Genomic DNA, 57259 nt, shown 5'->3' with positions numbered 1-57259 from the left:
TGTCCCCAGACCCAAGATGTCGTGGTGGGGAACCTCCAAATACACGTGAACACAACCTTGTGGCGATTGCGAAGCGACCGCGAACATGGGACGTTGGTACATCATGCAATTTTCAAGACAGGATCTTCTGATGTCCCAGGCCTCTGCCCCTCATGCAACAGACATGCTGCAGCAGCAGGCCCGCGAACTTGTGGCGATCCCTGCCCTTTCCGACAACCCGGTCATGACGCTGGCACGCAGCATCGGACAGCAGATCGACCGGGGCAGCCTGTCGACCGACGCGCTGGAGGCCTGGGTCCGCCGCCTGCGCGACGCCGCGTTCGCCCGCCGCGCCTGCCATATCGCCGCGTATGTCGGGGGGGTGGATGATGCCGTCATCGACCAGCGCATGCGTGACGTGGCGCGCCGCATCATGCAGCCCGACCCAAATGACAGCCCGGTGCCCATCGCCCGGTTCCGCGCCGCGACCGAACGCAGCCGCTTTGCCGCCGTGTTCACCGCGCATCCCACGTTTGCGCTGGCCAGCCCCGTCTATGACTGCCTTGCCGACATGGCGACGCAAAACCCGCAGCAGCCCCCGACCGATGTCCCGGCATTCATAACGCATCGCCGCGCCGCGCCGCCGACGCTGGATGAGGAATTCACGCTGGCGACGCAGGCGATCCTGCGCGGACGCAATGCACTCGATCGCCTGACGCGGGTTCTCCTGACCGAGGCACGGGCACACTGGCCGCAACTGTGGGCCACGCTGGCGCCGCGTCCCATTATCATGACAAGCTGGGTCGGATACGACACGGACGGACGCACCGATATCGGGTGGTGGGACACGCTGCGGCTGCGGCTGCGCATGAAGCACATGCAGTTAACCCGCCTGAATGCACAGATTGGCCCCGTCGCCTCCGTCCCCAATGACCTGCACGAACGCGTCAATCGCGCCATACAGGCGGTGGAGACACAGATCGCCGCATGCCCCGGCAGTGCCGACCCGCAGGCGGTGGCCGATTTTGCCGCGGTCCTGATCGGCCGCCGCGAAGAGGCCATGACCAGCAGCAACGACCTCGCCCCCACTTTTGCCGAAGCCATTGATGCCGCGACGCCGGACGACAAGATGACGCTGGCGGTCGCACGCGCGGGTTTCATGGCCCATGGCCTGTCGGCGGCGCATACGCATGTACGCCTCAATTCCACGCAATTACACAATGTCGCCCGCCAGCGCCTGGGCATTACCGACAATCCCGATATCCATGCCCAGCGTCGCGCCCTGATCGCACGCATTGACGAGGCGCTGGATACGACGCAGCCAATCGACATTGATTTCGGCTCCCTGCTGGTGGAACAGTCAACGGCGGGGCGGCTGATGATGACGGTGCGCCAGATCCTGCACCATATCGACCGCACCACGCCCATCCGTTTCCTGATCGCGGAAACGGAAACCGGCTATACGCTGCTGACGGCACTGTGGCTTGCGCGCCTGCTGGGCGTGGAAGACATGATCGAAATCTCCCCCCTGTTTGAAACGCAGGACGCGCTGGAACAGGGGGAACACCTGATCGAAGAAGCGCTGCATTCACCGCACTGGCGCGCCTACCTGCATCGTACGCGCAAGCTGAGCCTGCAATTCGGTTTTTCGGATTCGGGACGTTATGTGGGACAGCTTGCCGCGACCTACCTGATCGAACGGCTGCGGCTGAAGGTCTGCGACCTTCTGCGGCAATGGGACCTCGCCTTTGTGGAAGTCATCCTGTTCGACACCCATGGGGAAAGCATCGGCCGCGGGGCACATCCCTACAGCCTTGCCGAACGTTTCGACTATCTCTCCCCCCCGCATGCGCGCATGCGTTTCCTGCAGGCAGGCATTCGCCTGCGCGAGGAAACGGCCTTTCAGGGGGGGGATGGCTACCTCCTGTTCGGGACGCAGCCCCTTGCGGATGCAACCGTCAGCGTGATCGCGGAACACGCCTTTGCCACGACCTCCATCGACGAAGACCCGGTTTACGACGAACCCGATTTCTCTGCCGACTTCTTTTCCGCCATCGCGCGCGGCATGACAGGACTGGTGGAGGATCCAGGCTATGCCGCGCTGCTGGGTGCGTTCGGGCCGTCTCTGATCGACAAGACGGGTTCACGCCCCTCCGCCCGGCAGAGCGATACGGCCGCCATCACCACGCGCATCCGCCATCCCAGCCAGTTGCGCGCCATCCCCAACAACGCCATCCTCCAGCAGCTTGGCTGGTGCGCCAATACGTTGCAGGGGCTGGGCACGGCGGCCGCGCGTCATCCCGATACGTTCGAGCGTTACCTGAACGACAGCCCGCGTTTTCGCCGTGCGCTGGATTTCGCCGCCCATGGCCTGGCCCATTCCAGCGACGGCGTCCTGCGTGGTGTAATCCGGCTGCTGGACCCGGACATGTGGTTGCAACGCGCAACGGCGCATCACGACCCGAAACGGCAGGATGCGTGCCTGACGCTGATGCACGGGCTGGAACGGCTGGATTTCTGGGCCTGCACGCAGTCCATGTTCCGCCGCCTGCAATCGGACCATCTGGCGTTACGCAACGCATGGCCCAGCGCACCACGGATGGAGGCGGATGAAATGCTGCTGCATGCCATCCGCATCGCCATCATTGAACAGATATGGATGCTGTCCACACGAATCCCGTATTTTGCGCCGCGCAATGCGTTCACCCGCGACGTGCTGACGGCGAAGGTCCTGTGCCTGGAAATCCCCGATGTACTGAAGGAGCTGGAGCATATCTTCCCCTATCACGCGGACCGCAGCTTCGACCTGGATTTCCATGAACCGCACGGGCCCCGCGATGAAGGGACGTATATGCGCGAATACACGGAAATTTTCGAACCGATGCAACGGCTGTTCACACTGGTGCGCGAAATCAGCACCGGCGTAATGCACCATGTCGGGGCCTTTGGCTGAACCATGTCGCGATATGACTGGCGCGTGGTGGAAGCACCGCCGCCCTATGGCGTGGCGATCGCGGCGACACCCGCGATCCGCCGCGTGGTGGCCAACAATCCCGGTCCCATGACCGGAAACGGGACCAACACATGGATTGTCGATCATGCGGGGGGATGCGCCGTCATTGACCCCGGGGTTGCGGATGAAGGACATCTTGACGCGATGGTGCATGCGCTCAACGGTCGGGCGTTGACGCATATCCTTCTGACGCATACGCACCACGACCACCTTGACGGGGCTGCACCGCTGTCACATCGCACCGGCGCCCCCATCCATGCCTGGCACAGCAGCGCCGAACCAACATTCACACCCGATATAGGGCTGCATGATCTGGACATGGTCGCGGGGTTGCGGGTCCTGCACACCCCCGGCCATGCGACGGATCACATCTGCCTGGAAACCGCCGATGGCATCATCCTGACGGGCGACCATGTGATGGGATGGTCAACAACGCTGATCCCCCCTGCCCCGCATGGATCGGTTCAAATGTTCCTCGACAGTATGGAACGCCTGCTGCAACGTCGGCCACGCCTACTGCTTTCGGCACATGGGCCGGTAATTGAACAGCCGGAATCCTGCATGCGCGGGCTGCTTGGACACCGCCTGTCGCGGCATGAAAGCATCGCGGCACTGTTGCTGGCACAGCCACGCACGACAGACCAGATCGTCGATGCCGCCTATCATCACCTGCGCCCCGGCCTGCGGCGGGCGGCATTACTCAACCTGCGCGCACATCTGGAAAAGCTGCGCGACGATGGCCGCGCCATACAGGTGGGTGATAGCTGGGCGCTGTCCTGACGCCTTGCCTCATCATCGCATGACGATGGGCCACCCTGATCCTTTGCAAAGGCCAGCCGAAAACATGGCCCAGACCACATAAGAGACGGTTTGAACAGGCCGGACCTGTAATCTCCTGCCCGTCGACCCGACAATGTCGGCAGCCACAAGGGCAGCGCGGCCCGCAAGGCCATCCGTCACCTCTGCCTGTCCATCAGGGGGCGCTGCCCCAACCCGACGGGCGACAAAAGGCGTCACCTTTAAAAAACCAAAGCCTTACCCCAGATATTTTATCTTTCTTTATCAGTGCATTATTTGGAAAAACTTCAAAATCCCAGAAATGGCGTTACCCTTCGGGTCCCAAAACCCCGAACCTTTTGACAAATGACAGGCAATGCCCGTTCCACGCTTTGAAACGGACTGCCACCAGCATCTTCCCTGCCAAAAAGAAAAAGGCCAGCCCCCAAAGGAGGCTGGCCTGTTCCTGTCTGTCCTGTCGCCCCTGGATCAGGCGGACTTGGACATGATTTCCTCTGCCACGTTGCGCGGCACCGGATCATAGTGATGGAACTGCATCGTGAAGGATGCACGACCCTTGGTCATCGAACGCAGGTGAGAGATGTAGCCGAACATTTCCTTCAAGGGCACCAGCGCGCGCACCATGACGGTCGAGCCCGAGCTTTCCTGATTCTGGATCATGCCACGACGACGGTTCAGATCCCCAACCACGTCACCGACATGATCGTTCGGGGTGGTGATTTCCACGTCCATGATCGGCTCAAGGATGACCGGACCGGCCTTCTTCATGCCTTCACGGAAGCAGGCCTTTGCCGCGATTTCAAACGCCAGCGCGGACGAGTCAACGTCATGGTACTTCCCGTCCAGCAGCGTGAACTTGAAGTCCACCGTCGGGAAGCCAGCCAGCACGCCCGTGCTGGCCTGCATGGTGATGCCCTTTTCGACCGCCGGGATGTATTCACGCGGCACGGAACCACCGACAACCTTGTTTTCGAACGAAATACCTTCGTTACGCTCAACCGGTGCGAACTCGATCTTCACTTCCGCGAACTGGCCCGAACCACCCGACTGTTTCTTGTGGGTATAGGTTTCGGTATGCGCCTGCGAAATCGTTTCACGATACGCAACCTGCGGCGCGCCGATGTTCGCATCCACGCCATATTCACGACGCAGACGGTCGATGATGATGTCGAGATGCAGTTCACCCATGCCCGACAGAATCGTCTGGCCGGTTTCCTGATCGGTCTTCAGGCGCAGGGAGGGATCTTCACCGGACAGCTTCTGCAGCGCCAGCGTCATCTTTTCCACCGCGTCCTTCGTCTTCGGCTCGACAGAGATGTCGATGACGGGAACCGGGAAGGTCATGCGCTCCAGGATCACCGGGTCAGCAGCATCGGCAAGGGTATCACCCGTCTGGGTGTCCTTCAGGCCGACGAACGCCGCGATGTCACCGGCATGCACTTCCTTGAGTTCCTCACGCTTGTCAGCGTGCATCTGGAAGATACGGCCGATACGTTCCTTATGGCCCTTCGTGGTGTTCAGCACGGTGTCACCAGTGCGCAGCACGCCACGATAGACACGCACGAATGTCAGCGTGCCGTACTTGTCGTTGATGATCTTGAACGCCAGGCCCGCGAACTTCCCGTCGGGATCGACCGGGATGATCGGCAGCTTGTTTTCGTCAACTTCCTCGTCCTCGGGCGGGGCGATGCGGATACCCGCCACATCGTCAGGCGCGGGCAGGAAGTCGATAACCGCGTCAAGCAGCGGCTGGACGCCCTTGTTCTTGAACGCCGTGCCGCACAGGACCGGGCGGAATTCACCAGAAATGGTGCCCTTCTTGATGCAGCGCTTCAGCGTCGCGACATCAACGTCACCCTTGTCGAAATATTCTTCCATCGCGGCGTCATCAACGGCCAGCGCGGTGTCGAGCAGGTTCTGACGGGCTTCCTTCGCCTTTTCCAGCAGGTCGGCGGGGATTTCCTCGTCATGGAATTTCGCGCCGAGTTCGCCGCCTTCCCAGACGATGGCCTTCATCTCGATCAGGTCAACGACACCAATGAAATTCTCTTCCACGCCGATCGGCAGCTGAAGCGGAATCGCGACGATGTCCAGCTTTTCCTTCAGCGTGTCGAACGCGCGATAGAAATCGGCGCCGGTGCGGTCAAGCTTGTTGATGAAGATGATGCGCGGAACGTTATAGCGGTCGGCCAGACGCCAGTTGGTTTCCGACTGCGGCTGCACGCCGGCGACGCCCTCGATGATGAACACCGCGCCATCGAGCACACGCAGCGAGCGGTTGACTTCGATGTTGAAGTCAATGTGGCCCGGGGTGTCGATGATGTTGATGCGATGGCCTTCCCACTCGCACGTCACGGCAGCGGACGTGATGGTAATGCCGCGCTCACGCTCCTGCGCCATGTAATCGGTGGTGGTATTGCCCTCATGGACTTCACCGATCTTGTGCGACACACCGGTGTAATACAGGATGCGCTCGGTCGTCGTGGTCTTACCGGCATCGATATGCGCGGTAATACCGATATTGCGAATCAGGGACAGATCAGACTTGTCGGACACGGGAGAACCTCCACAAGACAACGTGGGCGCGAACGGACGGGATTCCCTTCGCGCCTGCCGGGACCGTGAGCTGCTCCCGCCCCAAAACCGCGATGGCTGGACGATGCAGACCGGCACGACGGAATAACGGGCCTGACATCGGCCAGGCCTTTACGCCACGCCCCACCCCACGCCATTCAGGGCGCGGGATGCGGGGCATGCCGCCTTCAGGCCGCGGCCGCGGCCTTGCGGACCTGCACGCGCAGGATACGACGCTTTACGGTCATCGCCTCTGGCGTCAGCTTCCGGTTGGGCGTGGACAGCAGGAATGCGTCCAGACCGCCATTATGCTCGACCGTGCGGATCCCGTTGGTGCTCAGGCGCAGACGCACCGGCGCTCCCAGGATGTCGGACAGGAGCGATGTTTCCTGCAGGTTCGGGAGGAAACGGCGGCGGGACTTGTTATTGGCGTGGCTGACGTTGTTTCCGGTCAGCACGCCTTTGCCCGTGATCTGGCAACGGCGAGACATAAGTATCATCCTCGGATAAGACTGGGGCCGAGGCACTAATGCCCGGCTTAAGGATCGTCTAGATTAGGCGCGGCTTATCGCCAAACCACCGCAATCCGTCAAGACGGATATGCCATGATTCGGCGTTTTTTGTCTGAAAACAGGGTTTTTTACCCCTGCGCCTCCCTGATTCGCTGGGTCGGTAGCGCCAGAAACCATGTGTCAGTTCTTGCCCACGCGGTCATGTTCGGGGTGCAGTTCACCTGCCTGGACGCTGTGCAGCGCGTTTTCAAGCATCGCCTGCATGGCGTCCTTGCCCATGGTGCGTGACAGCAGCCCCAGCGCACCGCCCAGCAACGCCGACGAAACGGCGAGCGGGGGCAGGTTCTCGCCCAGCATGTATTCGATCGCCTTGTCCACAACGGCGCCGCAATGGCTCAGTTCTGCGGGAATGCCGCCATCCTGCCCGGCACCTGCGGCACCTGCGTCATGGGGCGTGTTCTTTGTATCCGTCATTTCAGGAAAACTCCCTTCCGGCTGTCAGTTCGTGTCCTTCATATGGACCCTGCCCACGCCGCTGACCAGAGGGTGGCCCCATGCGCCCACCGGCGGGCACGGATGCATGACCCGCCCCATAATGGACAGGCCCGCCCATGGCATCAGTCCTGCACCATATACGCCTTTGCGTTTTCTTCGGCCTGTGCGGCCCACATCCCGGCATACAGCCCCCCACGCGCAAGCAGGGCGCGATGATCGCCCCGTTCGCGGATTTCCCCTTTGTCCATCACGAGGATTTCATCCGCGTCGATCACGGTCGACAGCCTGTGGGCGATGATGATGGTGGTCCGGTGCGCCGCAACCGTGCGCAGGGCGGACTGGATTTCATGTTCCGTACGCGTGTCCAGCGCGCTTGTCGCCTCGTCCAGCAGCAGGATACGCGGGTTCTTCAGGATGGTGCGCGCGATTGCCACCCTCTGCTTCTCCCCGCCCGACAGCTTCAGCCCGCGTTCGCCCACCCGCGTGGCATAGCCATCAGGCAGCGAGGCGATGAAGTCATGGATCCGCGCAAGCCGTGCCGCCTCCTCGATCTGTGCCTGCGTCGCGCCAAGGCAGCCATAGGCGATGTTATAGCCGATGGTGTCGTTAAACAGGATCGTGTCCTGTGGCACGACCCCGATGGCGGCACGCAGGGCGGATTGCGAATAATCGCGGATATCGTGGCCATCCACCTCGATCGCGCCGGCATCCACATCATAAAAGCGGAACAGCAGGCGGCTGATGGTGGACTTTCCCGCCCCTGTCGGCCCGACAATGGCGACACGGCTGCCTGCGCGAACGTGGAAACTGATGTCATGCAGGATTTCACGCCCGGCGCGATAGCCAAATCTTACATGGCGAAAGCGGACATCCGCCGCCGGGGCCTCATCCAGTCGCGCGGGCAGCAGGCGTGCGCCGGGACGATCCACCACATCGGAGCGTTCATCAAGCAGCGCGAACATATGTTCAAGATCCACCAGAGAGTTGCGCAGGGAGGAATAGACACTGCCCAGGAAGTTCAGCGGCAGGTAAAGCTGCATCAGGTAGGTATTGACCAGCACGAAATGCCCGACACTCAGCCGTCCCGCCTCCACATCGCGCGCAGCCATCAGCATGACCGCGATCAGGGCCACGGCGATGATTGCCGCCTGCCCGAAATTCAGCCCGTTAAGGGAAAGCTGCGTGCGGATCGCCGCCTTTTCATAACGGATCTGCGCATCCTCGTAACGCGTGCGTTCATGTGCCTCATTGCCGAAATACTTGACCGTCTCGTAATTAAGCAGGCTGTCGAGCGCCTTCCAGCTTGCCTCGCTATTGATTTCGTTCATGCGGCGACGCAGCCCGATCCGCCATGATGTAAAGGACACCGTAAAGCCCACATACGCCATGACCGCCACCAGCATGACCACTGCATAACGCCAGTCGAACAGTCGCCAGATGACGACAATGACCATCAATGCCTCGATCAGGGTGGGCACCACGTTGAACACGCCCACCCGCAACAGCGTCTCGATCGCCTCCGTCCCGCGTGCGATGGCGCGGGTGACGCTGCCGGACTGCCGGTTGAGGTGAAAGCGCAGCGAAAGCTGGTGCATATGTTCGAAACTGCGCACCGCGGCGACACGGCTGATACGAAAGCGCAGGGGCGCGAACAGCGCGTCACGCAGTTCCCCCAACCCTGCCGCCAGCATACGCAGCCCCCCATAGGCCACGATCAGCAGCAATGGCAGCATCCCCGCCGAAGGCCCCGGATGCAGCGCATCGATCACCCGGCTGTAGAGATAGGGCACACAGATCGTCGCGACCTTCGCCATCACCAGCAGCACGCACACCCCCACCACCCGCAGGCGCACGCCCGGTTCACCGGGGGGCCACAGATAGGGCAGCAGGGCATGCAGGGTCTTGAGCGCAGAGGTTTCGGTATCGGACGCACGATGGTCCGTGGCACGGGAAGCAGTCATACCTTCGGATGTGACATGCCCTGACTGATTTGCAAGCCATATTCGACACCACCGCGACCAGGGCATGGTCGGGACGGCTAACGCTCGGGACGGGCGCAGGGGGTAAGGGATTGTCACTCCCTGGGCCAGCCGTTATGGCAACGGGGCCCCAATATGAAATGATGGTTCCATGTCCACCGACCTGAATCCCTTTTTCCGCCACATTGCCGCGTGCAATACCGCAACCCTGCCGGGGCGGCGCCTTGCCTTCCACCTGGGCACGGCGGCTGCTGGATGGGTCGCGCCAGAACTGCTGCCTGTGCTGGTGGATCATGGCATGACGCATGCCGATGGGATCGTGACCCTGCCTGATCCCGCACGCCTGGAACATATTGCCCAGGACATGGCCCGACAGGGGATCTACCGCTCCCACCATGAACTGTTCGATGTCCGCACCGACATGGACCTGCCGCCCGTTGCGCGGATCGACCGTGGCGCGCTGCCTCTGTTCGGGCTGATGGCGCAGGGCGTACATCTCAACGGTCTGGTGCGGCGCGCGCAGGGACTGCACCTGTGGATCGCGCGCCGCTCGATGACAAAGCGGCTCGACCCGGGCAAGCTGGACCATCTTGTTGCAGGCGGCATCCCCGCGGGGCATACGCCTGCCGGGGCGCTGGTAAAGGAAGCGGCGGAGGAAGCCAGCCTGCCTGCCGACCTGCTGGCGCATGCAACACCGACAGTAAACATACGCTATGCCCTTGACCGGCCAGAAGGGCTGCGTCGCGATATCCTGCATTGTTTCGAACTGCTCCTGCCAGAGACGTTCATTCCCCGCCCCGCCGATGGGGAGGTGGAGGAATTCACCCTGATCCCGCTTTCGGAGGCATTCCGCCTGGTGCGTGACACCGATGCCTTCAAGTTCAACGTCAACCTTGTCCTGATCGACCTGTTCCTGCGCACCGGCCTGATCGACGCCACCTCCGCCGGGGGGCAGCGCCTGCGCGCGGGGCTTGATGGCTGGCGGTTCTTTGCGCCACCTGCGCCGCCACCGCACACCTGACGGGGCCTCCCTGCCCCGCCTTGCACGTCATTGCCATGACTCCCGCGCCATGAAGGCCGCCATGATCGTTGCCACGATCATTTCCGCCATTCGTTATTGCCATTTCACGCGGGACATGCCGCCATGGCGGGCAACCCGCCACCGAATATTACAGGACCGATGCCCATGACCACGCCCCCCGTCGCGCGCAAGATCCCCCACCGCATGGAACAGCTCGGCCGCGTGCGGGTGGATGAATATGCATGGATGAAGGACGATAACTGGCAGGAGGTGCTGCGCGATCCCTCCCTCCTGCGCGAGGATATCGCAACGCATCTGCGGGCGGAAAATGCCTATACCGCTGACATCCTGTCCGGCACGCAGGACCTGCAGGCCACCCTGGTCGCGGAAATGAAGGGCCGGATGCAGGAGGTCGAGTCCTATCCCCCACAGCCACATGGGCCATGGTCCTATGGCGTCCGTTACGACAGGGGCGCGCAATACCCCGTCTACACCCGCCATCGCACCGATGCACCGCAGCATGAACAGGTGCTGCTGGACATGAATGCATGTGCCGCCACGCACGACTATTTCGCCGTCGCCACCGCCATCCACAGCCCTGACCACCGGCTGTTCGCATATGCCGAGGATACGCAGGGGTCCGAAATCTATCGCGTGCGCATCAAGGACATCGCCAGTGGGCAGATGCTTGGCGCCCCCATCGATAATTGCAGCGGTGCATTCACATTCTCCCCCGATGCGCGCCACCTGTTCTGGATCTGGCGCGATGACCATGGGCGCCCGGCACGCGTCTATCGCCGGGCGGTCGGGTCCGATACCGACACCCTTGTTTATGAAGAACAGGATGCGGGATTTTTTGTCGGAGTGGAGGCCACGCGATCAGGGCAATGGATCATCATCACGGCGGGGAACCATGATACGTCCGAAACATGGCTGATCCCGGCGGCAACACCCGATGCGGCCCCCACCTGCGTGGAACCACGCCGTACGGGCGTGATGTACGGGCTGCATCACTGGGGCACGGATTTCGTCGTGCTGACCAATGCGGATGGGGCGGTGGATTTCACGCTGATGCTTGCCCCGCAGGATGCACCGGCGCGGGCCAACTGGCGCGCGCTGGTAGCACATGAACCCGGCCATTACATCACCGAATGCATGACCTTTGCCAACTGGCTGGTCTGGCGCGAACGCCACGACGCCAACTGCCGCATCGTCATGCAGACCCGCACCGGGGACCGCCACGCGCTTGAACCGCGTGAGGCAGCCTATGACCTTTCCCTGTGCGGGGGGTATGAATATGACACGGTGGCGCTGCGCTACATCTATCAGTCACCCACGACGCCACGGCAATGGTTTACCTATGACATGGCGCAACGCACACACACCCTGATCAAGCAGCAGGATGTCCCTTCCGGCCATGACCCTGCCGATTATCGTTGCTGGCGGCTGATGGCGCGTGCGCCCGATGGGCAGGACGTGCCCATTACCGTGCTGGGCCGCAATGACGCACCCTGCGATGGCTCCGCACCGCTGCTGCTCTATGGATATGGGTCTTACGGCCACGCGATCGAACCCGACTTTTCCACCCGTGTGCTCAGTCTGGTGGATCGGGGGTGGTTTTACGCCATCGCCCATGTGCGTGGCGGTTCGGAAAAAGGATGGAACTGGTTCCTTGGTGGACGCGGCGCCAACAAACCAAACAGCTTCACCGACTTCATCGCCTGCGCCGAACATCTGGTGGCACGCGGCTTTGGAACGGCGGGCCGCATCGTCGCTGACGGGCGTTCCGCGGGGGGGATGGTCATGGGCGCGATTGCGAACATGCGCCCCGACCTGTTCGCGGGGATCGTCGCGGTCGTACCGTTCGTCGATGAACTCAACACCATGTCGGATGCTTCCCTGCCGCTGACACCGCCGGAATGGCCCGAATGGGGCAATCCGCTGGAGGATGCGGCGGCGTACGACCTGATTGAAAGCTATGCCGCCTATGAGCAGGTGCGGCCACGCGCCTATCCCGCCATTCTGGCGATGGGGGGACTGACGGACCCACGCGTGACATATTGGGAGCCTGCAAAATGGGTGGCGCGCCTGCGTGAAAATACGCTGTCATCGCGCCCGGTCATGTTACGCACAAATATGGAGGCGGGACATCGGGGTGCGACAGGTCGTTTCGATTCCCTGCGCGATGCGGCCCTGATACATGCCTTTGCCATCTGGGCCATCGAAACCGCCTGAGCCCGTTCCATTACATCGCCGCCCGGTTCCATCCGGGCGCGCCCCATCACAAGGATAACCATGCCGGACCACAAGAACGCTGGCGCCGAGTCCCATGTCCCGGAACCCGGTTTTGAGGGAAACGGACAATCGTTGCGGGCCTTTCGCTCCTTTCGGGAGACACAGCGCGCGCAACGGGTCGCGCGCGGCCTGCTGGCGCTGTTTTTCGTCGTCATGGCGTTGTACACGGTCCGTGGTTTCCTGCCGTCCCTGATCTGGGGCGGCATCTTTGCCATCGCGTCATGGCCGCTCTATGTCCGGGCGCGCACACGCTGGCATGCCGCGACACACCAACTGCTGCTACCTGCGGCCTTTACCCTGGGCATCGCCCTTATTTTCCTTGTGCCTGTTACCCTGTTCGGGCTGGAGGCCGCGCGCGACGCCGAAGGCGTGCTGCACCTGCTGAACAACGCGCGCCAGTCCGGCATGCCGGTGCCACAATGGATTGACCATCTGCCCATCGGTGCGCAGGGATTGCGGGCATGGTGGGAAAGTCACCTGCAGGACCCTGATGATTTCTCCGCCCTGCTGGGATCATTGCGCATCGGGCAGAGCGTCAAGATGACGCAGCAGGTCGGCACCCAGCTTGCGCATCGGGGCATCCTGTTCATCTTTTCTATCCTGACGCTGTTTTTCCTGCTGAAGGACGGGGACGCCGTGATCCGCCAGTGCCTGGTGGTTTCACGCCGCGCCTTTGGCAAGCGAGGGGAGCGGATCGCATTGCAGATCATCGCCTCCATCCACGGGACCGTGGCCGGGCTTGTGCTGGTGGGTATGGGCGAAGGCGTGGTGATGGGCCTTGCCTATCTGATCGCCGGGGCGCCCCATGCGTTCCTGTTCGGGGTCGTAACCGCGGTGGCGGCCATGATCCCATTCTGCGCCATGATCGCGATTGGCATCGTCTCCACCCTGTTACTGATCAAAGGCAGCGCGGTGATCGCGATTGTCATCATGCTGGTCGGGCTGGCGGTCATCTTCCTGGCCGACCATCTTGTCCGCCCGGCCCTGATTGGGGGATCGACGCAACTGCCGTTCCTGTGGGTGCTGACGGGCATTCTGGGTGGGGCGGAAAGCTGGAACCTGCTGGGCCTGTTCGTGGGACCGGCCATCATGGCGGTACTGCACATGTTGTGGCGCAACTGGACACGGGTACGCGACTGATCGCGGACATATGCACATTGACGTGCCCCAGATCAGGGCACGGAACAGTCTATATTTTAAGGATTTTTATCGCAGACAGGGATATCGGGCAGGCGGGATTCGAACCCACGACCCCCAGTCCCCCAGACTGATGCGCTACCAGGCTGCGCTACTGCCCGCCTGTCTGCGATGACGCATCGTGTAGCAGGCCCGCCGGGTGCCCGCAAGCCATCTTCTTCATTCAATTACAAAAATAAGACCATAAAAACATAAAGGGGCAGGACCATCACGGTTCCTGCCCCTTTCACACCCCTTCCCCCAGCCTTGAAAAACAGGCGCAGGTCATATCCGGGTTCGATAAGAGATTGTTTCAAAACAACTCATTGATAAAAAACAGGAAAAGTTTTTGAGTGCCGCCTTTTTTCAAAAAGGCGGCGTCTTTCGAAGCTTTTTGGAAAAAGCTTCACCAAAAACCTTTATCATTTCAGTATGTTATCGCGCCTGACTTTTCAAACAGTCTCTAAGATCTTCTGGCGGGATGCATGATCTTCAGACCGGCACCATCTCCCGCAGGGCCTCAAGCTCGACCAGAACGCCACGCAGATGCTCACGCAGCACCCCGTTTTCCGAGCGCAGGCGCTCAAGCTCCAACATCACAAGCTGCTCCAGCGGCGGCTCTTCATCCTGCGCCTCCTCAACCGAGGCCTGCCCGACAGGGACATCCCCCACCGCGCGACCAGCCTCACTCCCGATCGGGGGCAAAGCATCTTCGGATTCTCCCACCGCAGCTTCGACGACCGGTGCCACCGGGGTCTTCATCTGGGGGGACGGTATCTCGCCCTGCACGGATGGGCTCCCAACCGATGTGGCAGACTCCACCACGGGCGTATGGTCAGGCGGCACCGTTACTGCCTCTATCGCAGGCGCTGTCTCGACATCCCCGGGAACAGAGGCTGCGACGGAGATCGGCACAGGTGTGATCGACGCATCGTTTTCCGCCATTGGTGCCGTTTCAGGGGGCGGTGCGGCGCAGGCGACCGGGGCCTGTGCCTCCGGCGGGGCTGCCTGCACCTGCTCGCGGACGATAACGGCCTCGACCTCTTCCACCTGCACATCCGTGATTTCGACCGCAGTGGATGTCACGACACTGTCAGAGGCAGCACGGGGCGCTTCAGCGGGGGCCATCACCGCATCGGCGCGGTCCTGCACCCCCTCACCCCCGGCAAGGATTCGCTGCACCTCCCCAAGCGAAAGGTGACGGACATACAGCATATCGGAAATGCGGCGCAGCAGGTCCACATCGTCCGCGCGATAAAGACGCCGCCCGCTCTGCCCCCGGATGGGCTGCAATTGCGGGAAGCGGTTTTCCCATGTCCTCAGGACATGTTGCGCGATTCCAAGCTGCCGTGCGACTTCGTAAATCGGCAGGGCGTCCTGCGTGGATGCCTGTGTGGCCGTGGCGGCGTTTACGACGCCGTGCGCGGGGTCATGGACATTCATTCGTCGTCCTCTGCATTCATATGTCCGGTATCACCGTTCACATGCGCCCGCAAAAGCTGGCTGGGCCGGAAGACCAGGACGGAACGCGGCAGAATCGGAACCTCAACCCCCGTTTTGGGATTACGTCCCGTCCGTCGCCCCTTCTTGCGGACGGAAAACGTACCGAATCCGCTGATCTTTACGGTGTCCCCCGCCTCGAGTGCATGGGCCACTTTTTCCAGGACGTGTTCAAGGATGTCGGCGGACTCATGACGTGAAAGTCCAACCTGACTATAGATTTGTTCTGCCAGAGTGGCGCGGGTCACTGTGCTCATGCAGCAACGTTATGCATGCCATCCGCCAGCGTCAATTCAATGTGTTGACATGTGTGTTTTTTTCTTGCGTCCGCATGCCAGCGGACACAGGCGCGGCAGTCAGATCCGCGCCAGGGCAGAGCCCCATGTCAGGCCACCGCCCAATGCCTCCATCAGCACCAGATCCCCGCTGCGAATCCGTCCGTCACGCACGGCTTCGTTCAATGCCAGTGGGATCGAGGCGGCAGAGGTATTGGCATGACGGTCCACCGTAATCACCACCCGTTCGGGCGGCAGTTGCAACTTGCGCGCAACGCCATCAATGATCCGCAGGTTCGCCTGATGCGGGACCAGCCATGCAACGTCTTCGTATTTCAGGCCGTTGGCGGCCAGCACCTCATCCACCGACGATGACAGCTTGGCCACCGCATGGCGGAAGACATCGCGCCCCTGCATCTTCAGGTGCGCGCTTTTTTCGGACTGCCCGATTGCGCCATCCACATATAGCAGGTCGCCATAGCGGCCGTCGGAATGCATGTGCGTGGATACGATTCCCTGCGTCCCGCTTTCCTCTGTCGCCTGCAGGAAGACCGCACCCGCGCCATCCCCAAACAGGACAAAGGTAGAGCGGTCATCAGGATCAAGAATTCGTGAATAGACCTCGCTGCCGATCACCAGAGCGGACCGGGCCTGCCCGCTGCGAATCAGGGCGTCGGCAGTGGACAGGGCAAAGATGAATCCCGAGCACGCAGCCGCGATGTCAAAGCCAAAGCCCCCGGTGATGCCAAGTTCGGCCTGCACCCGCACCGCGGTTGAGGGAAAGGCCTGATCCGGCGTGCTGGTGGCGACGATGATGGCGTCCACATCATCCGCGCTGGCATTGGCATATTCAAGCGCCTGCCTGCCTGCATGGGCCGCCATGCTGACGGCGGTATCCTCCGGCCCGGCGCGGTGACGCTGCGCGATGCCGGTGCGGGCGCGTATCCACTCGTCCGAAGTTTCCAGCCGACTGGCCAGTTCATCGTTGGTCACGATTCTGTCCGGCAGGTAGCCGCCAAAACCCTTCAGCAGCGAGCGTCTCGCCTTCATGCGTGTCTGTCCAAACCTGTTGGGAGCAGGGTCATGCACGCAGCCCGACAGGTGCGCGTACCCCCTTGCCCACGGCAGCGACTCAGGAAGCCGAAACTGCCTGTGTCGGCTCCTTTTCGTTACTGAACCTGCTGGCCGTCAGGCTTCCCATGCGGGAAAGCTGGTCACGGATACCGGCATTGAAATCGTGCGTGACCATGTCGATCGCCACATCCACGGCCGAGGCAAACCCCTCGGCGTCAGTGCCGCCATGCGATTTTACCACCACACCGTTAAGCCCGACGAACACCGCGCCATTATACCGGCGCGGGTCGAGCCATTCCTTCATCCGCTCCAGCCCCGGGCGCACCAGCAGATAGCCGATCTTGCCCAGCAGGCCGGAACTGAAGACCTGCCGCAACAGGGTAAAGGCCATCTTCAGCGCGCCCTCGCCGGTCTTGAGCGCGACATTGCCGGTAAAGCCGTCCGTCACCACCACATCGGTCGTGCCAGCGGTAATGTCGTGTCCTTCGACAAAACCATGAAACTGCCGCGCAAGCGGGCTGCCACGCAGAACTTCGGCAGCCTGGCGCAGGCGCTCGTCCCCCTTAAGCTCCTCCGACCCGACATTCAGCAGTCCGATCGTCGGCGCGGGCAGGCCCAGCACCGCCTTGGCAAAGGCTTCGCCCATCACGGCAAATTCGACAAGGTTCCGCCAGTCACACGCAACATTTGCGCCAAGGTCAAGCATGACCACATCGCCCTTTGTCGTCGGGCTGATCGCCGCCATCGCGGGACGCGAAATGCCGGGCAGGGTCTTGATCACGATCTTGGCCAGCGCCAGCATTGCGCCGCTGTTGCCGGCGGAGACCACGCCCATTGCCTCGCCATTGGCGACGGCGTCCATCGACAGGCGCAGCGAGGAATCGCGCACCCGCAATGCGGCGGTTGGTTTCATTTCCATGGATATGGCGGAACCGGCAGGGCGGATCGTGCAAATCGCCGCGGCGCGGGGATGCTGCGCCAAAAGGGCGCGCAACCTGTTTTCGTCACCAATCAGAAGGATTTTGGCGGATGGATGCCGGTCAGCGGCAATCGCCAGTCCGGCCACCACGACTTCCGGGCCACCATCCCCACCCATTCCATCAATGGCCAGAGTATAGGACTGTGTCGCGGAAAAAGAGGAACCTGTCTCGGTCATGCTCGTCTTGTGCCGGGTGAAGGTAAAACGCGCAAGTGCCGAATGGGAACACCCCCTTCATGCAGCATTTCCCTGCGCGATCCGGACGGGAGGGATGCCGATATGCGGCTGTCCCGCGCCATGTCAATGGCGCTTCCCGTCCCGGCAGGTAACCGCGTCGAAACGTATATCAGGCGCGGACGGCGGTCTTCAGCGCCTTGCCGGCGGATGCGACTTCGCGGCCGTCATAGTGTCCGCAGTGGCTGCAGACATGGTGCGGGCGCTTCAGTTCGCCGCAGTTGGAGCATTCCGCATGTGCCTGCACGGGCAGCGCAGCATGGCTGCGACGCATGCCACGACGGGACGGCGAGGTTTTTCTCTTAGGTACAGCCATGGGCCTGGGCCCCTCCGATCTGGGATCACAACCCGGTAAAGCCAGCGAGGCGTCACCCGGTCAGTTATCAACAATTGAGGGGGGCGCTCTAGCAGACGATCCGACATTCCGCAAGAGACGATCTTGCGATCCGCCTGACGTCCCTGCCCCCCGATACGCGGTTTTACGCCTCAGTTATGCTTTTTCTTCAGCTCGGCAAGGGCTGCGAAAGGCTGCCGCCGGGGTTCCTCCGCGTCTTCCGCCGCTTCGTCTTCCTCTATATCGAGCAGATCAGCCGGTATGGTGCTGCCGGGCTTGTGCGGATACGGGTCAAGGCTAAGGGACAGCTCCTCCGCCGCGAGTTCGCCAAGGTCGATGGCCTCGCGCTCATAGGGCACCTCGTCGATGCTGAAGGGATCGACCTCGTCATCCTCGCGAAAGCGTTCGGCAGGGATGCACCGCACGGTGAAGGATTCGGCGATGGCATCATCAAAGGGTTCAAGGCTGACGACACATTCCTGCGTGACGTGCGCCATCAGCCACCCTTCGGCCATCACCTCCCCCTGCGGGCCGGGCACAAGGCGATAGCGGCAGGCAAGGTCGCGGATCGCGGGGATTCCGAAACGCCGCGCAAGGGCCTTGCATTCCTCTGGCGTGGCCTCGATGGAGGTTTCCATCCCCTTGGACGCAATACGTCCCACCATGACGCGACGGGAAAATTCTGGGTCCATAGCTCGTATCTTCTCCTGCAATTCCGGCCTGCCGCCGCCGGGGCGGATGTGCCGGTCCAACGGGCATGCCGCGCGCCCCTTACCCGGATTGCCCGGATGGGGCCTGGCGGAGGGGATGTGTTTTTCCGCCTTGCATCCGATCTGCGATTGACTTCATTTGACCAATAAGGCACCCGGAAGGTCGGACTGTCTATCTGCAGCATCTTACCAGGACGCTTTATCCGATCATGAGGCCAGAGCAGCACATCTTTTCCCGCCCCCGTTCCTTACGCCTGTTTTCATGCGCTGTCATCGGGGTTGGCCTGTCGCTGTCGGGATGCGTCGCGTTCAAGCCCAGCGTGATCCAGCGCGGCTCCCTGGTACAGGCAGATGACTATAATCAGCTCAAGACCGGCAAAAGTTCACGTTCCGATGTCATGGATCTCCTTGGCTCCCCCACCAGCCGCGCGACATTCGATGACAATACGTGGATCTATATTTCGATGCGCCAGACGCTTGCGCCGATCAGCTTCCCCCACATCGACAAGCAGCAGGTCGTAGTCCTGACGTTTGACGAAGGTGGCATCCTTCGCAACCTGCGGACCCTGCACAAGGACGATGCGCGATATGTCAGCATGGCGATGGGCAAGACCCCGACGCCGGGCACCAAGATCAACATCATGCAGCAGATCCTTGGCAATGTGGGCCGTTATAACCCCATGAGCCAGATGACCAGCACCTATGGCGGCAGTACTGGCCCGATGAACAGCATGAACGGTGGTCCGGGCCATGGTGGGCAGGGGAACACGCTTCCCTGAGCCTGACGGGCCTTTTGCCATGGCCCCACATGGCATGATGGTCCGGGACAATTTCCTGATGACATGTCATCAGGCCGCATCACCCTGGCAATCGCTGGCTTTTGCCTGTCTGGCATGAGGGGACTGCCCTTGCCATCACACCGCCTGCACCACGGCAAGGGCAAGCGAGGCAACACCCACCAATAAAATCCCTGTCTGTGGCATGTTTCAAAAAGGCCGCAGCAGCCTTCATGATTCCAGAATATTACCGTTCCCGCCCTTGAAGAACTTTCCATAAGAGACTGTTTGAAACGTCAGGCGTGATAACATCCTGAAATTATAAAGGTTTTTGGTGAAGCTTTTTCCAAAAAGCTTCGAAAGACGCCGCCTTTTTGAAAAAAGGCAGCACCCAAAAACTTTTCCTGTTGTTTATCAATGAGTTGATTTCAAACACTCTCCAAGAGATCGTCTGGAACACGCGCCCCTTGGCCCCGATCAGTCCGGGATGATGATCCGGACGCGCAGGCCACCGGACGGGCTGCTTTCAAGGCGGATTTCCCCCCCATGGGCGTGGATGATATCGCGCGCGATGGCAAGGCCAAGCCCTGTTCCCCCGTCACGCCCGCTTTCAAAGGGACGAAACACGCTCTCACGCCGGGATTCGTCAATCCCACACCCGTCATCATCAACATAAATGACGGTGGCGTTACGCTTCTTGCGCGCACTGAGCCAGATGCGATTGGCGTGGCGGCGTGCATTTTCGACGATGTTCGACAACACACGCCGGAATGCCGCCAGCCGCACCACGATACCCAACGGGCGCGCAACATGGACACTGATATCGCCCGCCCCGGCACGACGGGCCGCCACCGCAACCTCGGTCAGCAGTTCCCCCACATCGACCATCGACGGAACCTCCGCCCCCTCGCCCCGGGCGAAGGAGAGATATCCCTCGATCATATGTTCCATCTCCCCGATATCGGCCACCATGTCCTCGATATCGGGTTGCAGGTCTTCAGCCCGGACCTGCCCCTGTCGCGGCATCATCGCCAATGTCAGGCGCAGGCGTGTCAGCGGCGTGCGCAGGTCATGCGATACCCCCGCCAGAACGGATGTCCTTTGTTCAACAAAACGGAAGATGCGGTCACGCATGCGGTTGAAGGCCACCGCCGCCTTGCGGATTTCCTGCGCGCCTTCGGGGTGGATCGGGTCGATGTCACGCCCCAGGCCAAACAGTTCCGCCGCCCGCGCCAGACGCCGTATGGCACGCACCTGATTGCGCATGAAGAACGCCGCGATACAGAACAGCACAAGCGCGCTGCCCGTTGCCCATGCGACGAACAGCCACACCGGTGCGACATCCAATCGCTTGCGCGGGGTATCGACGCGCAGGACGCCATCGGGCATCTGGATGAAGACCGATACGATACGGCGATCACTTTTCCAATCCACGAAGGCAGGCCGCCCGAGCGCGACGCGCAGGTCACGCACAAGGTCATCATCCACCGGGCCCAGCACATGGTTTGATCCCACGCGCTGCAGGCTGTCCCCTTCGCGCCAGCTCATATGAAGCTGCGCGCGTTCATGCACATCCCGCAGGATCCAGGCGCGGTCCGATGGCGCGGGATAGCGTTCCATGACGTCGATGGTCATGGCGATGTTGTTCACCACACCAGCCGATAGCCGCCGCGAAACGATCTTGAGGTAATTGCCATAAAATAGTTCGAGTGAGATCCCCTGCGTCACCAGCAGGGGAATGAACCCGATCAGCAACATCCGCCCCAACAGAGAGCGCGGCAGCACACGCCGGACAAGCCTGTCCAGATGTCGCGCGCCCATGGACGGGCCATTGACCGATGACAGGGGATCAGGCGGCGGCGTCATGGATCATCCCACGATCCGTTGGCGGCACGGCATAAAAAAAGCCGACCCCATGCGGAAGCCGGCTTTTCCCACGGGCGATGCCCGGTATCTGAAGACCAGATCAGAACCCTTCGCGTTCCAGACGCTTGCGCTCCATCTTGCGCGCACGGCGCACGGCTTCAGCGGCTTCACGCGCCTTGCGTTCAGACGGCTTTTCATAGTGCCGACGCAGCTTCATTTCCCGGAAGATGCCTTCGCGCTGCATCTTCTTCTTGAGGGCCTTGAGAGCCTGATCGACGTTATTATCACGAACGAGAACCTGCACTGGGTCGTCAACTCCTGCTTTAAGCCGTCACTTGCGCCGGCGGCGATGGGTATCTGTAATGGGGGATGACCGCCCGAGGTCATTCCCTGCGTGCGATTCCCAAACGGGCCGCACCTATATCACAGCCCGATCCGGCAACACAAATCTTTCCGGTGCTTTTACACTGTGCCGGGGCAGGTTATTTCACGACCGTCCCATGCACGCAACGCAGATGACGCGCTTTCATGCCAGATACACATGACCGGATACAAACGGCCGGATGAGAAATGGCCAGATGCGAAAGGACTCAAACCTTCCATGACCCTGCTCAAGATCGCCCGGATGGGGCATCCCGTGCTGCTGCGTCGTGCGGACGCGGTCACGGACCCCACCGCCCCCGACATCGTACATCTGGTGGCGGACATGATCGAAACGATGGAAGACGCCGGTGGCGTGGGCCTTGCCGCGCCACAGGTACACCGTTCATGCAGGGTGTTCGTCTATCGCGTGCCTGACACCCGCAGCAGCGGCGCACCCGATGACCAGCCCTGCGGCCCACAGGTCCTGATCAACCCCCATCTTACACCGATCGGGGAAGAAACGGTCCTGCGGCTGGAGGGATGCCTGTCGATTCCGGGCCTGCGCGGATGGGTTCCCCGCCACACCCGCGTCGCCTATCACGGATACGATGCACAGGGGCGGCAGGTGAAAGGCACGGCATCGGGATTTCTGGCGAATGTGATGCAACATGAATATGATCACCTGAACGGCATATTATATCCGATGCGGATGAACGATCTGGCGAAGATGGGGTTTGACACTGAAATGGCACGTTACGGAGAAGAACAGGCATGATCGGGTCCTTCCTCACGGCATCGGCCGCATCATGCCTGCTGCCCCCTGCCCTCGATCACTCCCCCGCGCGTGACGCCGCCCTGCGCCGGATGATGCAGGGCGCGGGACAACGCGAATGGTCCATGGCCACAGTACGGCAGGTCGCGGGCGACGATGCCGACCTGCTGTTCCCCGGCGGGATCGCCGAGGTGGCTGAAGCCTATTTCGACCTGGCCGACCGTGACATGCAGGCCGCCGCCCACGGTTTCCATTCCCGCAAGCTCAGCCGCAGGGTGCGTGCCGCCATCATGTTTCGCCTGCACGATGCCAGTGGCTATCGCCCTGCCGTGCGCCACGCCCTGTCGGTGCTGATGGTGCCGGGGCATACGCGCCTGCTTGCACGCAGCCTTGCGCGTAGCGTCAACGCCATCTGGGCCGCCGCAGAGGACGATTCGCAGGGCGTGACCTACCTGACCAAGCGCGCATCGCTGACGGGAATCTATGTCTCAACGCTGCTGTTCTGGCTGGCGCGGGGCGGCAACATGGCGACGGTGGAGGAATTCCTGGACCGTCGCCTGGCCGATATCGCGCGGATCACACGGCTGAAGAACCGCCTGATGGGACGTCCGTTCTGATCCCCCCATTGGCCCGCAGCACCTGCCCTTGACAGAACGTCGCCCCCCCTTGCCACCGGCCCGGCCGATACGCCCGCGCGCAGGCGTGGAACTCCTGTTCCTGCGCGACGAGGACATGCGTCAGGCACAGATGCTGATGACACAGGCCTGTCGCGGGTTCGCAGGGCTGCTTGATCCCCTGCTGGAGGAGATGCAGATCGGACATGCGCACCAGCGAATCCTGCAATTCGTGAAAAACGAACCGGATATTTCCGTCGGCGCCCTGCTGGACATTCTGTCGATTACCAAGCAAAGCATGGCGCGTGCCCTCAACGACCTTGTACGTCGCGGGCTGCTTCACCAACGCGCCAGCACCCGTGACCGGCGCATGCGCCTGCTGCGCCTGACCGACGCAGGATACGAAATGGAACGCCGTTTGTTCGAACGGCAGCGTGATGTCCTGTTGCGGGTATATCGCGACGCGGGTGGTCCGGCGGTCGAAGGATTCCGCAAGGTCATGCGCGGCCTGATTGAGGAATCACAGAATATGGCGCGCCATCGCGATGACAAAGCACCCGCTCAGACACAACGGAGCCGTGAATGAACAGGTCCCCCCGCCCTGCATCCCCCACCGCACAGACACGCGAACCGGCTGGTATGGACGCCCATATCGTCGTGGTCGATGACGACCCGCGCCTGCGCCGCCTGCTGCAACGTTACCTTACCGAACAGGGATTCCGCGTCAGTGCCGCGGCCTCCGCGCATGAAGCACGACAGGTCCTTGGCTTCATGCAGCCTGACGCCCTTGTGCTCGACATCACAATGCCGGGTGAAAACGGGCTGGAACTGACACGCGAACTGCGTAACGAAGGGCTGGATTTTCCCATCCTGCTGCTGACCGCACGCGGGGAGCCGGAAGACCGTATCATCGGGCTGGAGGCCGGGGCCGATGATTATCTTGGCAAGCCTTTTGAACCACGTGAACTGCTGTTACGGCTCAAGGCGCACCTGCGTCGCTTTGCCCCGCCACCACCCACCAATAACCTGCGCATCGTGCGGCTTGGTGAACTGGAGTTCGATCCCGCCCGCAGCCTGCTGAGCGGACAGGACGGAATCGTCCACCTGACGGGCGGCGAATCCGCGCTGCTTGCGGTGCTGGCGCGCCATCCCAACGAAGTCCTCTCGCGCCATGAAATCGCACAAACGCTGGAAATGGATGAAATCGGCGAACGTGCCGTTGACGTGCAGGTCACGCGCCTGCGCCGCCGGATCGAACCCGACCCAAGGGAGCCGCGCTTCCTCCAGACCGTACGTGGCAAGGGATATGTGCTCAAGCCCGGCCTGTAAGGTGCGGAGGCATGGCCTGTGCCAATCCACAAGCCTGGTTGAAAAGATGGGTGCCGGCACCTGACTGGAATGATAAAATCTCTTTGCGAGACTTTGTGCATAAAGCCTTGAAACGCATTCTCCTTTTTAGAGGCTGCGTAATATAGTCAGGCTCAATAACATTCTGAAAGAACAAAGGTTTTTGGTGAAGCTTTTTCTAAAAAGCTTCAGAAGAGGCCGCCTTTTTGAAAAAAGGCGGCACCCAGAAACTCTTCTTATTTTTTATCAATGATTTGTTTTCAAACAATCTCTTTAAAAAATCATCATCAGAAACTTCTTTATTATTACCCGGGCTTTTCCAGATCGGAAAAACTCAGTCCCCTCCCACAATTCCCAACAATTTATGGATCAGGTCCAGATTTGCAGGGAGCAATGTCCCTTGCCCGTTTCAGGCAGCCCCCGGAAGCCATGATGCCAATGCAGCATCTTTTTCCCCACGAAAACATAAAAGCCGCACCTGCCCAGCAGGTACGGCTTTCAATGCTGCCTCATTGAGTGTGACAGATACGGCTTCAGCCCTGCTGGAGCTTGTCGAGTTCGCGGACCACGGCCTCGCCCATGACCTCGGTGCCAACAACGGCCATGCCGGGGCTCATGATATCAGGCGTACGCAGGCCACTGGCCAGCACATTGGCCACCGCCGTCTCGATCATCTCTGCATCTTCCAGCATGTTGAACGAATAACGCAGCAACATCGCAAACGACAGGATCTGCGCCAGCGGGTTGGCCTGACCCTTGCCCGCAATGTCGGGCGCACTGCCATGGATCGGCTCATACAGGGCAGGACGCCTGCCATCGGCATCCACCGCACCCAGCGTGGCCGAAGGCAGCATGCCCAGACTGCCGGTCAGCATGGAGGCAAGGTCGGACAGAAGGTCGCCAAACAGGTTGCCCGTCACGATCACATCGAACTGCCGCGGATTGCGCACAAGCTGCATCGCACAGTTATCAGCCAGCATATGCGTCAATTGCACATCCGCGTATTCCCGCGCATGCAGGTCCGTCACGACCTCTTTCCACAACAGGCCGCTTTCCATCACGTTGCATTTTTCAACCGAACAGACACGGTTGTCCCGCTTGCGCGCAAGGTCGAAGGCCACACGGGCGACACGTTCGATTTCCGACGTGCTATAGACCTCGGTATTGATGCCACGCCGTGACCCGTCGGGCAGGGTCTCGATCCCGCGCGGAGTACCGAAATAGATGCCCCCCACCGTTTCGCGCACAATCATGATGTCCAGCCCACGTACCACCTCGGGCTTGAGCGTGCTGGCATCAGCCAGCGCGTCGAACACCTTGGCCGGACGCAGGTTGGCAAACAGCCCAAGTTCCTGACGCAGTTTCAGGATTGCGATTTCAGGACGGAGGTCAAACCCGGCGGAAGCCCATTTCGGGTCCCCAACCGAACCGAACAGGACGGCATCGGCGGCGCGGGCCTCGTCAATCACTTCCTGACGGATCGGCACGCCATGAACCGCCAGCGATGCACCACCGACCAGATCCTCGGTAATATCGAAATTGATCCCGCGCACGCGGCTCATCCACGCCATGATGCGCGCGACTTCGCGCATGATTTCCGGGCCTATGCCATCGCCAGGGAGGATCAGAAGTTTCTTGGTTTCGGACATGACAGCTCCCTGCTGAAAAAGCGACCGGTGATGGTCAGTCAATGGTAATGGAGGGCATCCACGGCGCATCGTGCCTGCGCCGGGCCTCGAACGTTTCGATCGCGGACTCGTGCTGCAGGGTCTGGCCAATATCATCAAGCCCCTCCAGCAGCAGATGCTTGCGCAGGGGATCAACCTCGAACGGGATTTCGCGCCCATCGGGACGGACCACCACCTGACGGGGCAGGTCGATGGTGATGCGCGAATTCTCGCCCATACGTGCATCGGCCATCAATTCGTCGCACACTTCGCGTGGGAGCGTGATGGGCAGAATGCCGTTCTTGAAACAGTTATTGAAAAAAATATCCGCAAACGATGGCGCGATGACACAGCGGATTCCAAAATCCAGCAAAGCCCACGGCGCATGTTCACGCGATGAACCACATCCCAGATTATCGTGGGTAATCAGGATCTGCGATTTGCGATAGGGCGTCTGGTTCAGGACGAAATCGGGATTTTCCGAACCATCGGCGTTATAGCGCATGCTGTCGAACGCATGCACCCCAAGGCCCGAACGCTTGGTTGTCTTGAGGAACCGCGCCGGGATGATCTTGTCCGTATCAATGTTTTCCTGCGGCATCGGGGCGGCAATGGCCGTCAGGACCGTGAACTTATCCATTGTCAGATCAACTCCCGCACATCGGTCAGGCACCCTGTCACGGCGGCGGCGGCGGCCATGGCGGGCGACAGCAGGTGGGTGCGCCCACCCGGTCCCTGACGTCCTTCAAAATTACGGTTGGAAGTAGAGGCACAGCGCTGTCCCGGCGTCAGCTTGTCCGGGTTCATGCCCAGGCACATCGAACACCCGGCCTCGCGCCATTCAAACCCGGCGTCGAGGAAGATCCGGTCCAGCCCTTCTTCCTCCGCCTGCGCCTTGACGATGCCTGACCCCGGCACGATCATCGCCCGCACGCCCTGTGCCACGTGACGTCCCGAAACAATGGAGGCCGCGGCGCGCAGGTCCTCGATCCGGCTGTTGGTGCATGACCCGATAAACACGACATCGACCGGTGTGCCCGCGATCTTCTGCCCGGCCTGCAGGCCCATATATTCCAACATACGCTGCATCTGCGCGCGTCGTGATGCATCGGCTTCGGTGGCAGGGTCGGGTACGGTGCCGGTAATGGGGATGACGGTTTCAGGGCTGGTGCCCCATGTCAGCACCGGGGAGATTTCCTCCGCACGGAGTTCGACCACCTTGTCATAATGCGCACCTTCGTCCGAGGCGAGCGTCTTCCAGTAGGCAACAGCCTGCGTGAATGCCTCGCCCTGCGGTGCGAAGGGACGGCCGCGCACATACTCGAACGTGACCTCGTCCGGGGCAACCAGACCGGCGCGCGCACCCGCCTCGATCGACATGTTGCAGATCGTCATGCGCCCCGCCATGTCCAGCGCGCGGATGGCCGACCCCGTAAATTCGATGATGTAGCCCGTCCCGCCAGCCGTGCCGAGCTTACCGATGATCGCCAGCATGATGTCCTTGGCGCTGACACCGGGGCCGACCTGTCCCTCTACCGCGACTTTCATGTTTTTCGCGGGTTTCTGCAACAGTGTCTGCGTCGCCATCACATGCTCGACCTCGGACGTGCCGATCCCGAATGCCAGCGCGCCAAGCGCACCGTGCGTGGAGGTATGGCTGTCACCGCACACAATGGTCATGCCCGGCAGGGAAATCCCCTGTTCCGGCCCGACGACATGTACGATGCCCTGGCGTTCCGACAGCAGCGGAAAATACGGCACGCCGAATTCCGCCACATTGCGCTCCAGCGTTTCGATCTGGTTGCGGCTTTCGGGTTCCTCGATCGGCTGGGTGCGATCCGATGTGGGAACATTATGATCGACAACCGCGATCATTGCCTCCGGATGGCGCAGACGCCGCCCCGTCATGCGCAGGCCTTCGAACGCCTGCGGGCTTGTCACCTCATGGATAAGGTGACGGTCGATATAAAGAATGGCCGTACCATCCGGGAGACGTTCCACGACATGACTGTCCCAGATCTTGTCGAACAGCGTACGTGCAGCCATCAGTTCATACCCCCAGCATACGGCAATACCGGATCGATCTTTCGCGGCCTTTGTCGTGACGGCAGGGGCGCGTGATCCCGGTCGGCAATCAGAAGAAAATACCGCCGCCCCCATCGCACCATCCCTGTGGAATGGCGGCGCGGGCGACGGCGGTCACAGGCTCAGTTCGCCTTGACTTCCGTGGCGGCAGGCGCTTCGGCCTTGGCCGCGGACGCCGTATCGCGGGGACGCTCGGCAATGCGGGCGGACTTGCCACGACGGCCACGCAGGTAATACAGCTTCGCACGGCGGACAACACCGCGACGCACCACCGTGATTTCGGCAATGGTGGGCGAATACAGCGGGAACACACGCTCCACGCCTTCACCATTGGAAATCTTGCGCACGGTGAAGTTGCTGTTCAGGCCCTTGTTCGAACGGGCGATCACCACCCCTTCATAAGCCTGGACGCGCTTGCGCGTGCCTTCGACCACATGCACGCCAACGCGCACCGTATCGCCCGGCGCGAAATCAGGCACGGCGCGGGTCGCGGTCAGGCGGGCAATTTCTTCCGCCTCATATTTCTGGATGATGTTCATGATCGGGTCCTCAGTTGATTGGTTTATGTTCAGTTCAGCCGATCCGCATCGGCATGCAGGCCAGCGGATCGGGACGTTTCTTCACCAGCACGCGCCACATGGGCGGCCCACAGGTCGGGTCGCCGCTGTCGCGTTGCCATCTCGGCCATGTCGCGACGCCACCGGGCAATGGCGCCGTGATGACCGGACAGCAGGACATCGGGCACGTCACGTCCCTCCCACTGCGCCGGCTTGGTATAAAGCGGGTATTCAAGCAGGCCGTCGGCGAAGCTCTCCTCCGTGGCGCTTGTGTCCGACCCCATGACGCCCGGCAGCAGCCGCACGCAGGCATCGAGCAGCACCAGTGCCGCGACTTCGCCCCCCGACAGGATATAATCACCGATGGAGACCTGTTCGATGTCGCGCGCCTCCAGCACGCGTTCGTCCACGCCTTCATACCGGCCACACAGCACGACAACCCCCGGCCCCGCCGCATAACGCCGGACATCCGCCTGCGTCAGCGTACGCCCGCGTGGCGTTGGATAGATGACCGGACGCCCGGCTGCCTCCACCTCGCCCAGCGCGGCGGATACGACATCGGGTCGCATAACCATTCCCGCCCCGCCACCAAACGGCGTGTCGTCAATGGTGCGATGACGGCCAAGCCCATGGGCACGCAGGTCCTGCGCCTCCATTGACCATATCCCGTCACGCAGCGCCCGCCCCGCAAGGGAGCATCCCAGCGAACCGGGAAACATCTCGGGGAACAGGGTCAGCGCGGTGGCCTGCCACGTCGTCATGCCACGGGTTCCGCCGCGCCATCACCGGGGAAGAACTCCGCCGGGACCTCGACCTCATCAGGCAGGACAACCTCGATCCGGCGTGCGCCCATGTCCACCACCGGCACACAGGCCCGCGTGAACGGCAGCAGGATCGTGCCACCCTGTCCTGTGATCTCCAGGCTGACGCCCGCGCCATAATCATGGACCAGCCGGACATGGCCAAGTTCATGCAATGGCGTGCCTGCCTGTTCAATCACCTGCATCCCCACGAGGTCGGCGACATAAAATTCGTCCTCCTCTGGTTCCGGCAGGTCGACACGCCCGACATAGAGCTTGCGATTGACCAGTTTCTGCGCGTCCTCGCGGCTGGAAAGTGCCTGCCCCGCGTCATTGCGCAGTTCGGCAATCCCCTGCCCACGCCATGACAGATGCCAGGCATTCCCGTGTTCATCACGAAGCGCCCCATAACGGGCAAGGTCTTCGGGCACGGCGGCATAGCTGTGCACGCGCACAAGCCCACGCACACCATGCGGCCGCCCCACCACGCCCATCAGGATACGATCGCGATCCATCACCTGCCTTCTATCGTGCCCGCCCGTCTACCGTCGTGCCTCAGGCCGCCGCGGTTGCGGCAGCAGCAGCGGCAGCACGTTCCTGCGCACGCTTCTTCGGCGCGGACTGCTTCGGCTGCTCGTTCCAGGTCGGCTTCGGCGCCAGGCCGGCATTACCCAGGAAGCGGGCCACGCGATCGGTCGGCAGTGCGCCGTTGGACAGCCAGTGCGTGATGCGCTCGTTCACCAGACGCACGCGGTCGGCATGGTCGGACGGCAGCATCGGGTTGTAGGAACCGACCTTCTCGATGAAACGGCCATCGCGGGGCGAACGGCTGTCGGCAACCACGATGTGATAATAGGGACGCTTCTTCGCACCAGCGCGTGCAAGGCGGATCTTGAGGCTCATTCAGACTTCTCCACAAAACAACTTGTAAAACACATCAAAGGGAAACATGACGCGGCGTCAGCCGAATGGCGGACGGCCACCCCCGCCGGGGGGACGTCCCCCGCCGGGCATCAGCGCGGAAAGGCCCTGACGCATCAGTCCCTTCACTCCCAACTTGTTCAACCGCTTCATCATCGAGGACATGGTGTCGTACTGCTTGAGCAGCCGGTTCACCTCCTGCACGGTTGTTCCCGACCCGGCGGCGATGCGCTTCTTGCGCGACGCCTTGATGATGGCGGGCGTCTTTCGCTCCGCCTTGGTCATGGATGAAATGATGGCCTGATGGCGGCCAAGGACAGAGGTGTCGATGTCCTTGTCGCCCATGGCCTCCTTCAGCTTACCCATGCCCGGCAGCATGTTCAGGATGCCCGAGATGGACCCCATCTTGTTGATCTGCCGGATCTGGGCCGCGTAATCGTCAAGGTCGAATTTGCCCTGCAGCATCTTGGCTGCAATCTTCTCGCTCTCCTCATGGTCGAGCGTGTCGGCGGCCTTTTCGACCAGTCCCGCGATATCGCCAAGGCCAAGGATACGGCCCGCGACACGTTCGGGATGGAACTCCTCCAGCGCGTCAAGCTTCTCGCCCGAACCGGTCAGCTTGATCGGCGCCCCGGTGATCGCACGCATCGACAGCGCGGCGCCACCACGGGCATCGCCGTCCATACGGGTCATGACCACACCGGTGACACCCACGGCCTCGTTAAACGCCTTGGCGGTATTAACGGCGTCCTGCCCGGTCATCGCATCGACAACCAGCAGCGTTTCAGCGGGCTGGGTCTCGGCACGGATGGCCCGCACCTCATCCATCAGCGCTTCGTCAATCGACAGGCGGCCGGCGGTATCAAGGATGACGATGTCATAACCTTCGCGACGCCCGACTTCCATCGCACGACGCGCGATCTCGACCGGGGACTGTCCCGCGATGATCGGCAGCGAGGCAACACCCGCGCGCTCGGCCAGCTGCTGCAACTGCAACTGCGCGGCCGGGCGCTGCGTATCAAGGCTGGCGAGCAGCACCTTGCGGCGTTCGCGCGTAGCAAGCCGCAACGCGATCTTGCCCGACGTCGTCGTCTTGCCCGACCCCTGCAGCCCGACCATCAGGATGGGCACAGGCGCTGCGGCATTCAGGTTCAGGGGAACCGCACCCGCCCCGCCAAGCGCATCAATCAGCGCGTCATTGACGACCTTGGCAACGGCCTGACCGGGGGAAATGCTGTCGAGCACCTCGTGCCCCACGGCACGTTCGCGCACCTTGTTGACGAAATCCTTGACGACCGGCAGCGCGACGTCGGCATCGAGCATCGCCAGACGCACCTCGCGCATGGCTTCGGTGACGTCGGCCTCCGACAGGGTCCCGCGCTTGGCGAGGCCATCGAACACACCGGAGAGCTTGCCTGACAGCGTCTCGAACAAAGGTTTTTCCCCAAAAGAATACGCGCCACTGCGCGAACCTTCGCGAAGTGACGTGCCTGATGTTGCGACGGGTGTATCTTTCCCACGCGTCCCGTGTCAAGGGCTACCTGACCCGGGACGCCGGGCCGTGCGCATCACCCCCTTATGGAGCGAAGGCACCGGCCCTGCGGGACAGGATCAGTGTGCGTCGGGCGCGGGAGGCGCGGGAGGCGCCATAAGGGCGCGCAACTGGGCATGCAGGCTGTCGGCCTTGTCCTGTGTCGCCTTGATCTGCGCCAACTGATCGGCGGTCAGGACATCATGGATGCGGATGGCGGTCTGCACGCGCGCGGCTTCATGTGCCTGATGGATGCTGGCGATCTGCTGCTGCAGCGATGCGATCTGCGCCTCATCAACCTTGCCGGGGGTCGCCAGCAGGTCCTGGATCTGGTGATGCAGGCCGGATTCCTTGTCCATGTCAGCATGGAAATCGGGATGATCGGCCTTCAGGATGGCGTCGATCTTCTTGCGCTGCGCCTTCGACAGGTTGACCTGCGCAAGGAAGGGCATGCCACCGGGCGCACCATGGCAGGACGGCGGCGGCGGCGGAGGGGCCGCGACGGCTGCTTCGGCGCTGATACCCGCAAATCCACCCACAAGCGTCGCCGCCAGAATCATCTTCTTAAACATGGTGTCTTTCCAATCTGTAATAACACACACTCCCTACCCTGCACCGACTCCCGGCACACGACAAGGGTCATCCCGACAGGGTAAGCCATCACATGGGCGGTGAAGCCCATGTTCTTGATACAAAATGTAAGGAAGCAACGCCAGAATGCAACGTAACCACAGGAACATCACACAAACAGGGCATCGTGACTTCACATAGGCCCCCCCCTGCCATCCACCCTTGGATTCAAAGGGAACCGCACAGTTGCAGGGCGGTGGGACCATCAATAACAGGCTGCCTGAAAAGTCAGGATCAATAACATACTGAAATTATAAAGGTTTTTTTGGTGAAGCTTTTTCCAAAAAGCTTCAGAAACCGCCGCCTTTTTGGGAAAAAGGCAGCACCCAAAAACTTTTTTTATTTCTTATCAATGAGTTATCTTCAAACACTCTCTAAGATTTCACCCTTATCAATCCATCACCCGAAACGACCGGTAATGTAATCTTGCGTACGGCGCTGCCGCGGGGCGGTGAACATGCGGTCCGCCGTTTCGACCTCCACCACTTCCCCCATGTAAAAGAACGCCACCTGATCGGCGCAACGCGCAGCCTGTTGCAGGTTATGCGTAACGATGGCGATGGTGAAATCCGCCTTCAGTTCATCAAGCAGTTCCTCGATCCGCGCGGTGGACACGGGGTCAAGCGCGCTGGTCGGTTCGTCAAGCAGCACAACTTCGGGCCGGGTGGCGATGGTGCGCGCAATGCACAGGCGCTGCTGCTGCCCACCTGACAGGGCGGAAGCCGAGGCCCCAAGCCGGTCTTTCACCTCCGGCCACAAGGCGACGCGACGCAGCACGTCCTCGACACGGATATCCATATCCGCACGCGACAGACGTTCGTGCAGCCTCACACCAAAGGCGATGTTGTCATAGATCGACATTGGAAACGGCGTTGGCTTTTGGAACACCATGCCCACACGCGCACGAAGGACATTGAGGTCTACGCCCGCGCCAAGGATGTTGCAGCCATCAAATATGACCTCCCCCGTCGCGCGCTGTCCCGGATAAAGGTCATACATGCGGTTGAGCACCCGCAGCAGCGTGGATTTTCCACACCCCGACGGCCCGATCATGCCGGTGACCTGGCGGTCCGGGAACTCGATCGAGATGTTTTTCAGCGCATGGTGCGCACCATAATAGAAATCGAGGTTGCGGACCGAAATGGCGGCCCCCGTCCCATCCGGCACCTGCCGTGTTTCTTCCACGTTCATTTCCTGTTACGCCCCAACCCAACCCTGACGGCGATATTTATCATCAGTATCCCTGCCGTAATCAGCATGGCGCCCGTCCATGCCATTTGCGTCCAGTCGGGATAGGCGGAACCCGCATATTGGTAAATGGCGATCGGCAGGCTGGCCATCGGCGCATCGGGCCGCACGGACCAGTTCATGTTGCCCAGCGACGTGAACAGCAGCGGCGCAGTTTCGCCCGACACCCGCGCCAGCGCCAGCAGGATGCCAGTCGCGACCCCGTCCCGTGCGGCACGCAGGCAGATGAACAGCGCAACCCGCCAGCGCGGCGCCCCCAGCGCAAACGCCGCCTCACGCATGGCAACGGGCACAAGGCGCAACATATCCTCCGTCGTACGCACCACCACCGGCACCACCAGCATCGCCAGCGCCAGTGCCCCGGCAATACCGGAAAAATGCCCCGATGGCACCACGACGATCATATAGATGAACAGCCCGACAAGGATGGACGGCGCCGACAGCAACAGGTCGGATACAAACCGCACCGCCCCCAGCAACCGCCCGTCCGTCGCCGCGAATTCCGCAAGGTATATCCCCGCCAGCAGTCCGGCGGGAGCACCGATCAGCACAGCAAGCCCCGTCTGCATCAGGCTGCCGACGATGGCGTTGGCCAAGCCGCCACCATGCCCGGGCGCAAGCGTGATATGGGTGAAGGTCCGCCACGAAATACCCGCCAGCCCGTTGCGCAGCAGCACGAACAGGATGGATGTCAGCATCAGCAGAACCAGCGCCGTGGCGATATGGCAAAACCCCGTCGCCACACGATCGGCAAGGCGCCTGCGTGCATCGAACGCGCCATCACGCCGCCAGCCCGCCCCGGCGCACCCCACCCCGGCACAGGGCGCATCAGCAGTGCCGGATGCGCGCGCGTCCCCGGCAAGCGGCGCATCAAGGCGCGGGGATGTTTCGCGAATATCCATCACTTGCCCGTCCGCGCCGAACGCAGCAGCCAGCGCGAACATATCAGCGTCGCGAATGAAATCACCATAAGCAGGAACCCCGCCGCCATCAGGGATGAGAATTTCAGGCTTCCCATCGCACTTTCAGGAAATTCCAACGCAATCAGGGACGCAATCGTGTTCCCCGGCGAAAACAGGGACCAGCCGATATGATTTGCATTGCCAATGACAAAAGTGATGGCCATCGTCTCGCCCAGCGCGCGCCCAAGCCCCAGCATGATCCCGCCAACCACCGCCGTGCGCGACCATGGCAGGACGATGCGGCGCATCACCTCCCACCGCGTCATGCCCAGCCCATAGGCGCTCTCCTTCAGCACGGCAGGCATGGAGGTGAAGACATCGCGCATTACCGCCGAAATGAATGGCGTGATCATGACCGCCAGGATGATCCCCCCCGTCAGGAAGCCCGTGCCGTACGGCGCCCCCCGGAACAGCACGCCAATTCCGGGCAGGCGGCCAAGTGAATGGGCGGCCGCAGGCTCCACATACCGCGCCATCAGCGGCACGATGACCGAAAAGCCCCACATCCCGAAGATGATCGACGGCACGGCGGCAAGAAGCTGGATGGCGGTGCCGATAACATTCGCCAGTCGCGCCGACGCGATTTCCGTCAGCCAGAAGGCAATCCCGAACGCCAGCGGCACGGCGATCACGATGGAGATAAGCGCCGTGACAAGGGTGCCGAACACCGGGGCCGCCGCGCCGAAATGCTGCGTTACCGGGTTCCATGCCGGATCAAGGATGAACCCCGGCCCAAAGGTGGCAAAGGCCCCGCGCGCGCCCCATGCCATGACCGCAATCATCCCGCCCAGCCCCAGCAGGATCAGCAGGGCGCTGCAACGGACGATACCGGCAAAAAGTGCATCCCCCCGTGCGCGCGTGCCCCCCGTCAGGGAAGCAGAGGATGTTATAGACCGATCCATACAGAAGACCCCCGCCGCATCCGGCGCTTCGTCATGCCCATGTGTCACCTGTGTCACCCCCGGCAGGCCTGACGCCCGTCAGGTGCGATCCCTGCCCGGACCATTACTGGACCGGCCCTCCTTCCTGCAACCGTCATGGGCCATGCAGCGCGGCTTTTTACATCAGGGCGGCGCATTCCTGCCGGCCCACGCCGTCTCACGCCACGCCTGCGGCATGCAGCAGCAGGTCACGGGCCACGTCCCGGCAGGCATCGACACTGACACGATCCAGGACAAATACATTGGGGGCGATATTATCTCGACTGCTGCCGATCGGAACCAGCGTCCCGCGCGTCAGTTCCCCCCGGCATTCAACACCCAGCCGCGCCATATGACCGCCAAATAACCGGGGACACAGCAGCGACACCACAGCCACCGCCGACGCCATTGGCACAGCCTGCGCACCCGCACCGCGCAACAGGTCATGGACCATGCCACCGGCACAGCCACGCCCGGCAAGGGCGGCCACCTGCTCCATCCATATCCCGTCTGCCGTCACCCGCGCGACGCAATCACGCGGCAGCACTGTCACAGGCACACCGGATGCAAGGACGATGGCTGCGGCCTCCGGGTCGACATGGATATTGGTATCCACGCCGAAGCCACCGATGCCAGGGCCATCCCCCCCGCCCGCATCGGCAAGAATCACGACCCCATGCAGATGTAAGGCAAGGCGCGGTTCCTGCATCAACGCCAGCGCGAGATTGGTCAGCGCACCGGCGCAACAGACGCTGACACTGCCGGCGGGACGGGCCATGGCATGACGGATCATCGCCACGGCAGGCAGTTCCGCCTCCCCCAGATCAACTCCAGCCGCATCCCCGGTTGCATCCCCGGCCCCGTTCCGGGGGCGTGTCCACGCATTACCCACCGCGAACACCGGCAGGCCACTGCCGCCATGAACGGGGATGTCCTGACGCCCCGCCTTTTGCAACACCCTGCGCGCAAGCTCCGCCGCACGGCGCGCCTGCTGCGCCCCGTGCCCCCCCGTTGTCACCAGCACGGGGTCGAGCATGTCAGGAACCTGAAGCGCCATTACGAGCGCGGCCATATCCTGTGGTGCGCCAGTCAGGTCCAGGATGAGAGGACGGGTCATGTCACGGCTTCCGTCTTTGTTCACAAACAGTATCGGGGGTGTGGTGGCCTCTTGTGCGGCATCCGTCAACATCTGCCATGCATGCGCCCCGTTCTTCATACATCATCACCGCACGCAGGCTGTTTCAAAACCCCACCCGTGCAACGTCGCATAAATCATAAAGAAGCTTTTGATGAAGATTTCCCCAAAAAAGCTTCCATGACCGCCATCACCAAAAAAGGCAGCCCTACCCTGTAATCATCAAGGTGGATGGGACTATTTTCACATCCACCTTCACTCCCCGCCACCTTCAAAAGACAGCGCCGTTCAGGAAAAGTTACGGTCCGAACACTTTGATGACTGTTTTATCAACTGCCATTTCCAAAACGATTTCATGGCCCCTCATGCCGCACCGGCAGCCAGTACAATGCCCGCCGCAACATGAGGTCCATCCCCCACCATAACAGGACCGTCATCGCCGACAGCACCAGCAGGGCCGCGAACATCAAGTCCGTCTCGAACCTTGTATTGGCCGTCTGCATCAGGAACCCCAACCCCGAAGACGCCCCCACCCATTCCCCCACAACGGCGCCAATCGGCGCGATGGCGGTGGCGACCCGCATCCCCGATGCCAGCGCCGGAAGGGCGGCGGGCAGGCGCACATACAGCAGCACCCGCCATCGCGACGCCCCCATGGTGCGCGCAAGGTCGATCCAGTCCGCCGGGGTCTGGCGCAACCCGTCGGCAAAGGAAGATGTCACGGGAAAAAAGATGACCAGCACCGCCATCACGATTTTCGACGCCATCCCGAAGCCGAACCACAATACCAGCAACGGCGCGAGGGCAAAAACCGGCACAGCCTGACTGAGCAGCACCAGCGGCATGGTCCACCGCCGTACCGAAGGCGACAGCGCCATCAGCAGCGCCAGCGCCCCCCCGCCACAGACACCCAGCACCAGCCCGCACAATGTTTCGACCAGCGTGGTCAGTGCGGAGTCGCCCAGAAGGGCGCGCTGCCGCCACATGGCCCGCGCCACCGCATCTGGCGCAGGCAGCAGGTAGGGCGGCACATGACCCCAGCGCGCAATCCCCCACCAGACACATACCAGCCCGAACAGCGTCACCAGCGGGCGCAGGAGTCGCGCGGCCATTGTCATGACGCCAGCATCCGCCGCCACAGGTCCGCCTGCGCCGACAGCAGCACAGGATCATCCACGGCGCGCGGGATATCCATCCCCCCCGACAGGGGAAGAGACAGAGGCGAAAGCCGGACAGGCGCGCCCCCCATCATGAACAATGCCTGCGCCATGCGACAGGCCTCCAGCGGGTCATGTGTAATCAGGATGGTCGTACATCCCGACAGCATCCGCGCCGCAAGTTCGTGCATCCGCAGGCGTGTAAGGCTGTCCAGCGCGGAAAATGGCTCGTCCATCAGGACAACCGGCCTGTTTTCATACAAGACCCGCGCAAGCGCCACGCGCTGCCGCATGCCCCCGGACAATGCTGACGGCAGGGCGGTGCGTGACGCCGACAGCCCCACCTGATCCAGCAGGTCATGCGCACGGGCACGGTCCGGCGGCTCGCCACGCAGGCGGCTGCCCAGCATGACATTGTCATCGACACGCGCCCATGGCAGCAACATGTCATTCTGCCCCATCCAGCCCACCCGACCGGACAGCGGCAGGCCATCCCCGGCAGAGATGCCCCCGGTGTCGGGCACGATCAGCCCCGCCACCAGCCGCAGCAGCGTCGTCTTGCCAATTCCGCTGCCACCAAGCAGGACCGTCAGGCGTGCGGCGGGAAACGTGCCATCCAGATTATCGAAAATACATTGCCCACCCATCGACAGGCCCAGTCCCCGCACCATGACCGCAGGGGCATGGCCGACCACGGACGCCATCACTTTCGCCGGGATGGATAGGCGATCCCCAGCGCGTCGCGCGCCTGCGTGGCAAGGACATCGACGCGTTCGTTATTTTCATCGCCCGCATGGCCACGCACCCATTGCCATGTGATGTCATGGCGCGGCGCAAGGTCAAGCAGGCGTTGCCACAGATCCATGTTCGCCACCGGGTCGCCGGACGCATTGCGCCACTTGCGCCGCACCCATCCGGTGGACCAGCGCGTCATGCCATTGCACACATACTGGCTGTCGCTGTGCAGGATGACCTTGCATGGACGCTTCAGGCTGGCGAGGGCCTCCGCCACGGCGGTCAGTTCCATGCGGTTATTGGTCGTCTCCGCCTCGCCACCCGTAATTTCACGCTCCTGCCCGCGAAACTGCAACAGCGCGGCCCATCCCCCCGGCCCCGGATTGGGCTTGCACCCCCCATCGGTCCAGATCAGCACCACGTCATCGTCGCGCGTATCCCCGCCGGGCGTCGCCTTGTCCATCACAACCATTCCAGCGGGGCGGCACAGGTGCGGAAGAAACGCAGCCGCCCAAGGTAATCGAGGGGGTTTTTCGGCGTGACCAACGCGTCAGGCGGCGTGTTGAGCCAGTCATACAGACGCGTCAGCAGGAACCGCACGGCAGCCCCCGTGGCCATTACCGGCAATGCGGCACGTTCCGCGGCATCCAGCGGACGCACGCTTTCATACCCACGCACCATCGCCCGCGCCCGGTCAGGGCGGAACGTGACGGTTTCGTCAAAGCACCACGCATTAAGCGAAATGGCGAGGTCATAGGCAAACCAGTCGGTGCAGGCGAAATAGAAATCAATCAGGCCCGACAGATGCCCGTCTATGAAAAACACGTTATCGGGAAACAGGTCGCCATGGATCTGCCCGCGCGGCAGGACCGGGTGCGCGCCCTGCCCCGGCCATGACGGCCCGATGAACGCCAAGGCATCATCAATTTCCGCGATCAGGCCAGACTGCACCTGATCGCCCGTCGCACGGCATGAGTCCAGCAGCGATGACCATGCGGCCGGCCCCATGCTGTTGCGTCGCTGCGCGGTGTATCCTTCCCCATCGCGATGCAGGCGCGCCATCGCCGCCCCCACAGCCTCGCAATGGGGGACCTCAATCCGGCGCGGCCATGCGCCCTGCAGGAACGTGGTAATGGCGGCCGGGCGCCCCGCAAGCGTCCCCAGCGTGACGCCCGCGCGATCAGCCACCGGACGCGGGCACGACAGCCCGCGCTGCGCCAGGTATTGCATCAGCCCCAGGAACCACGGCAGTTCATCAGGATTTACCCGCCGTTCATACAGCGTCAGGATAAAATCCGCGCGCGTGGTACGCAGCAGGAAATTGCTGTTCTCCACACCTTCGGCAATGCCATGGCACGAGACCGGCTCGCCAATGTCGTAGCCCCCGACGAACTTAGCAAGTTCATCGGGGGGGGACGTCCGTATAGACCGCCATCGTCGGTTACAAAAAAATCAGCCGAGCGGCGCGGGCAGGCGGAAGGTCACGTTCTCTTCCTTGACGGTGCGTTCCTCGATCTCCAGCGTGAAACGCTTGGCAAGGGCGGCGACCATTTCCTGCACCAGCGATTCCGGCGCGGACGCGCCCGCCGTGATCCCCAGCGTCTTCACCCCGTCCAGCGCCGACCAGTCCAGCGCGTTCAGGCGCGGCACCAGCAGGGCGCGCGGCGCGCCACTGCGCTCGGCCACTTCGCGCAATCTCTGGGAGTTGGAGGAATTGGGCGAGCCGATCACGATCACAAGGTCACAGCCCGGTGCGATCGCCTTGACCGCTTCCTGCCGGTTGGTGGTGGCATAGCAGATATCCTCGCGCTTCGGCCCTTCGATCAGGGGGAAACGGTCACGCAGGATATCGACGATTTCCGCGGTATCATCAACCGACAGCGTCGTCTGCGTGATAAAGGCAAGGCGCGCGGGATCGGCCGGCTGGACCGTGCGCGCTTCCTCCGCATCATTGATCAGCGTGACCGCGCCGGGGGGAAGCTGGCCCATCGTGCCGACGACCTCTGGATGGCCGGCATGGCCGATCATCAGGATGTGGCGGCTTTCGGGACCACCATCGGCGAAATGACGTTCCGCCTCGCGATGCACCTTGGACACGAGGGGACAGGTCGCATCCAGATACAGCAGGTTGCGGCGCATGGCCTCCGCCGGGACGGTCTTGGGCACGCCATGGGCGGAAAAGACCACGTGACCGTCGGAGGGAACCTCGTCCAGTTCCTCCACGAAAATTGCGCCCTGCGCCTCAAGCGCTTCCACAACGGTGCGGTTATGGACAATTTCGTGCCGCACATAGACGGGCGCGCCATAACGGCGGATCGCTTCCTCCACCACGCGGATCGCGCGATCGACCCCGGCGCAGAAACCGCGCGGCCCGGCAAGCAGGACCTTGAGCAGGCGTGGCGACACGTCAACGGGGGCGTGGGCATCGGGAGTGTGAATCATCTGGTCGGGCATGGTGTTCCCCAAACATCCGGCGGGCGGTATAGGATACGGGCCGCGATCTGTTACAGTTCCGGTCCCGCATCGCGATGCAATGACCCGGCCCTACGCAAACCGTGGCGATGGCGCAAGCCATTTCCCGTTCATTCTAGCCTATTCTCATATATATGTCCTCCCCACCGTGACGGGACATTTACATGTCCGCGTTACGATGCCCGATTGCATGCCAGGCGTTTGAACCGCCATTATCAGCCCGCCACCCGTAGAGCCCATGTCGAGCACGAAAGCCCGGAACTCCCGCATGATTTCTCATTTTCCCACCCGCGCGTCCCTGTCGTCCCGCGCCGCGACCTTTGCGCGCGTGCTGAGCCTGCTGGCGTTGCCGCTGCTGGCGGCGGGATGCCAGAATGAATCGGATTCGATTTCCTTTGCCCCGGCATGCCCGGTGGTGGAAATCCCCGGCGAGGCCGCCGATTATTACCAGTATACCGGCAGCGAACATGACCTGTCGCACCTTGTGGTCCGCGCCGCCCTGCGTGAGGTCGTCGGTTCGTGCGAGGACGGGGCCCACCGCACCGTCGTCACCAACATGCAGATCGGGCTGCATGTCGTGCGTGGCCCGGCATCCAAGGTCAATTTCGTCAATATCCCGTATTTCGTCGCCGTCGTGTACAATGGCGAAATCAAGAGCAAGAAGCAGTTCATCGCGCATATTGAATTCGACAATGGCGACCTGCAAAAGGCCACCAGCACACGTAATATCCCCATCACCCTGCCAATTTCACGACGCATCCATTCCGAACAGTACCATATCGAAATCGGATTCCAGCTCACCCAGGCGCAGCTTGATTTCAACCGCGCCCATCTGGTGATGCCTTCGTTCCACAAGCTCTGATCCTACCGCCCTGCCCGGCGCATCCGGCACGCCCGGCGGGGCTTTCCCCCCATGCCCCTGCCAGCATGGGAGGGGGCGCATGCAGGGCCGCCCCTTTCCTTTTTTCCCCATCCGCGCGATGGAACGTCACCCCTTTCACAGCAACAGGCCAGCGATCCATATGAAATCGACGCGCATGTCCCGGGAACTGTCGTTACGCGGCATTGTACTTGGGGCACTCATCACCCTCGTCTTTACCGCGTCGAACGTCTATCTGGGGCTGAAGGTGGGACTGACGGTCGCATCCTCCATCCCTGCCGCCGTCATTTCCATGGCTGTCCTGCGGGCGCTTGGCGGGTCCAGCGTCCTTGAAAACAACATCGTGCAGACGCAGGCCTCCGCCGCGGGGGCGCTGTCATGTGTTTTCGCCGCGCTGCCCTCGCTGATCATGATCGGCTACTGGCAGCATTTCCCCTTCCTTGAAACCACGCTCATCTCTGCTGCGGGCGGCATGACGGGGGTGCTGTTCACCATCCCGCTGCGGCGCGCCATGGTCAATGAAAGCGCCCTGCCCTATCCCGAAGGGGTCGCAGCGGCGGAAATCCTCAAGGCCGGGGAAAAGGACACCAGCCCGGCCGCCCTGCGGGCGTTGACGGGTGGCGGCATGATCGCGGCGATCATCACCTTTGCGTCCACCGGGTTGCGACTGCTGGCGGAAGACGCCTCCGTCACGCTGACATGGGGCAACGCGGTCTTTCGCGGGTCATGCGGGTTTTCCCTTGCGATGCTGGGCGCGGGCTATCTTGTGGGGATCGGGGGCGGGCTTGCCATGCTGCTGGGCGCGGTGCTGGCGTGGGGGGTGTTCGTCCCGTTCCTGACGGCGCATGAAGCCAATCCCGATCATCTGACCCCCACCGCCCACGCCACCATCGTGTGGATGCATGACGTGCGCTTCATCGGGGCGGGCATGATTGCCGTGGCGGCCATCTGGACGCTGGGCTGTATGATGGGACCGATCATCCGTGGCCTGAGCGCCAGCCTGCGTGCCACCTCCATTGGCGGCGCACAGACCGATAATGACGCGGACCTGCCGCTGCGTCAGGTCGGGTTGCTGTCCGCGGGTATCGGCATGGTGCTGCTGGTCATGTTCATCGCCTTCCTTGCCCCCTTTGGCGGGGTGAATGCGGGCACTGTCGGGCTGGCGCTGGTGGGGATGCTGTGCTGCATGCTGATCGGCTTCCTTGTCGCGGCGACGTGCGGATACATGGCCGGGATCGTGGGGTCGTCATCGTCCCCCATTTCGGGCATCTGCATCGTGGCGGTCATCCTGCTTGCCTCCCTGTTCGTGGGAATGCGCGCGGTCGGGCTGTTTCCTGCATCGGTGGGCGACCATGGCGGCATTGCCTTTTGCCTGTACATCCTGTCCGCGCTGACCGCATCGGCGGCGATCTCCAACGATAACCTCCAGGACCTCAAGACCGGGCAACTGGTGGGGGCGACACCGTGGCGCCAGCAGGTCGCACTGCTGATCGGGTGCGTGACCGGCGCGCTGGTGATCCCGCCCGTGCTGAACATCCTTTACCAGACCTATGGCTTTGTCGGGTATCTGCCCCATCCGGGCATGGACCCGACGCATGCGCTGGCGGCGCCACAGCCCGCGCTGATGATGATGATCGCATCGGGCATCTTCCTGCACCAGCTTGACTGGAACATGCTGGCCATTGGCGGGGCGCTGGCGGTCGTGGTGATTGTCACCGACCTTGTGCTGCGCCGCCATGGCCGCACACTGCCGCCGCTGGCGGTGGGAATCGGCATTTACCTGCCTGCCGCGGTCACGGTCACACTGGCGATTGGCGCACTCGTCAGTTGGGTCTGCGCGCGGCGGGGGGCCAATGCACATTCCTCACAGATCGGCACCATGCTGGCATCGGGGCTGATCGTGGGGGAAAGCCTGATGGGGGTTACGCTGTCGGCGGTGGCAGGGTTCGCCGGACGGGACAGTGCGCTGTCGATCATGCCCGCAGGTATCCCAGCCGTCGTGCCGGACATCGCCGGGGCCATGGTTTTCGCCGCAATGTGCGTATGGTTCGCACGCTATGTCCTGCGCGCGCGATAGGGCGGAGGACAGGAGACGATCATAAGGTGATCGCAAGGCGAATCGCCTGCGGCGGCTTGCCCCCCAGGCTATGGGCATGGGTCAGGATATGCATCTGCCGCACGCCACACATCGGGCGATAGACCTCGCCCGTCTATGATGGCAGCATCGGGGCATGGCATTACGATTCAGCGAACTTGACTTCCCACGCCCGAGCAAGGAACGGCTTTCCCTGCGCTTCGGGCAGGTTTCCACCCTGCTGGACCAGGGCCGGCGCACGGAGGCGCTGGGCCTGTTCGATACGATCCGGCGGGATTACGAAAGCTGGTCGGCAATGACCGACCTGCGGTTTTCACAGGATACGACCTCGGCCACCAACAAGGCGGAACGTGATTACGCGGATTCGCTGACGCCCTATGTCACCGCGTTCGAGGTCGCGATCAAGCGGCGGCTGCTTGATGACCCGGACCAGCAGGCGGTGCATGCGACGCTGACGCCGCATACGCTGGAACTCTGGCGCACGGACATCACCACCTTCGATTCGCGAATCGCCGACGCGCTGGAGGAGGAAGCCCGGCTGAGCGGTGAATACACCGCGCTGATCGCCTCTGCCCGCCTGTCGATCGACGGACGCCAGGTCAACCTGTCCGGCCTTGCCCCCTATGCCGAAAGCACCGAACGTAACGTGCGCGAACAGGCAGAGCGTGTGCGCTGGGCATTCTTTGCGGACAATGCGCAACAGTTCGACACGCTGTTCGACCGGCTGGTGCATGTGCGTGCCGATATGGCCAGCGCGCTGGGGTATGACGCCTATACCTCCCTGGCCTATCGCCGGATGCGACGTGTGGATTATGGCCCCCACGAAGTCGCGCGCTTTCGCGAGGATGTGCGCACCCATGTCGTGCCGCTGGTGCAGCGTATCCTCGAACGCCGTCGCACGACGATGGGATGGGACTGCGTATATTCGTGGGATGAACCGCTGATCGACCCGCATGGCAACCCGCGCCCCATCGGCGGCCACGACAGGCTGGTGGCACAGGCGCAGGTGATGTTCGACCGCATGGGTGGCGACCTTGGCGAATTCTATCGCCAGATGCGCGAAGGCGGGTTCCTTGACCTGCGCAACCGCGATGGCAAGGCCGGGGGCGGGTTCTGCACGTCCTTTCCCACGGTGGGGATGCCGTTCATTTTTGCCAATTTCAACGGCACGCAGCACGATATCAACGTCTTCACCCATGAAATGGGCCATGCCTACCAGAACTGGAAAAGTCGCGGCCTGCCTGCGGTGGACCTGTTATGGCCGACGATGGATGCGGCGGAAATCAATTCCATGGCGCTGGAATTCCTGACCTGGCCGCATATGGACCTGATGGTCGCCCCCGGCGAGGCCGAACGTTTCCGGCAGATGCACCTGATCGGGTCGCTGTCGTTCCTGCCCTATGGCGTATGCGTGGATCATTTCCAGCACGAAATCTATGCCCGGCCGGACATGTCCCCGGCCGAACGCCACGAGCTGTGGCGTGACATGGAACGCCGGTACCTGCCATGGCGGGATTATGGCGGGATCGCCCACCCCTCCGCCGGGGGACGGTGGCAGGCACAGGGGCATATCTACCGCTCGCCCTTCTATTACATTGATTATGCACTTGCGCTGTGCTGCGCATTGCAGTTCTGGCAACGTAGCCGTACGGATTACAAGGGCGCCCTGCATGAGTATGTCGCGCTGTGCGAACGTGGGGGATCGCGGCCCTTTACCGGGCTGGTGCTCGATGCGGGGCTGACCTCCCCGTTTCAGTCCGGTGCGCTGGCAGATACCGTGCGTGAGGCTGCGCATTACCTTGGCATGACGCCGCCGGAACCATCAGAAACTGTTTGAAAACAAATCATTGATAAAAAACAGGAAAAGTTTTTGGGTGCCGCCTTTCGATCGAAAAAGGCGGCGTCTTCTGAAGCTTTTTGGAAAAAGCTTCACCAAAAACCTTTATAATTTCAGTGTGTTATCAAGACAGACTTTTCAAACAGTCTCTTAAAAAACTTTGCGAAAACAGGGTATCGCCTGAAATTTTCCCATTCCTTGTCAATGGAATGCTTTCAATCAGGCGTTAGCAACAGGCACAGGTCGGGGGGGGCTGTTTCCCAAGGGATTTATAAGGTTGCTGCCTTTGCGAGAAAAGCAGCCCCTTCCCCCACCAATGTCGTCATGTCCCCTCACGGGGGATCGGGAACCATGCGCCCGCTGACTTGCGCCCGCAGACTGTCAGGTGCGTGCATCCCACTGTGCCAGCAGGTCGATCACCGCCTGTGACGACATCGCGCGCGCATTGCCCAGAGCCGTCAGGCCATCGGCATTGAGCACCTTGCCCTGCGCCGTCACAACCAGCACGGTCGGCACCGCCGAAATCTTCAGCCCGTGCTGCTCAAGGAATTCGAGGTTGGTATTCATACGTTCAACATTGATCATCACCACCACGAAATGGCGTGCGATCCATGGGGACACGGCCGGGTCATCCATCAACCCCGCCAGAATACGGCAGTCAGGGCACCAATTGCCCCCGAAATCCAGCAATACCTTGCGCCCGGTGGCCCGCGCGGTGTCAAATGCGGTGGCGATCCGTTCGCGCGTCCCCTCCGTCGGGCCATAAGGCTGTGCCGGAACGGTTGGGGTCAGGTTGCCGATCTGTGGCGGTGCCTCAACCGTGGCGGCCTGCGCACCACCGGCGATCGCGCCAACGCACGCACCCGCCACCAGCCCTGCGCGCCACAGGCGCGACATATGTCCAAAACGTTCATTCATCCTGTTGTTTTCCTCTCCCGCCATCTTCCCCCGACACGAACCGACCGCGACCCGCCCGCTTCCAGAGGAAAGGTAGCCTATCCATATGAAGAATACTGATGCAACCACCGGTGTCTCCCTCATCCGCACATTGGCGAAAACCGGCAGTGTCCTGATCGTCACAATGTTGCTGATGGGCAGCCTGCGCTACAGCGCGATGGTCGCTGGGCTGGTGGATCGTATCGCGGGGTCCGACATGTGGCTTGCGGTCTATCGCCTGACGGGGGCCGCGGATGAAACCGACCGCGAACGCACCATCATCATGGGCGTCGCACTTGTGTGCTGCCTCCTTGCCATCGGGATCGTGCAGTTGGGGGAATACGGCATCGAACGCCTGCGCAGGCGGCGGGCGGGGCGGCCCTGACCCCATTGCACGCCATCAGGCGACGTCCGGCGCGCCCGTACGCATCCAGAAGAACGTCAGTTCATGCTTGTTATGCCACAGGTGGCGCACCACCCCGCCGGGCAGCGCGGCGAACTGCTCTGCCGTGTCATGGTCGGTCTCCCCCTGGAACTTGATGGTCAGGACCATGCGCGCCACACGCCCGCTGTCGATCCAGCGCCGCGCCAGCGCCAGCAGGCGCGTGGGATAGGCGATGATGTCCGACAGCAGCCAGTCCACATGCGGCATCGATGCCGGGTCGAGGCCAAAGGCACTTTCACGCCGGGTCGTAACACCAGGCAGGGCCGCAACGCGCGGGTCAAGGTCGGCACGGTCGATGGCGATCACATCAGCCCCACACCGGGCCGCCACCCATGTCCATCCCCCCGGCGACGCCCCAAGGTCGAGGCAGGTTTCCCCCGCCCGAGGCCATTGCCCCAGCCGTGTGAATGCCTCCCACAGCTTGAGATACGCGCGCGAAGGCGGGCCTTGCCGATCCTCCACGAACTGCACCTCTCCATTGATGAAGGGCGATGTCTTGGTGGGGGACAGCAGCATCCTGTCCGCCGACAGCAGCGTCCATGCCCCCAGATGCCCCTGCGGCGGGAGGGAGGGAAACACCAGCGGTCGCGCAGCCAAAGGGGGCAGGTTCTGTGCAATCAGCGCAGAGCGGCGATGCAGGTCCGGCGCATATCCGGCCCAGTTGCGCTGTATCGCACGCAGGTCGCGCGCCGCAGCCTTGATGGAGGGGATATCGCGCGACTGCGGCGCGGTCCATACCTCCAGCGCCCATGCGCTGCGCATGGGTGGCTGTATCGTCAGGGCAAGGCGCCCATGCCAGCGGACTTCCACACCCTGCCGCGCAAGTTCATGTTCCAGCGCCGCCTCGAACCCCGGCGCGGCGAGGTAGGCGGCACCGACATCCATGCCTGTCAGGTCAGGGGAGCCTGTCAGACGGGGGGACGACGTTTCGCCATGCGCCATGTCCGCGTGTCCAGATGTCATGAACGGATGACCCCCACCGCCAGCAGCAACCATGACAGCATCAGGATACTGCCCCCCGTTGGCGCCACCGCCCCAAGATGGATACCCGTAAAGGCCGTGAAATAGACCGCGCCACAAAAGATGCACATCCCCAGCGCCATTGCACACCCCGCAAGCGAGACAAGCCGCTGACACCCCGCCTGCATCATCAGGACGCCGATACCCAGCACCCCCAGCGCGTGCCACATCTGCATCTGTATGGCCTGCCGGGCCATGTCCCGCCCCCCCTGCGCAAAGAATTGGTCGGGCAGGTGCGCGACGAACGCACCAGCGATCACGCCCAACAGCGCGGCAAGCGCGGCCAGGGACAGTAAAAAGCGAATAACAGTCGGCATCGGGCCATCCATGACAGGGAATACGGGCATGACGGGCCAAAAAGCCCGTATATTATCCCCCGAGCATGTAGCCTATAAACGCCCCATGGCCCATACAGGTCATGACGCCGTGTTCCATGCCCGACACGCATGGGCGCATGCATCATGCACGGGAACCGACAAAGGTTTTTCAAATATAACTCATTGATAAAAAATAATAATGATTACCTGAGGCCAGCTTTTTCCACCCCACAGGCATGGCAGGGGGACTTTTTAACGCCAACCGGCCGGAAACGTCCCCAGGCTTACACCGCAGCTTACGCCGCGTTTCACAGCCACGGTTTTCACGCCCCCCTTAAAAAGCAGATAAAACCCTGTAATGCGGGTTTGTCGGCAGGGGCAAAACTGCTAGACTTTTTCATACGTTCAGCGGGTCGTTCGCATATTTCTTGTTAGGAAAATGATACATGAAAAAATACGCTGCCTGGTTCCTCTGCGCTTCGGTCGCGGCGCTGCCCGTTTCTTCGTTTGCGCGTGCCCCAAAGGCTGTGACACCGCCGGCACCGCCGCCCTTTACCGATTCAGACACGACCTTTGCCGAAAACGCCACAGAGGTGAATACGTTTGAAATCGAGATTTCGCAGTTGGCCACGGCGCAGGCCAAGCGCCAGAAGGTGAAGGACCTGGCCGCCGACCTGGTCAAGCAGCATACCGACAACCAGAACAAGCTTTCCGCACTGGCGCTTCAGCACGGGCTTGAACTGAACAAGGACATGAGCACCGACGAACAGCAGATCATCGACCGCCTGAAGACCGAAAAAGGTCATCGCTTCGACCGTGACTACCTCGACATTCAGGCGCAGGCCCACAGCGACGCGCTGGCGATGTTCCAGAACGAAGCTGAGTCCGCAAGCGACCCGGACCTGAAGTCCTATGCTTCCGCCACGGCGGACGCGACACAGGCGCACCTGAACGACGCGCTGAAGCTGGGCGCGAAGAAGCCGACCGCCACGCACTGATCCGGTGCCTGATGTCCCTGCCCCCTGCCATGCGGGGGCAGGGCGCGTTTGCATTCTGACTGCGCAACCGCTGGTGATAAGAGACTGTTTCTAAACTCAGGCTCAATAATATCCTGAAATTATAAAAGTTTTTGGTGAAGCTTTTTCCAAAAAGCTTCAGAAGACGCCGCCTTTTTCGATCGAAAGGCGGCACCCAAAACTTTTCTTATTTTTTATCAATGATTTGTTTTCAAACACTCTCTAAAAGTTTCAGGCAACGCGGGTCGTGCAGAGCGTGACCTTTTGCGGATATAAGTTAGCACTTTAAAATTTTTATTATTTTCCATCCGCAGGTTACTTTCAATCGGCCCATTCGGCCCACGCATCACTTCACGCCAAGAGAGAATTCATGGTCATTCGGATCGACCGGGTCGTAACCCGCGGTGGCGACAAGGGACAGACATCGCTGGGCAACGGCGCGCGTGTTGAAAAGGACGACCTGCGTATTGAGGCTCTTGGCACGCTGGATGAAGCCAACGCCGTCATCGGCGTGCTGCGTGCGACCTGCCCGCCCCAGACGCACGACGCGGCATTCCTGCGCCGTATCCAGTCATTGCTGTTTGATATTGGTGGCATCGTCTGCCAACCGGACAAGGGAATAGATGCCTTTCCCGCCGGAGAGGCTGCAATGACGATGATCGAAGCCGAAATCGAACGCCTGCGCGCGCAACAGCCCGCCCTGAAGAGCTTTGTCCTGCCGGGCGGGACACAGGCGGCGGCGCAGGCCCACCTGGCGCGCACGGTCATCCGCCGCGCGGAACGCCGGATGATCAGCCTGCATCGCATGACCCCCCTTGCCCCGGGGATTCCCGCCTGCCTGAACCGGCTTTCGGATTATTTCTTTGTGCTTGGGCGGCATCTCAACGCCGATGGGCGCGATGACATCGCATGGATGCCCGGCAGCTTTTCGGCCTGATCAGGTCAGGTTGCGCTTGCTTTCCACCATGCCGTTGCCATGACCCACCGGTTTCCCAAGCGCACGCAATGCCGCGCATGCGGCCTCCAGCATGTCTTCGCACGTGGCGGCGGCATCAAGTTCCAGCACGACCTCATCATCAAGCGGTTCCTCAAGGGTCGCGAACTGACTGTCGAGCATGCTTGCCGGCATGAAATGACCGGTGCGTTCACGCAGGCGCGTCCCCACGCCATCACGGCTGCCCTTGAGATAGACAAAGCATACCTGCGCATGGCGTCCTGAAATGGTCGTGCGGTAATCGCGCTTCAGGGACGAACAGGTCACGACCCCCATCTGGCGCGCGTCAACCCATTGCGCGACCTGCTGTCCGATCTGTTCCAGCCAGGGTTGCCGGTCGGTATCCGTCAGGGGCGTGCCCGACGCCATCTTGGTAATATTGGCCTCGGGGTGCAGGTCATCCCCTTCCACAAGGGGGCAGTCCATACGTTCGGACAGCATCCGCGCAAAGGTGGACTTTCCACACCCTGACACCCCCATGACCACCAGCACATATGGTGCCCCCGCCTGTTTCAGGACGGACGACGGACGTGCCAGCGCCTTTTCCGTAAGGGACATGTTTTCCGACATCACTTTACCCATTCACTTCGCGGGCCAGCCGCCGGCCCCAACCAGGCCCTGCATGGGCATGCCCCACACGCGTGTCACATCAACCTGCAAACCGCAGGCACGAATGCGATGCTATCGCCTCATGACAGCATGGTTCAATAGAACATGAACAAAAAAGCCGCATTGCAAGAGTGTGTGATACACATATGACGTAATCATATCGAAACATATATTTCTATACTCATCCCCATATGGGAAGAGCATAATGACAGTCCTGAATATTGTTCAAATCGCCGCTGGGCGATCTTCCACCATAAAACAGCACCCACAGTGCATGCAAAACATGAAGACGTCGCAATATCGGGATGGATGCTTGCATTCCCTCCAGAATAAAGGCTACATAGTCACGAAGTCATTTTCAGGTGCGACATCTTGGAATATCCCCATTAGGAATAATTTCCTATTCTGGTGGCTGATATCCATCCTCCAGATCCTCGGCTTTGTATCTATCAAAGAGTCTTACCGTGTCATCATATAATGAATTCCTGTCCTTCCCCGGTGAAGAAGAACAGGACGCCTCCCCCCACCGCGACGAAGTCAATGAAATGGCCCTGCGTCAGGCGCTTGAACGCCTTGGCAAGGGACAGGACAGGGACAAACCTTCTTCCCAGTCACCTGCCCCCCGGCGCGCGCCCCAGCCCAAACGCCAGCAGCAGCGCCTGCCCGAAACCGGGGCGCGACGCCGCAAGTTCGTACAGGATGGCGACGTCCGGGTCGAACACCAGAATATTTCAACACGCCCGACGTCAACACGCACACTTCACATACAGTCCGACAGTAACGGTGAAGTAGAGCAGTTGCGCAACAAGCTTCAGATAGAGCAGAAGTTGCGTGAAACCGCCGAACGCCAGCGCCATGAGGCACAGGGTAACCTGCGTGGTCTGGAAACCCGTATCGGGCATGCGGAAATCATGCTTGGCGAAGCCAAGAACACGATCGCGCAGAAGAATGAGGAAATCCTCGGCCTCAAGACCGAGCTTTATGCCGCACAGGCGCAGATTGACCGGTTGAAGGAAGAAAACGCGGCAATACGCAAGGCCAGGATTACGGCGCAGCCACGCCGTGCGACCGTTGCGGTTGAAAACGTCGCAACGGAAGAGGACGAAGACGAACCCGTGAAGTGGTGGATCCGCAAGAAATAAACCCATCATGACCCGGAACGCTCATGGGCGGGGGCGTTCATGACCCGGGTCATCACCGGGTTATTCATGGCGCAGGACATTCATGATTCAGGGCGTCATTTCGCCGGCCCCGCAACCGGCCCCCACGATGAGGCCATATCCATGCGGCATGCCTGCGACACGATATCCGGCACGGAAAGGCACGGCGGATGCATGATCATCCGATAACACCGGGACAACAGCGGCGCATCGGCCTGCTGATCGTGGCGTTAAGCACCAGTTCGTCTGTCGCCATCCTTTTGCTGATCCCGCTTGTCAGTGGGTTTGTCGGCCTGCTGCGCGATGTGCTGAGCGTCCTGATCCTGCCATTTTCCCTTATGTTCGGCATGAGCGGCACTTCGGTAGACCAATCCTCTGCCCTGAGCCAGATCATCGACAGCATGGGCCATGGCGCCGGACAACACCCATGGCGCACCGCGATTGGCGCGATAACCGGGGTCGGTGGGGCTTTTGCCTTTGTCATGGCGGAACGTGTTGGCGGGCGGCTTGCCTATATAACGGCCATGATCGCAACTGCGGTGGCCATGGGGCTGTGCGGCCTGCCGGGGGCGGCATTCCTCCTGCCGACCCTGCTGACAGAAGGAATTTTCGTGCTGTCCCCCCCTGCCACCGATGGACGGGCCTCGGGTTAAGGACAGTTCATACCCTGAATGTCATGTCCTGCATGCAGGACATGACAGTTTCCGGGCGTCACCTGTTCCGTCAACAAGGCGACGCCTTTGCGCAGATTTTGCAAAAAACCGATCAGGGGCTGTTATGGTTTCGAAACATCCCCCGGGTTCTTATCCTGCGATATCACCCTTGCAGGCCCGCCACGAACGTTGCGATACGACCACAGGCATCCACCAGAATTTCATCGGACGTGGCATAGGACAGGCGCAGGTACGGCCCCTTGCCAAATGCGCTGCCGTGAACAACGGCTACATGCTGTTCCTCCAGCAAGGCTATGGCGAAATCCTCGTCCGTTCCGATATAACGACCACCTGCACTGGTGCGGCCAATGCACGCGGCAATCCCCGGATAGACATAAAACGCGCCAAGCGGCATCGCGCAGGTCAGTTCCGGGATCTGGCGCAGCGCATCCACCACCATGCGACGACGGCGGTCATATGTCTGGCGCATCGTTTCCACCACACCCGACGGCCCGTCGAGTGCCGCGACCGACGCGGCCTGACTGATGGAGCAGATGCCCGATGTCGAACTGCTCTGGATACCGCTCATCGCGCGGATCAACGGGGCGGGACCACCCACATATCCCACGCGCCAACCGGTCATGGCATAGGCTTTTGATACGCCATTAAGCGTCAGGACACGTCCTTTCAGGTCCGGCGCCACCTGCGCAATCGAAACATGGGCATGCCCGTCATAGACAAGATGTTCATAAATCTCGTCCGACAGGACATGCACGCGCGGGTGACGGCGCAGGACTTCGGCAACCGCCTCCAGGTCCGCGCGCGTGGTGGTCGCACCTGTGGGATTGTTGGGGAAATTCAGGACCAGCCATTTGGTCCGTGGGGTAATCGCCGCCTCCAGCGTCGCCGCATCCAGACGGAAACCATTTTCCTCTGGACAGTCCACAAAGACCGGCACCCCGCCAAACAGGCTGATCATCAGCGGATAGCTGACCCAGTACGGACGCGGGACGATCACCTCGTCCCCCGGATTGATGGTGGCCATGAAGGCGTTGAAAATGACCTGCTTGCCCCCGTTGGAAACCATGACCTCCGACGGTTCATAGGTCAGGCCGTTTTCCCGCGCGAACTTGCGGATGATCGCAGCCTTCAGCGCGGGCGTTCCCTCCACGGGGGGGTATTTCGTCTGCCCGTCGAGGGCCGCGCGATGGGCGGCCTCGATCACACCTGCGGGCGTGGGAAAGTCGGGCTCCCCAAGGGCGAGGGAGAGTACCTCCTCCCCCCGGGCCTTCAACGCGCGCGCGCGCTGCGCCATCGCGATGGTCGCCGGGGTTTCCAGACGATCCATGCACCCGGCCAGAAATCCGTCGGTGGCGGTTGCAGTACTGCTTGTCATGACGTTTTCCGATCCCGTCTCAGCGCAGGCCACCGCAGAAGCGCTGTATGCGCGTACATGCTTCTGTCAGGCTCTGGGTGTCGGTGGCATAGGAAATGCGGAAATGCCCCGCGAACATGAACGCACTGCCATGGACGGCGGCGACCCCTTCTTCATCAAGCAGGGCGGTCACGAAATCCTTGTCGCTGTCGATCCGCGCGCCGCCGGCACTGGTCCTGCCAAGGCAGCCACGCAGCGACGGGAAGACATAGAATGCCCCTTCCGGCGTTGCGCATTGCAGGCCGGATGCCTGGTTAAGCATGCTGACCACAAGGTCGCGCCGCTTCTGATAGGTGGCAACCATTTCCGCGATGAATCCCTGCGGGCCACTGACGGCCTCCAGCGCCGCCGCCTGACTGATGGAGGACGGGCCAGAGGTGGACTGCCCCTGCAGCTTGTTCATCGCGCGGATCAGTTCGACCGGCGCGCCAGCAAAACCGATCCGCCAGCCGGTCATGGCATAGGCTTTTGACACACCATTCATGGTGACGGTGCGCGCCCGCAGGCGGGGTTCGACCTGCACGATGGTGGCCGGTGTGAACCCGTCATACACCAGCTTGTCATAAATATCGTCGGTCAGGATCCAGATATCGGGATGGCGCAACAGCACATCACACAGCCCGCGCAGTTCCTGTGCGTCATAGGCAGCGCCCGTCGGGTTATTCGGTGAATTGAGCAGCAGCCATTTCGTGCGTGGCGTAATCGCGGCCTCCAGATCGGCAGGACGCAGCTTGAACCCATGTTCGGCCATGCATGGCACGACCACCGGCGTCCCTTCGGCAAGGGCCACGATATCGGGATACGAAACCCAGCACGGGGCGGGTATGATGGCCTCATCCCCCGGATTGATGGTTGCCACCATCGCGTTATAGATGACCTGCTTGCCCCCGTTGGAGACAATGATTTCGTCGGACGTGTAATCCAGCCCCGAATCAAGGCGGAACCGTTCGGCAACAGCCCTGCGCAATGCAGGGGTTCCGGCAACGTCGGTATATTTTGTCTGCCCATCGTCGATGGCGCGGATGGCTGCCTGCTTGATATTGGCGGGCGTGTCGAAATCGGGCTCGCCCGCCGAAAGGCTGATGATATCCTTGCCCGCGGCTTTCAGTTCACGTGCCTTGGTGGAAATGGCGATCGTCTGGCTGGGGCTGATCCTGTCAAGACGCGCGGCGATAAGATCCATGAGACCGAGATCCATTATAACATGAAGTTACCGTTCCTTGCTGGAACGTCGGTTGCAAACCCTAGTGCGAAGCCGCCATCGTGAAAACAGCACAAATGCACCACGCCCATGTTTCGCGCCCCTTGCCCGCATAAAGGCGGCATCCGTTCAGCCCATGACAGGACCGTGATAGCCCGCGGCGGCCAGCACGGCACGCGCACTCATCCCTGCGGCACGCATCGCGGCGATGGTCATGGCCCGGTCACGCTTGGCCAGCCTGCGTCCCGTTTCATCACACAACAGCGCATGGTGGGCATATTCAGGTTCCGCCCAGCCCATCAGATGTTGCAGCAGGCGATGCAACGATGTGGCCGGGCGCAGGTCCTCCCCACGCGTCACCAGCGTAATGCCCTGCAACGCGTCGTCATGCGTCACACACAGGTGATAGGACGCCATCACGTCCTTGCGCGCCAGAACCACATCACCGAACAGTTCAGGATGACAGCGCTGCCGCCCCTGCCCGCGTTCATGCCATGTCAGATCGGATGCACCGGGCACCGACAGCGCACGCCCCATGTCCAGGCGCATTGCATGTGGCGCCCCCGCCGCCAGCAACGCCGCCCGTCGCGCCGCTGACAGATGGCGGCAGGTTCCGGGATATACCACGCTGCCATCGGGCGCATGATGCGGGGCATGCGCGGAGGCGGCGATTTCATCGGCAATATCGCGCCGGGTGCAAAAACATGGATAAACCAGCCCCCGCGCGCCAAGACCAGCCAGCGCCGCCGCATAATCCGCAAGGTGACGCGACTGCCATCGCACCGGTTCGGACCAGTCCAGCCCAAGCCAGCGCAGGTCGTACATCAGGTCGTGGGCGAACACATCACGGCAGCGGCCGGGATCTATATCCTCGATCCGCAGCATGAAACGGCCCCCCGACTCGCTTGCCGACTGCCATCCCGACAGGGCGGACGCGACATGCCCCAGATGCAGCCCCCCGGTGGGGCTGGGGGCGAAACGGGTTATGTCAGGCATTTTCCACACGATAACAGTCAAGTAGCATCGACATTTTCCATATAACCCGCAGATACCGGAACAGGGTTCGCGAATATTCGCACGCACCCTCCCTTGCCACATGGAAAGAGGTCTGCAATAGATTCAGGGCAGTTACTTCATGACGGCGCACATGATCGG

General features: G+C 61.7%; 54 protein-coding genes, 1 tRNA gene and 1 pseudogene. 18 read left to right on the top strand and 38 right to left on the bottom strand.

The window, feature by feature from the left end:
* Positions 1–130 precede the first annotated feature (130 nt).
* Both FYB92_RS07185 and FYB92_RS07180 read left to right on the top strand, forming a co-directional pair.
* Complete coding sequence (locus tag FYB92_RS07185; RefSeq protein WP_332828401.1) at positions 131–2932, top strand: phosphoenolpyruvate carboxylase; 2802 nt, start codon at positions 131–133, stop codon at positions 2930–2932.
* A gap of 3 nt (positions 2933–2935) precedes the next feature.
* Positions 2936–3772, top strand: a complete 837-nt coding sequence (locus FYB92_RS07180; RefSeq protein WP_332828400.1) for an MBL fold metallo-hydrolase — start codon at positions 2936–2938, stop codon at positions 3770–3772.
* A 486-nt stretch (positions 3773–4258) separates the two neighbouring features.
* Here FYB92_RS07180 and fusA read toward each other — a convergent pair whose 3' ends face one another.
* The 4 genes from fusA to FYB92_RS07160 all read right to left on the bottom strand — a co-directional run bounded on the left by fusA (position 4259) and on the right by FYB92_RS07160 (position 9332).
* Positions 4259–6346 carry an elongation factor G gene (fusA, locus tag FYB92_RS07175; RefSeq protein WP_003620779.1) on the bottom strand — a complete coding sequence of 696 codons (2088 nt, stop codon included), beginning with the start codon at positions 6344–6346 and terminating at the stop codon, positions 4259–4261.
* A gap of 206 nt (positions 6347–6552) precedes the next feature.
* Positions 6553–6855, bottom strand: a complete 303-nt coding sequence (gene rpmB, locus FYB92_RS07170; protein WP_003620780.1) for a 50S ribosomal protein L28 — start codon at positions 6853–6855, stop codon at positions 6553–6555.
* 201 nt (positions 6856–7056) lie between these two features.
* Complete coding sequence (locus FYB92_RS07165) at positions 7057–7350, bottom strand: hypothetical protein (RefSeq protein WP_075595082.1); 294 nt, start codon at positions 7348–7350, stop codon at positions 7057–7059.
* 143 nt (positions 7351–7493) lie between these two features.
* Positions 7494–9332, bottom strand: a complete 1839-nt coding sequence (locus FYB92_RS07160) for an ABC transporter ATP-binding protein/permease (RefSeq protein ID WP_332828399.1) — start codon at positions 9330–9332, stop codon at positions 7494–7496.
* A 169-nt stretch (positions 9333–9501) separates the two neighbouring features.
* Here FYB92_RS07160 and FYB92_RS07155 point away from each other — a divergent pair, with 169 nt between their 5' ends.
* From FYB92_RS07155 to FYB92_RS07145, 3 genes are all read left to right on the top strand, one after another.
* The gene (locus FYB92_RS07155; protein WP_075625063.1) at positions 9502–10371 is read left to right on the top strand and encodes an NUDIX hydrolase family protein; all 870 of its coding nucleotides are present in this window, start codon (positions 9502–9504) and stop codon (positions 10369–10371) included.
* Positions 10372–10536: 165 nt separating this feature from the next.
* Positions 10537–12606: a S9 family peptidase gene (locus tag FYB92_RS07150; RefSeq protein ID WP_247066668.1), complete on the top strand. Its 2070-nt coding sequence runs from the start codon at positions 10537–10539 to the stop codon at positions 12604–12606.
* Positions 12607–12666: 60 nt separating this feature from the next.
* On the top strand, positions 12667–13806 hold the full coding sequence (locus FYB92_RS07145) for an AI-2E family transporter (protein ID WP_003620793.1): 1140 nt from the start codon (positions 12667–12669) through the stop codon (positions 13804–13806).
* An 84-nt stretch (positions 13807–13890) separates the two neighbouring features.
* Here the strand turns inward: FYB92_RS07145 and FYB92_RS07140 are convergent.
* The 7 genes from FYB92_RS07140 to FYB92_RS07110 all read right to left on the bottom strand — a co-directional run bounded on the left by FYB92_RS07140 (position 13891) and on the right by FYB92_RS07110 (position 18930).
* A tRNA-Pro gene (locus FYB92_RS07140) sits at positions 13891–13964 on the bottom strand.
* Between the two features lie 370 nt (positions 13965–14334).
* Positions 14335–15285, bottom strand: a complete 951-nt coding sequence (locus FYB92_RS07135; protein ID WP_332828398.1) for a MerR family transcriptional regulator — start codon at positions 15283–15285, stop codon at positions 14335–14337.
* The gene (locus tag FYB92_RS07130) at positions 15282–15599 is read right to left on the bottom strand and encodes an integration host factor subunit alpha (RefSeq protein ID WP_003620799.1); all 318 of its coding nucleotides are present in this window, start codon (positions 15597–15599) and stop codon (positions 15282–15284) included. The genes FYB92_RS07135 and FYB92_RS07130 overlap by 4 nt, the downstream gene beginning before the upstream one ends.
* 99 nt (positions 15600–15698) lie before the next feature.
* A complete protein-coding gene (locus tag FYB92_RS07125) occupies positions 15699–16667 on the bottom strand; it encodes a beta-ketoacyl-ACP synthase III (RefSeq protein ID WP_003620801.1) in 969 nt (322 codons plus the stop codon).
* Between the two features lie 82 nt (positions 16668–16749).
* Positions 16750–17847, bottom strand: coding sequence for a phosphate acyltransferase PlsX (gene plsX / locus FYB92_RS07120; protein ID WP_062809085.1), 1098 nt, complete (start codon positions 17845–17847; stop codon positions 16750–16752).
* 169 nt (positions 17848–18016) lie between these two features.
* Positions 18017–18220 carry a 50S ribosomal protein L32 gene (gene rpmF / locus FYB92_RS07115; RefSeq protein ID WP_003620805.1) on the bottom strand — a complete coding sequence of 68 codons (204 nt, stop codon included), beginning with the start codon at positions 18218–18220 and terminating at the stop codon, positions 18017–18019.
* Between the two features lie 170 nt (positions 18221–18390).
* Entirely contained in the window at positions 18391–18930 is a 540-nt protein-coding gene (locus FYB92_RS07110) for a DUF177 domain-containing protein (RefSeq protein ID WP_332828397.1), read from the bottom strand.
* A 227-nt stretch (positions 18931–19157) separates the two neighbouring features.
* On the opposite strand from FYB92_RS07110, the gene FYB92_RS07105 reads away from it, so the two are divergent.
* Positions 19158–19727: an outer membrane protein assembly factor BamE gene (locus FYB92_RS07105; RefSeq protein ID WP_003620809.1), complete on the top strand. Its 570-nt coding sequence runs from the start codon at positions 19158–19160 to the stop codon at positions 19725–19727.
* Positions 19728–20201: 474 nt separating this feature from the next.
* Here FYB92_RS07105 and FYB92_RS07100 read toward each other — a convergent pair whose 3' ends face one another.
* Together FYB92_RS07100 and rpsU are read right to left on the bottom strand one after the other, a co-directional pair.
* Positions 20202–21590, bottom strand: coding sequence for an ATP-binding protein (locus FYB92_RS07100; RefSeq protein ID WP_003620814.1), 1389 nt, complete (start codon positions 21588–21590; stop codon positions 20202–20204).
* A gap of 100 nt (positions 21591–21690) precedes the next feature.
* Positions 21691–21894, bottom strand: a complete 204-nt coding sequence (gene rpsU, locus FYB92_RS07095) for a 30S ribosomal protein S21 (protein WP_010506446.1) — start codon at positions 21892–21894, stop codon at positions 21691–21693.
* A gap of 297 nt (positions 21895–22191) precedes the next feature.
* Here rpsU and def point away from each other — a divergent pair, with 297 nt between their 5' ends.
* From def to FYB92_RS07075, 4 genes are read left to right on the top strand one after another with little or no spacing between them, the layout of a single operon-like run.
* On the top strand, positions 22192–22728 hold the full coding sequence (gene def / locus FYB92_RS07090) for a peptide deformylase (protein ID WP_003620820.1): 537 nt from the start codon (positions 22192–22194) through the stop codon (positions 22726–22728).
* Positions 22725–23342, top strand: coding sequence for a COQ9 family protein (locus FYB92_RS07085; RefSeq protein ID WP_332828396.1), 618 nt, complete (start codon positions 22725–22727; stop codon positions 23340–23342). Before def ends, FYB92_RS07085 begins: the two co-directional genes overlap by 4 nt.
* A gap of 28 nt (positions 23343–23370) precedes the next feature.
* Entirely contained in the window at positions 23371–23925 is a 555-nt protein-coding gene (locus FYB92_RS07080) for a MarR family transcriptional regulator (protein WP_307723140.1), read from the top strand.
* 53 nt (positions 23926–23978) lie between these two features.
* Positions 23979–24668, top strand: coding sequence for a response regulator (locus tag FYB92_RS07075; RefSeq protein ID WP_040512102.1), 690 nt, complete (start codon positions 23979–23981; stop codon positions 24666–24668).
* A gap of 551 nt (positions 24669–25219) precedes the next feature.
* Here FYB92_RS07075 and leuB read toward each other — a convergent pair.
* The 18 genes and pseudogenes from leuB to ispH all read right to left on the bottom strand — a co-directional run bounded on the left by leuB (position 25220) and on the right by ispH (position 41476).
* Complete coding sequence (gene leuB / locus FYB92_RS07070) at positions 25220–26335, bottom strand: 3-isopropylmalate dehydrogenase (RefSeq protein WP_062809089.1); 1116 nt, start codon at positions 26333–26335, stop codon at positions 25220–25222.
* Positions 26336–26369: 34 nt separating this feature from the next.
* Positions 26370–26993, bottom strand: coding sequence for a 3-isopropylmalate dehydratase small subunit (gene leuD / locus FYB92_RS07065; protein WP_003620830.1), 624 nt, complete (start codon positions 26991–26993; stop codon positions 26370–26372).
* A 2-nt stretch (positions 26994–26995) separates the two neighbouring features.
* Positions 26996–28399: a 3-isopropylmalate dehydratase large subunit gene (leuC, locus tag FYB92_RS07060; protein WP_062809920.1), complete on the bottom strand. Its 1404-nt coding sequence runs from the start codon at positions 28397–28399 to the stop codon at positions 26996–26998.
* A 161-nt stretch (positions 28400–28560) separates the two neighbouring features.
* Complete coding sequence (gene rplS, locus FYB92_RS07055; RefSeq protein WP_332828395.1) at positions 28561–28977, bottom strand: 50S ribosomal protein L19; 417 nt, start codon at positions 28975–28977, stop codon at positions 28561–28563.
* A gap of 29 nt (positions 28978–29006) precedes the next feature.
* A complete protein-coding gene (gene trmD, locus FYB92_RS07050; RefSeq protein ID WP_062809090.1) occupies positions 29007–29756 on the bottom strand; it encodes a tRNA (guanosine(37)-N1)-methyltransferase TrmD in 750 nt (249 codons plus the stop codon).
* The gene (gene rimM / locus FYB92_RS07045) at positions 29753–30310 is read right to left on the bottom strand and encodes a ribosome maturation factor RimM (protein WP_003620838.1); all 558 of its coding nucleotides are present in this window, start codon (positions 30308–30310) and stop codon (positions 29753–29755) included. Before rimM ends, trmD begins: the two co-directional genes overlap by 4 nt.
* A 40-nt stretch (positions 30311–30350) precedes the next feature.
* Positions 30351–30698 carry a 30S ribosomal protein S16 gene (gene rpsP / locus FYB92_RS07040; protein WP_003620841.1) on the bottom strand — a complete coding sequence of 116 codons (348 nt, stop codon included), beginning with the start codon at positions 30696–30698 and terminating at the stop codon, positions 30351–30353.
* Positions 30699–30755: 57 nt separating this feature from the next.
* Positions 30756–32150 carry a signal recognition particle protein gene (gene ffh, locus FYB92_RS07035; protein WP_040510923.1) on the bottom strand — a complete coding sequence of 465 codons (1395 nt, stop codon included), beginning with the start codon at positions 32148–32150 and terminating at the stop codon, positions 30756–30758.
* 177 nt (positions 32151–32327) lie between these two features.
* A complete protein-coding gene (locus tag FYB92_RS07030; protein ID WP_040510925.1) occupies positions 32328–32819 on the bottom strand; it encodes a Spy/CpxP family protein refolding chaperone in 492 nt (163 codons plus the stop codon).
* Positions 32820–33276: 457 nt separating this feature from the next.
* Complete coding sequence (gene pstB, locus FYB92_RS07025; RefSeq protein WP_003620845.1) at positions 33277–34068, bottom strand: phosphate ABC transporter ATP-binding protein PstB; 792 nt, start codon at positions 34066–34068, stop codon at positions 33277–33279.
* Positions 34065–35027 carry a phosphate ABC transporter permease PstA gene (gene pstA, locus FYB92_RS07020; protein WP_332828394.1) on the bottom strand — a complete coding sequence of 321 codons (963 nt, stop codon included), beginning with the start codon at positions 35025–35027 and terminating at the stop codon, positions 34065–34067. The genes pstB and pstA overlap by 4 nt, the downstream gene beginning before the upstream one ends.
* Positions 35027–35989: a phosphate ABC transporter permease subunit PstC gene (gene pstC / locus FYB92_RS07015; protein WP_040512110.1), complete on the bottom strand. Its 963-nt coding sequence runs from the start codon at positions 35987–35989 to the stop codon at positions 35027–35029. The genes pstA and pstC overlap by 1 nt, the downstream gene beginning before the upstream one ends.
* A 196-nt stretch (positions 35990–36185) precedes the next feature.
* Positions 36186–37124 carry a nucleoside hydrolase gene (locus FYB92_RS07010; protein ID WP_332828393.1) on the bottom strand — a complete coding sequence of 313 codons (939 nt, stop codon included), beginning with the start codon at positions 37122–37124 and terminating at the stop codon, positions 36186–36188.
* 371 nt (positions 37125–37495) lie between these two features.
* Entirely contained in the window at positions 37496–38260 is a 765-nt protein-coding gene (locus tag FYB92_RS07005) for an ABC transporter permease (RefSeq protein WP_196760723.1), read from the bottom strand.
* The gene (locus FYB92_RS07000) at positions 38257–39003 is read right to left on the bottom strand and encodes an ABC transporter ATP-binding protein (protein ID WP_332828392.1); all 747 of its coding nucleotides are present in this window, start codon (positions 39001–39003) and stop codon (positions 38257–38259) included. Before FYB92_RS07000 ends, FYB92_RS07005 begins: the two co-directional genes overlap by 4 nt.
* Positions 39003–39497 (bottom strand): ribonuclease HI, encoded by a 495-nt coding sequence (rnhA, locus tag FYB92_RS06995; RefSeq protein WP_062809095.1) that lies wholly within the window; start codon positions 39495–39497, stop codon positions 39003–39005. The genes FYB92_RS07000 and rnhA overlap by 1 nt, the downstream gene beginning before the upstream one ends.
* A pseudogene (locus FYB92_RS06990) lies at positions 39497–40469 on the bottom strand (homoserine kinase). Before FYB92_RS06990 ends, rnhA begins: the two are co-directional and overlap by 1 nt.
* A 17-nt stretch (positions 40470–40486) precedes the next feature.
* Entirely contained in the window at positions 40487–41476 is a 990-nt protein-coding gene (ispH, locus tag FYB92_RS06985) for a 4-hydroxy-3-methylbut-2-enyl diphosphate reductase (protein WP_225578831.1), read from the bottom strand.
* Between the two features lie 298 nt (positions 41477–41774).
* Here ispH and FYB92_RS06980 point away from each other — a divergent pair, with 298 nt between their 5' ends.
* From FYB92_RS06980 to FYB92_RS06970, 3 genes are all read left to right on the top strand, one after another.
* Positions 41775–42368 (top strand): hypothetical protein, encoded by a 594-nt coding sequence (locus FYB92_RS06980; RefSeq protein WP_003620861.1) that lies wholly within the window; start codon positions 41775–41777, stop codon positions 42366–42368.
* A 160-nt stretch (positions 42369–42528) separates the two neighbouring features.
* Complete coding sequence (locus FYB92_RS06975; protein ID WP_075596091.1) at positions 42529–44463, top strand: OPT family oligopeptide transporter; 1935 nt, start codon at positions 42529–42531, stop codon at positions 44461–44463.
* Between the two features lie 154 nt (positions 44464–44617).
* Positions 44618–46318: a M3 family oligoendopeptidase gene (locus tag FYB92_RS06970; protein ID WP_003620864.1), complete on the top strand. Its 1701-nt coding sequence runs from the start codon at positions 44618–44620 to the stop codon at positions 46316–46318.
* Between the two features lie 381 nt (positions 46319–46699).
* Here FYB92_RS06970 and FYB92_RS06965 read toward each other — a convergent pair whose 3' ends face one another.
* On the bottom strand, positions 46700–47236 hold the full coding sequence (locus FYB92_RS06965; RefSeq protein WP_003620865.1) for a thioredoxin family protein: 537 nt from the start codon (positions 47234–47236) through the stop codon (positions 46700–46702).
* 85 nt (positions 47237–47321) lie between these two features.
* Here FYB92_RS06965 and FYB92_RS06960 point away from each other — a divergent pair, with 85 nt between their 5' ends.
* Complete coding sequence (locus tag FYB92_RS06960; protein WP_003620867.1) at positions 47322–47639, top strand: hypothetical protein; 318 nt, start codon at positions 47322–47324, stop codon at positions 47637–47639.
* Positions 47640–47654: 15 nt separating this feature from the next.
* Here the strand turns inward: FYB92_RS06960 and FYB92_RS06955 are convergent, their stop codons facing one another.
* Together FYB92_RS06955 and FYB92_RS06950 are read right to left on the bottom strand one after the other, a co-directional pair.
* Positions 47655–48584: an SAM-dependent methyltransferase gene (locus tag FYB92_RS06955; protein WP_040512121.1), complete on the bottom strand. Its 930-nt coding sequence runs from the start codon at positions 48582–48584 to the stop codon at positions 47655–47657.
* Positions 48585–48658: 74 nt separating this feature from the next.
* Positions 48659–49036 (bottom strand): DUF423 domain-containing protein, encoded by a 378-nt coding sequence (locus tag FYB92_RS06950; protein ID WP_281650294.1) that lies wholly within the window; start codon positions 49034–49036, stop codon positions 48659–48661.
* Positions 49037–49482: 446 nt separating this feature from the next.
* Here FYB92_RS06950 and FYB92_RS06945 point away from each other — a divergent pair, with 446 nt between their 5' ends.
* Positions 49483–50034: a DUF4142 domain-containing protein gene (locus FYB92_RS06945; protein WP_062809098.1), complete on the top strand. Its 552-nt coding sequence runs from the start codon at positions 49483–49485 to the stop codon at positions 50032–50034.
* A 388-nt stretch (positions 50035–50422) separates the two neighbouring features.
* Complete coding sequence (locus FYB92_RS06940; protein ID WP_003620874.1) at positions 50423–50989, top strand: cob(I)yrinic acid a,c-diamide adenosyltransferase; 567 nt, start codon at positions 50423–50425, stop codon at positions 50987–50989.
* Here FYB92_RS06940 and FYB92_RS06935 read toward each other — a convergent pair whose 3' ends face one another.
* Complete coding sequence (locus FYB92_RS06935) at positions 50990–51604, bottom strand: gluconokinase (RefSeq protein WP_167613979.1); 615 nt, start codon at positions 51602–51604, stop codon at positions 50990–50992. It abuts the gene before it with no gap.
* Positions 51605–52119: 515 nt separating this feature from the next.
* Here FYB92_RS06935 and FYB92_RS06930 point away from each other — a divergent pair.
* Together FYB92_RS06930 and FYB92_RS06925 are read left to right on the top strand one after the other, a co-directional pair.
* Positions 52120–52797 carry a hypothetical protein gene (locus FYB92_RS06930; RefSeq protein WP_003620877.1) on the top strand — a complete coding sequence of 226 codons (678 nt, stop codon included), beginning with the start codon at positions 52120–52122 and terminating at the stop codon, positions 52795–52797.
* A gap of 188 nt (positions 52798–52985) precedes the next feature.
* Positions 52986–53468 (top strand): hypothetical protein, encoded by a 483-nt coding sequence (locus FYB92_RS06925; protein ID WP_003620881.1) that lies wholly within the window; start codon positions 52986–52988, stop codon positions 53466–53468.
* A gap of 163 nt (positions 53469–53631) precedes the next feature.
* On the opposite strand, the gene FYB92_RS06920 is transcribed toward FYB92_RS06925, so the two are convergent.
* The 3 genes from FYB92_RS06920 to gluQRS all read right to left on the bottom strand — a co-directional run bounded on the left by FYB92_RS06920 (position 53632) and on the right by gluQRS (position 57100).
* Positions 53632–54864, bottom strand: coding sequence for a pyridoxal phosphate-dependent aminotransferase (locus tag FYB92_RS06920; RefSeq protein WP_080545532.1), 1233 nt, complete (start codon positions 54862–54864; stop codon positions 53632–53634).
* 19 nt (positions 54865–54883) lie between these two features.
* On the bottom strand, positions 54884–56086 hold the full coding sequence (locus tag FYB92_RS06915) for a pyridoxal phosphate-dependent aminotransferase (RefSeq protein ID WP_062809100.1): 1203 nt from the start codon (positions 56084–56086) through the stop codon (positions 54884–54886).
* Positions 56087–56233: 147 nt separating this feature from the next.
* On the bottom strand, positions 56234–57100 hold the full coding sequence (gene gluQRS / locus FYB92_RS06910; RefSeq protein ID WP_003620888.1) for a tRNA glutamyl-Q(34) synthetase GluQRS: 867 nt from the start codon (positions 57098–57100) through the stop codon (positions 56234–56236).
* Positions 57101–57259 lie beyond the last annotated feature (159 nt).

It is taken from the genome of Novacetimonas sp. GS1, from assembly GCF_036686925.1.
Taxonomy (GTDB): domain Bacteria; phylum Pseudomonadota; class Alphaproteobacteria; order Acetobacterales; family Acetobacteraceae; genus Novacetimonas; species Novacetimonas hansenii.
Note: the sequence above shows the minus strand (reverse complement) of the source record. Positions and strands in the feature narration are given on the sequence as shown.

What these genes read in the sequence shown, in the direction of transcription:
- FYB92_RS07185 (WP_332828401.1), top strand. Translation starts at nt 131, where the DNA reads ATGTCCCAGGCCTCTGCCCCTCATGCAACAGACATGCTGCAGCAGCAG.
- FYB92_RS07180 (WP_332828400.1), top strand. Translation starts at nt 2,936, where the DNA reads ATGTCGCGATATGACTGGCGCGTGGTGGAAGCACCGCCGCCCTATGGC.
- rpmB (WP_003620780.1), bottom strand. Translation starts at nt 6,855, where the DNA reads ATGTCTCGCCGTTGCCAGATCACGGGCAAAGGCGTGCTGACCGGAAAC.
- FYB92_RS07165 (WP_075595082.1), bottom strand. Translation starts at nt 7,350, where the DNA reads ATGACGGATACAAAGAACACGCCCCATGACGCAGGTGCCGCAGGTGCC.
- FYB92_RS07160 (WP_332828399.1), bottom strand. Translation starts at nt 9,332, where the DNA reads ATGACTGCTTCCCGTGCCACGGACCATCGTGCGTCCGATACCGAAACC.
- FYB92_RS07155 (WP_075625063.1), top strand. Translation starts at nt 9,502, where the DNA reads ATGTCCACCGACCTGAATCCCTTTTTCCGCCACATTGCCGCGTGCAAT.
- FYB92_RS07150 (WP_247066668.1), top strand. Translation starts at nt 10,537, where the DNA reads ATGACCACGCCCCCCGTCGCGCGCAAGATCCCCCACCGCATGGAACAG.
- FYB92_RS07145 (WP_003620793.1), top strand. Translation starts at nt 12,667, where the DNA reads ATGCCGGACCACAAGAACGCTGGCGCCGAGTCCCATGTCCCGGAACCC.
- FYB92_RS07135 (WP_332828398.1), bottom strand. Translation starts at nt 15,285, where the DNA reads ATGAATGTCCATGACCCCGCGCACGGCGTCGTAAACGCCGCCACGGCC.
- FYB92_RS07130 (WP_003620799.1), bottom strand. Translation starts at nt 15,599, where the DNA reads ATGAGCACAGTGACCCGCGCCACTCTGGCAGAACAAATCTATAGTCAG.
- FYB92_RS07125 (WP_003620801.1), bottom strand. Translation starts at nt 16,667, where the DNA reads ATGAAGGCGAGACGCTCGCTGCTGAAGGGTTTTGGCGGCTACCTGCCG.
- plsX (WP_062809085.1), bottom strand. Translation starts at nt 17,847, where the DNA reads ATGACCGAGACAGGTTCCTCTTTTTCCGCGACACAGTCCTATACTCTG.
- rpmF (WP_003620805.1), bottom strand. Translation starts at nt 18,220, where the DNA reads ATGGCTGTACCTAAGAGAAAAACCTCGCCGTCCCGTCGTGGCATGCGT.
- FYB92_RS07110 (WP_332828397.1), bottom strand. Translation starts at nt 18,930, where the DNA reads ATGGACCCAGAATTTTCCCGTCGCGTCATGGTGGGACGTATTGCGTCC.
- FYB92_RS07105 (WP_003620809.1), top strand. Translation starts at nt 19,158, where the DNA reads ATGAGGCCAGAGCAGCACATCTTTTCCCGCCCCCGTTCCTTACGCCTG.
- FYB92_RS07100 (WP_003620814.1), bottom strand. Translation starts at nt 21,590, where the DNA reads ATGACGCCGCCGCCTGATCCCCTGTCATCGGTCAATGGCCCGTCCATG.
- def (WP_003620820.1), top strand. Translation starts at nt 22,192, where the DNA reads ATGACCCTGCTCAAGATCGCCCGGATGGGGCATCCCGTGCTGCTGCGT.
- FYB92_RS07085 (WP_332828396.1), top strand. Translation starts at nt 22,725, where the DNA reads ATGATCGGGTCCTTCCTCACGGCATCGGCCGCATCATGCCTGCTGCCC.
- FYB92_RS07075 (WP_040512102.1), top strand. Translation starts at nt 23,979, where the DNA reads ATGGACGCCCATATCGTCGTGGTCGATGACGACCCGCGCCTGCGCCGC.
- leuB (WP_062809089.1), bottom strand. Translation starts at nt 26,335, where the DNA reads ATGTCCGAAACCAAGAAACTTCTGATCCTCCCTGGCGATGGCATAGGC.
- leuD (WP_003620830.1), bottom strand. Translation starts at nt 26,993, where the DNA reads ATGGATAAGTTCACGGTCCTGACGGCCATTGCCGCCCCGATGCCGCAG.
- leuC (WP_062809920.1), bottom strand. Translation starts at nt 28,399, where the DNA reads ATGGCTGCACGTACGCTGTTCGACAAGATCTGGGACAGTCATGTCGTG.
- rplS (WP_332828395.1), bottom strand. Translation starts at nt 28,977, where the DNA reads ATGAACATCATCCAGAAATATGAGGCGGAAGAAATTGCCCGCCTGACC.
- trmD (WP_062809090.1), bottom strand. Translation starts at nt 29,756, where the DNA reads ATGACGACGTGGCAGGCCACCGCGCTGACCCTGTTCCCCGAGATGTTT.
- rimM (WP_003620838.1), bottom strand. Translation starts at nt 30,310, where the DNA reads ATGGATCGCGATCGTATCCTGATGGGCGTGGTGGGGCGGCCGCATGGT.
- rpsP (WP_003620841.1), bottom strand. Translation starts at nt 30,698, where the DNA reads ATGAGCCTCAAGATCCGCCTTGCACGCGCTGGTGCGAAGAAGCGTCCC.
- FYB92_RS07030 (WP_040510925.1), bottom strand. Translation starts at nt 32,819, where the DNA reads ATGTTTAAGAAGATGATTCTGGCGGCGACGCTTGTGGGTGGATTTGCG.
- pstB (WP_003620845.1), bottom strand. Translation starts at nt 34,068, where the DNA reads ATGAACGTGGAAGAAACACGGCAGGTGCCGGATGGGACGGGGGCCGCC.
- pstA (WP_332828394.1), bottom strand. Translation starts at nt 35,027, where the DNA reads ATGGATATTCGCGAAACATCCCCGCGCCTTGATGCGCCGCTTGCCGGG.
- pstC (WP_040512110.1), bottom strand. Translation starts at nt 35,989, where the DNA reads ATGGATCGGTCTATAACATCCTCTGCTTCCCTGACGGGGGGCACGCGC.
- FYB92_RS07010 (WP_332828393.1), bottom strand. Translation starts at nt 37,124, where the DNA reads ATGACCCGTCCTCTCATCCTGGACCTGACTGGCGCACCACAGGATATG.
- FYB92_RS07005 (WP_196760723.1), bottom strand. Translation starts at nt 38,260, where the DNA reads ATGACAATGGCCGCGCGACTCCTGCGCCCGCTGGTGACGCTGTTCGGG.
- FYB92_RS07000 (WP_332828392.1), bottom strand. Translation starts at nt 39,003, where the DNA reads ATGGCGTCCGTGGTCGGCCATGCCCCTGCGGTCATGGTGCGGGGACTG.
- rnhA (WP_062809095.1), bottom strand. Translation starts at nt 39,497, where the DNA reads ATGGACAAGGCGACGCCCGGCGGGGATACGCGCGACGATGACGTGGTG.
- ispH (WP_225578831.1), bottom strand. Translation starts at nt 41,476, where the DNA reads ATGATTCACACTCCCGATGCCCACGCCCCCGTTGACGTGTCGCCACGC.
- FYB92_RS06980 (WP_003620861.1), top strand. Translation starts at nt 41,775, where the DNA reads ATGATTTCTCATTTTCCCACCCGCGCGTCCCTGTCGTCCCGCGCCGCG.
- FYB92_RS06975 (WP_075596091.1), top strand. Translation starts at nt 42,529, where the DNA reads ATGAAATCGACGCGCATGTCCCGGGAACTGTCGTTACGCGGCATTGTA.
- FYB92_RS06970 (WP_003620864.1), top strand. Translation starts at nt 44,618, where the DNA reads ATGGCATTACGATTCAGCGAACTTGACTTCCCACGCCCGAGCAAGGAA.
- FYB92_RS06965 (WP_003620865.1), bottom strand. Translation starts at nt 47,236, where the DNA reads ATGAATGAACGTTTTGGACATATGTCGCGCCTGTGGCGCGCAGGGCTG.
- FYB92_RS06960 (WP_003620867.1), top strand. Translation starts at nt 47,322, where the DNA reads ATGAAGAATACTGATGCAACCACCGGTGTCTCCCTCATCCGCACATTG.
- FYB92_RS06955 (WP_040512121.1), bottom strand. Translation starts at nt 48,584, where the DNA reads ATGGATGTCGGTGCCGCCTACCTCGCCGCGCCGGGGTTCGAGGCGGCG.
- FYB92_RS06950 (WP_281650294.1), bottom strand. Translation starts at nt 49,036, where the DNA reads ATGCCGACTGTTATTCGCTTTTTACTGTCCCTGGCCGCGCTTGCCGCG.
- FYB92_RS06945 (WP_062809098.1), top strand. Translation starts at nt 49,483, where the DNA reads ATGAAAAAATACGCTGCCTGGTTCCTCTGCGCTTCGGTCGCGGCGCTG.
- FYB92_RS06940 (WP_003620874.1), top strand. Translation starts at nt 50,423, where the DNA reads ATGGTCATTCGGATCGACCGGGTCGTAACCCGCGGTGGCGACAAGGGA.
- FYB92_RS06935 (WP_167613979.1), bottom strand. Translation starts at nt 51,604, where the DNA reads ATGTCCCTTACGGAAAAGGCGCTGGCACGTCCGTCGTCCGTCCTGAAA.
- FYB92_RS06925 (WP_003620881.1), top strand. Translation starts at nt 52,986, where the DNA reads ATGCATGATCATCCGATAACACCGGGACAACAGCGGCGCATCGGCCTG.
- FYB92_RS06920 (WP_080545532.1), bottom strand. Translation starts at nt 54,864, where the DNA reads ATGACAAGCAGTACTGCAACCGCCACCGACGGATTTCTGGCCGGGTGC.
- FYB92_RS06915 (WP_062809100.1), bottom strand. Translation starts at nt 56,086, where the DNA reads ATGGATCTTATCGCCGCGCGTCTTGACAGGATCAGCCCCAGCCAGACG.
- gluQRS (WP_003620888.1), bottom strand. Translation starts at nt 57,100, where the DNA reads ATGCCTGACATAACCCGTTTCGCCCCCAGCCCCACCGGGGGGCTGCAT.